Source organism: Arthrobacter sp. Sr24 (assembly GCF_054511175.1).
In genome coordinates this window covers 1-57,671 of the sequence record NZ_JBTNDB010000008.1, presented here as the reverse complement: position 1 = coordinate 57,671, position 57,671 = coordinate 1, and the positions used below count along the sequence as shown (strand labels likewise).

General features: G+C 59.4%; 51 protein-coding genes and 3 pseudogenes (1 of these 54 running past the window's edge). 22 read left to right on the top strand and 32 right to left on the bottom strand.

Features of this window, described 5'->3' with window-relative positions; all coding sequences use genetic code 11:
- The 3 genes from ACX80D_RS07600 to ACX80D_RS07590 all read right to left on the bottom strand — a co-directional run.
- Positions 1-772: the 5' portion of an alpha-ketoacid dehydrogenase subunit beta gene (locus ACX80D_RS07600; protein ID WP_459322038.1), read on the bottom strand. It extends 203 nt beyond the left edge of the window; only the first 772 of its 975 coding nucleotides appear in the window; its start codon is at positions 770-772; its stop codon lies beyond the left edge, outside the window.
- Complete coding sequence (gene pdhA, locus ACX80D_RS07595) at positions 769-2,049, bottom strand: pyruvate dehydrogenase (acetyl-transferring) E1 component subunit alpha (RefSeq protein ID WP_459322037.1); 1,281 nt, start codon at positions 2,047-2,049, stop codon at positions 769-771. Before pdhA ends, ACX80D_RS07600 begins: the two co-directional genes overlap by 4 nt.
- Before the next feature lie 164 nt (positions 2,050-2,213).
- Positions 2,214-3,335, bottom strand: a complete 1,122-nt coding sequence (locus tag ACX80D_RS07590; protein WP_459322036.1) for a histidinol-phosphate transaminase — start codon at positions 3,333-3,335, stop codon at positions 2,214-2,216.
- Positions 3,336-3,556: 221 nt separating this feature from the next.
- Between ACX80D_RS07590 and ACX80D_RS07585 the strand changes: the two genes are divergently transcribed.
- Positions 3,557-3,985: a phage holin family protein gene (locus tag ACX80D_RS07585; protein WP_459322035.1), complete on the top strand. Its 429-nt coding sequence runs from the start codon at positions 3,557-3,559 to the stop codon at positions 3,983-3,985.
- Here ACX80D_RS07585 and ACX80D_RS07580 read toward each other — a convergent pair.
- Positions 3,930-5,582: a hypothetical protein gene (locus tag ACX80D_RS07580; RefSeq protein WP_459322034.1), complete on the bottom strand. Its 1,653-nt coding sequence runs from the start codon at positions 5,580-5,582 to the stop codon at positions 3,930-3,932. The two genes, ACX80D_RS07585 and ACX80D_RS07580, sit on opposite strands and share 56 nt — an antisense overlap.
- 25 nt (positions 5,583-5,607) lie before the next feature.
- Positions 5,608-6,000 (bottom strand): hypothetical protein, encoded by a 393-nt coding sequence (locus tag ACX80D_RS07575; protein ID WP_459322033.1) that lies wholly within the window; start codon positions 5,998-6,000, stop codon positions 5,608-5,610.
- Positions 6,001-6,161: 161 nt separating this feature from the next.
- Here ACX80D_RS07575 and purB point away from each other — a divergent pair, with 161 nt between their 5' ends.
- Positions 6,162-7,604 (top strand): adenylosuccinate lyase, encoded by a 1,443-nt coding sequence (gene purB, locus ACX80D_RS07570; RefSeq protein WP_459322032.1) that lies wholly within the window; start codon positions 6,162-6,164, stop codon positions 7,602-7,604.
- A gap of 755 nt (positions 7,605-8,359) precedes the next feature.
- A pseudogene (locus ACX80D_RS07565) lies at positions 8,360-8,767 on the top strand (acyl-CoA thioesterase); the annotation flags it as partial.
- Between the two features lie 150 nt (positions 8,768-8,917).
- On the opposite strand, the gene ACX80D_RS07560 reads toward ACX80D_RS07565, so the two are convergent.
- Positions 8,918-10,075 carry an aminotransferase class I/II-fold pyridoxal phosphate-dependent enzyme gene (locus ACX80D_RS07560; RefSeq protein WP_459322117.1) on the bottom strand — a complete coding sequence of 386 codons (1,158 nt, stop codon included), beginning with the start codon at positions 10,073-10,075 and terminating at the stop codon, positions 8,918-8,920.
- A gap of 163 nt (positions 10,076-10,238) precedes the next feature.
- Here ACX80D_RS07560 and ACX80D_RS07555 point away from each other — a divergent pair, with 163 nt between their 5' ends.
- Entirely contained in the window at positions 10,239-10,916 is a 678-nt protein-coding gene (locus tag ACX80D_RS07555) for a peptidyl-tRNA hydrolase (protein ID WP_459322031.1), read from the top strand.
- A gap of 77 nt (positions 10,917-10,993) precedes the next feature.
- Here the strand turns inward: ACX80D_RS07555 and rlmN are convergent, their stop codons facing one another.
- Positions 10,994-12,247 (bottom strand): 23S rRNA (adenine(2503)-C(2))-methyltransferase RlmN, encoded by a 1,254-nt coding sequence (rlmN, locus tag ACX80D_RS07550; protein WP_459322030.1) that lies wholly within the window; start codon positions 12,245-12,247, stop codon positions 10,994-10,996.
- 166 nt (positions 12,248-12,413) lie between these two features.
- Between rlmN and ACX80D_RS07545 the strand changes: the two genes are divergently transcribed.
- Positions 12,414-13,463, top strand: a complete 1,050-nt coding sequence (locus ACX80D_RS07545) for a YdcF family protein (RefSeq protein WP_459322029.1) — start codon at positions 12,414-12,416, stop codon at positions 13,461-13,463.
- Here ACX80D_RS07545 and ACX80D_RS07540 read toward each other — a convergent pair.
- Positions 13,443-13,838: a DUF1304 domain-containing protein gene (locus ACX80D_RS07540; RefSeq protein WP_459322028.1), complete on the bottom strand. Its 396-nt coding sequence runs from the start codon at positions 13,836-13,838 to the stop codon at positions 13,443-13,445. The two genes, ACX80D_RS07545 and ACX80D_RS07540, sit on opposite strands and share 21 nt — an antisense overlap.
- A 105-nt stretch (positions 13,839-13,943) precedes the next feature.
- Entirely contained in the window at positions 13,944-15,692 is a 1,749-nt protein-coding gene (locus ACX80D_RS07535) for a pyruvate dehydrogenase (protein ID WP_459322027.1), read from the bottom strand.
- 174 nt (positions 15,693-15,866) lie between these two features.
- Between ACX80D_RS07535 and ACX80D_RS07530 the strand changes: the two genes are divergently transcribed.
- Complete coding sequence (locus ACX80D_RS07530) at positions 15,867-17,348, top strand: mannitol dehydrogenase family protein (protein ID WP_459322026.1); 1,482 nt, start codon at positions 15,867-15,869, stop codon at positions 17,346-17,348.
- A 2,517-nt stretch (positions 17,349-19,865) separates the two neighbouring features.
- Here ACX80D_RS07530 and ACX80D_RS07525 read toward each other — a convergent pair.
- Together ACX80D_RS07525 and ACX80D_RS07520 are read right to left on the bottom strand one after the other, a co-directional pair.
- Entirely contained in the window at positions 19,866-20,240 is a 375-nt protein-coding gene (locus ACX80D_RS07525) for a hypothetical protein (RefSeq protein WP_459322025.1), read from the bottom strand.
- A gap of 462 nt (positions 20,241-20,702) precedes the next feature.
- A pseudogene (locus ACX80D_RS07520) lies at positions 20,703-21,119 on the bottom strand (Hsp20/alpha crystallin family protein); the annotation flags it as partial.
- Between the two features lie 166 nt (positions 21,120-21,285).
- Between ACX80D_RS07520 and ACX80D_RS07515 the strand changes: the two are divergent.
- The gene (locus ACX80D_RS07515; RefSeq protein WP_459322024.1) at positions 21,286-21,594 is read left to right on the top strand and encodes a hypothetical protein; all 309 of its coding nucleotides are present in this window, start codon (positions 21,286-21,288) and stop codon (positions 21,592-21,594) included.
- Positions 21,595-21,989: 395 nt separating this feature from the next.
- On the opposite strand, the gene xylB is transcribed toward ACX80D_RS07515, so the two are convergent.
- The gene (gene xylB / locus ACX80D_RS07510; protein ID WP_459322023.1) at positions 21,990-23,411 is read right to left on the bottom strand and encodes a xylulokinase; all 1,422 of its coding nucleotides are present in this window, start codon (positions 23,409-23,411) and stop codon (positions 21,990-21,992) included.
- The gene (locus ACX80D_RS07505) at positions 23,408-24,361 is read right to left on the bottom strand and encodes a sugar-binding transcriptional regulator (RefSeq protein WP_459322022.1); all 954 of its coding nucleotides are present in this window, start codon (positions 24,359-24,361) and stop codon (positions 23,408-23,410) included. Before ACX80D_RS07505 ends, xylB begins: the two co-directional genes overlap by 4 nt.
- 125 nt (positions 24,362-24,486) lie before the next feature.
- On the opposite strand from ACX80D_RS07505, the gene ACX80D_RS07500 reads away from it, so the two are divergent.
- From ACX80D_RS07500 to ACX80D_RS07485, 4 genes are read left to right on the top strand one after another with little or no spacing between them, the layout of a single operon-like run.
- Complete coding sequence (locus tag ACX80D_RS07500; RefSeq protein WP_459322021.1) at positions 24,487-25,905, top strand: ABC transporter substrate-binding protein; 1,419 nt, start codon at positions 24,487-24,489, stop codon at positions 25,903-25,905.
- Complete coding sequence (locus ACX80D_RS07495; protein ID WP_459322020.1) at positions 25,905-26,876, top strand: carbohydrate ABC transporter permease; 972 nt, start codon at positions 25,905-25,907, stop codon at positions 26,874-26,876. The genes ACX80D_RS07500 and ACX80D_RS07495 overlap by 1 nt, the downstream gene beginning before the upstream one ends.
- A gap of 9 nt (positions 26,877-26,885) precedes the next feature.
- Positions 26,886-27,758, top strand: a complete 873-nt coding sequence (locus tag ACX80D_RS07490) for a carbohydrate ABC transporter permease (RefSeq protein WP_459322116.1) — start codon at positions 26,886-26,888, stop codon at positions 27,756-27,758.
- 4 nt (positions 27,759-27,762) lie between these two features.
- Positions 27,763-28,824 (top strand): NAD(P)-dependent alcohol dehydrogenase, encoded by a 1,062-nt coding sequence (locus tag ACX80D_RS07485; RefSeq protein ID WP_459322019.1) that lies wholly within the window; start codon positions 27,763-27,765, stop codon positions 28,822-28,824.
- Between the two features lie 112 nt (positions 28,825-28,936).
- On the opposite strand, the gene ACX80D_RS07480 is transcribed toward ACX80D_RS07485, so the two are convergent.
- Positions 28,937-29,227, bottom strand: coding sequence for a MoaD/ThiS family protein (locus ACX80D_RS07480; RefSeq protein WP_459322018.1), 291 nt, complete (start codon positions 29,225-29,227; stop codon positions 28,937-28,939).
- A gap of 10 nt (positions 29,228-29,237) precedes the next feature.
- Positions 29,238-30,356, bottom strand: coding sequence for a WD40/YVTN/BNR-like repeat-containing protein (locus tag ACX80D_RS07475; RefSeq protein ID WP_459322017.1), 1,119 nt, complete (start codon positions 30,354-30,356; stop codon positions 29,238-29,240).
- Positions 30,357-30,618: 262 nt separating this feature from the next.
- Between ACX80D_RS07475 and ACX80D_RS07470 the strand changes: the two genes are divergently transcribed.
- The 3 genes from ACX80D_RS07470 (at position 30,619) to ACX80D_RS07460 (ending at position 33,655) form a co-directional block, all read left to right on the top strand.
- Positions 30,619-30,933 carry a metal-sensitive transcriptional regulator gene (locus tag ACX80D_RS07470; RefSeq protein ID WP_459322016.1) on the top strand — a complete coding sequence of 105 codons (315 nt, stop codon included), beginning with the start codon at positions 30,619-30,621 and terminating at the stop codon, positions 30,931-30,933.
- A gap of 5 nt (positions 30,934-30,938) precedes the next feature.
- A complete protein-coding gene (locus ACX80D_RS07465) occupies positions 30,939-31,166 on the top strand; it encodes a heavy-metal-associated domain-containing protein (protein ID WP_459322015.1) in 228 nt (75 codons plus the stop codon).
- 110 nt (positions 31,167-31,276) lie between these two features.
- Entirely contained in the window at positions 31,277-33,655 is a 2,379-nt protein-coding gene (locus ACX80D_RS07460) for a heavy metal translocating P-type ATPase (protein ID WP_459322014.1), read from the top strand.
- Here the strand turns inward: ACX80D_RS07460 and ACX80D_RS07455 are convergent.
- Entirely contained in the window at positions 33,629-34,687 is a 1,059-nt protein-coding gene (locus ACX80D_RS07455) for an EamA family transporter (protein WP_459322013.1), read from the bottom strand. The genes ACX80D_RS07460 and ACX80D_RS07455 overlap by 27 nt on opposite strands.
- A 72-nt stretch (positions 34,688-34,759) precedes the next feature.
- On the opposite strand from ACX80D_RS07455, the gene ACX80D_RS07450 reads away from it, so the two are divergent.
- Entirely contained in the window at positions 34,760-35,332 is a 573-nt protein-coding gene (locus tag ACX80D_RS07450) for a CGNR zinc finger domain-containing protein (RefSeq protein ID WP_459322115.1), read from the top strand.
- 75 nt (positions 35,333-35,407) lie between these two features.
- Here ACX80D_RS07450 and ACX80D_RS07445 read toward each other — a convergent pair whose 3' ends face one another.
- The 5 genes from ACX80D_RS07445 to ACX80D_RS07425 all read right to left on the bottom strand — a co-directional run bounded on the left by ACX80D_RS07445 (position 35,408) and on the right by ACX80D_RS07425 (position 40,579).
- Positions 35,408-36,298: a carbohydrate ABC transporter permease gene (locus ACX80D_RS07445; RefSeq protein ID WP_459322012.1), complete on the bottom strand. Its 891-nt coding sequence runs from the start codon at positions 36,296-36,298 to the stop codon at positions 35,408-35,410.
- Entirely contained in the window at positions 36,298-37,197 is a 900-nt protein-coding gene (locus ACX80D_RS07440) for a carbohydrate ABC transporter permease (RefSeq protein ID WP_459322114.1), read from the bottom strand. Before ACX80D_RS07440 ends, ACX80D_RS07445 begins: the two co-directional genes overlap by 1 nt.
- A gap of 92 nt (positions 37,198-37,289) precedes the next feature.
- Positions 37,290-38,708 carry an N-acetylglucosamine/diacetylchitobiose ABC transporter substrate-binding protein gene (ngcE, locus tag ACX80D_RS07435; RefSeq protein ID WP_459322011.1) on the bottom strand — a complete coding sequence of 473 codons (1,419 nt, stop codon included), beginning with the start codon at positions 38,706-38,708 and terminating at the stop codon, positions 37,290-37,292.
- 142 nt (positions 38,709-38,850) lie between these two features.
- Positions 38,851-39,615, bottom strand: a complete 765-nt coding sequence (locus tag ACX80D_RS07430; RefSeq protein ID WP_459322010.1) for a sugar isomerase domain-containing protein — start codon at positions 39,613-39,615, stop codon at positions 38,851-38,853.
- Positions 39,608-40,579: a MurR/RpiR family transcriptional regulator gene (locus tag ACX80D_RS07425; RefSeq protein ID WP_459322009.1), complete on the bottom strand. Its 972-nt coding sequence runs from the start codon at positions 40,577-40,579 to the stop codon at positions 39,608-39,610. The genes ACX80D_RS07430 and ACX80D_RS07425 overlap by 8 nt, the downstream gene beginning before the upstream one ends.
- Positions 40,580-40,671: 92 nt before the next feature.
- Between ACX80D_RS07425 and ACX80D_RS07420 the strand changes: the two genes are divergently transcribed.
- Entirely contained in the window at positions 40,672-41,703 is a 1,032-nt protein-coding gene (locus ACX80D_RS07420) for an N-acetylglucosamine kinase (RefSeq protein WP_459322008.1), read from the top strand.
- Positions 41,704-41,852: 149 nt separating this feature from the next.
- Here ACX80D_RS07420 and ACX80D_RS07415 read toward each other — a convergent pair whose 3' ends face one another.
- The 5 genes and pseudogenes from ACX80D_RS07415 to ACX80D_RS07395 form a co-directional block, all read right to left on the bottom strand.
- Positions 41,853-42,239, bottom strand: coding sequence for a hypothetical protein (locus ACX80D_RS07415; RefSeq protein ID WP_459322007.1), 387 nt, complete (start codon positions 42,237-42,239; stop codon positions 41,853-41,855).
- Positions 42,240-42,313: 74 nt separating this feature from the next.
- Entirely contained in the window at positions 42,314-42,931 is a 618-nt protein-coding gene (locus tag ACX80D_RS07410) for a hypothetical protein (RefSeq protein ID WP_459322006.1), read from the bottom strand.
- A gap of 9 nt (positions 42,932-42,940) precedes the next feature.
- Positions 42,941-44,314 (bottom strand): MATE family efflux transporter, encoded by a 1,374-nt coding sequence (locus ACX80D_RS07405; RefSeq protein ID WP_459322005.1) that lies wholly within the window; start codon positions 44,312-44,314, stop codon positions 42,941-42,943.
- Between the two features lie 20 nt (positions 44,315-44,334).
- Positions 44,335-44,730, bottom strand: a complete 396-nt coding sequence (locus ACX80D_RS07400) for a LysR family transcriptional regulator substrate-binding protein (protein ID WP_459322113.1) — start codon at positions 44,728-44,730, stop codon at positions 44,335-44,337.
- A gap of 22 nt (positions 44,731-44,752) precedes the next feature.
- A pseudogene (locus ACX80D_RS07395) lies at positions 44,753-45,106 on the bottom strand (helix-turn-helix domain-containing protein); the annotation flags it as partial.
- A gap of 82 nt (positions 45,107-45,188) precedes the next feature.
- On the opposite strand from ACX80D_RS07395, the gene ACX80D_RS07390 reads away from it, so the two are divergent.
- On the top strand, positions 45,189-45,494 hold the full coding sequence (locus ACX80D_RS07390; RefSeq protein ID WP_459322004.1) for a hypothetical protein: 306 nt from the start codon (positions 45,189-45,191) through the stop codon (positions 45,492-45,494).
- A gap of 54 nt (positions 45,495-45,548) precedes the next feature.
- Positions 45,549-45,815, top strand: a complete 267-nt coding sequence (locus ACX80D_RS07385; protein WP_459322003.1) for a hypothetical protein — start codon at positions 45,549-45,551, stop codon at positions 45,813-45,815.
- Between the two features lie 154 nt (positions 45,816-45,969).
- On the opposite strand, the gene dnaB is transcribed toward ACX80D_RS07385, so the two are convergent.
- Positions 45,970-47,349, bottom strand: a complete 1,380-nt coding sequence (gene dnaB, locus ACX80D_RS07380; RefSeq protein WP_363843929.1) for a replicative DNA helicase — start codon at positions 47,347-47,349, stop codon at positions 45,970-45,972.
- Positions 47,350-48,209: 860 nt separating this feature from the next.
- Entirely contained in the window at positions 48,210-48,884 is a 675-nt protein-coding gene (locus ACX80D_RS07375; protein WP_459322112.1) for a discoidin domain-containing protein, read from the bottom strand.
- Positions 48,885-49,223: 339 nt separating this feature from the next.
- Here ACX80D_RS07375 and ACX80D_RS07370 point away from each other — a divergent pair, with 339 nt between their 5' ends.
- Positions 49,224-49,700, top strand: a complete 477-nt coding sequence (locus tag ACX80D_RS07370; protein WP_459322002.1) for a DUF1801 domain-containing protein — start codon at positions 49,224-49,226, stop codon at positions 49,698-49,700.
- Positions 49,701-49,787: 87 nt separating this feature from the next.
- On the opposite strand, the gene rplI is transcribed toward ACX80D_RS07370, so the two are convergent.
- The 4 genes from rplI to rpsF all read right to left on the bottom strand — a co-directional run bounded on the left by rplI (position 49,788) and on the right by rpsF (position 51,576).
- Positions 49,788-50,237 carry a 50S ribosomal protein L9 gene (gene rplI, locus ACX80D_RS07365; protein WP_459322001.1) on the bottom strand — a complete coding sequence of 150 codons (450 nt, stop codon included), beginning with the start codon at positions 50,235-50,237 and terminating at the stop codon, positions 49,788-49,790.
- 15 nt (positions 50,238-50,252) lie between these two features.
- Positions 50,253-50,492: a 30S ribosomal protein S18 gene (gene rpsR, locus ACX80D_RS07360; protein ID WP_005273147.1), complete on the bottom strand. Its 240-nt coding sequence runs from the start codon at positions 50,490-50,492 to the stop codon at positions 50,253-50,255.
- Positions 50,493-50,584: 92 nt separating this feature from the next.
- Positions 50,585-51,208 carry a single-stranded DNA-binding protein gene (locus ACX80D_RS07355; protein ID WP_459322000.1) on the bottom strand — a complete coding sequence of 208 codons (624 nt, stop codon included), beginning with the start codon at positions 51,206-51,208 and terminating at the stop codon, positions 50,585-50,587.
- Between the two features lie 62 nt (positions 51,209-51,270).
- Positions 51,271-51,576 carry a 30S ribosomal protein S6 gene (gene rpsF, locus ACX80D_RS07350; protein WP_459321999.1) on the bottom strand — a complete coding sequence of 102 codons (306 nt, stop codon included), beginning with the start codon at positions 51,574-51,576 and terminating at the stop codon, positions 51,271-51,273.
- A 500-nt stretch (positions 51,577-52,076) separates the two neighbouring features.
- Between rpsF and ACX80D_RS07345 the strand changes: the two genes are divergently transcribed.
- Genes ACX80D_RS07345 through ACX80D_RS07335 form a run of 3 tightly spaced genes read left to right on the top strand, consistent with a single transcriptional unit; the run spans position 52,077 to position 57,486 of the window.
- Positions 52,077-53,525, top strand: coding sequence for a DUF3375 domain-containing protein (locus tag ACX80D_RS07345; protein ID WP_459321998.1), 1,449 nt, complete (start codon positions 52,077-52,079; stop codon positions 53,523-53,525).
- A 4-nt stretch (positions 53,526-53,529) separates the two neighbouring features.
- Positions 53,530-54,180: a DUF4194 domain-containing protein gene (locus ACX80D_RS07340; RefSeq protein ID WP_459321997.1), complete on the top strand. Its 651-nt coding sequence runs from the start codon at positions 53,530-53,532 to the stop codon at positions 54,178-54,180.
- A complete protein-coding gene (locus ACX80D_RS07335) occupies positions 54,181-57,486 on the top strand; it encodes an ATP-binding protein (RefSeq protein WP_459321996.1) in 3,306 nt (1,101 codons plus the stop codon).
- Positions 57,487-57,671: the final 185 nt, after the last annotated feature.

Here is a 57,671-nt window from a genome sequence, read left to right as displayed (position 1 = left end):
CTACCAAGCGCCCAGTCTTGTTGACGGAGGCTTCAACGGTGTCAAAATCAATGGGTGAGATGGAGCGCAGGTCGATGACTTCCACGCTGTGGCCGTCTTCGGCAGCGGCGTTGGCTGCGGCCAGGGCCACGGGTACCAGCGGGCCATAAGCTACCAGGGTCGCATCGGTTCCTTCGCGCACCACATGGGCTTTGAAAGGATCGCCTGGGCTGTTTTCGGTGTCTACTTCACCCTTGAGCCAGTAGCGGCGCTTGGGTTCAAAGAAGATGACGGGATCTTTGCATTCAACGGCCTGCTGGATCATCCAGTAAGCGTCGTTAGCGTTAGAGGGGGTGATGATGCGCAGCCCGGGTGTGTGGGCAAAGAGCGCTTCCGGAGATTCCGAGTGGTGCTCAATGGAACCAATGCCGCCACCATAAGGAATGCGGATGACCACGGGGGCGCTGAGTTGACCGTCGGAGCGGGTGCGGATCTTGGCCAACTGAGTGGTGATCTGGTTGAAGGCAGGGAACACAAAGCCGTCAAACTGGATCTCACAGATGGGCCGGTGCCCGCGCAGCGCCATACCGAGTGCCGTGCCGATAATCCCGGACTCGGCCAACGGGGTATCCATAACCCGGTGGGCGCCAAATTCCTTTTGCAGGCCTTCGGTGATGCGGTAAACGCCACCGAGAGCGCCAATGTCCTCACCCATAAGGAAGCTTTTGGGGTCCTTATTCAGTGTGGCCCGAAGGCCTTCATTGATGGCTTTTGCCATGGTCATTGTGCTCATGCGGCACCGCCCTGTGCGTTTTCGGTGTCGACGTCAGTAAAGGACGCCTCGTAGTTTTCAAACCAAGCCAATTCCTCGGACACCAACGGGTGAGCCTCGGCGTAAACCGTGGCGAACTTGTGGCGGATATCCGCACTACCCAACGCCAGCGTGGCACGACGCACATGGGCAGCCAGCTCTTCACCGTCGCTTTTCACCTGTTCAAAGAAGGCGTCATCGGCCAGGTTCTCGGAGCGTAAGTATGCCTCGAAGCGCACCAGCGGATCCCGGGTTTTCCAGAGTTCCTCTTCAGCGTTCATCCGGTACTTGGTGGGATCATCTGCCGTGGTGTGAGCGCCCACGCGATAGGTGGAGGCCTCAATAAACACAGGCCCATGGCCGCTACGGGCATGATCGAGTGCCCACTGAGTCACGGCATAGACGGCCAAAACATCATTGCCGTCAACGCGAATGCCAGGAATTCCATACCCTGCGGCCCGGTTGACCAGCGGAATCTTGGACTGGACCTCGAAGGGAACGGAGATGGCCCAGTTGTTGTTCTGGCAGAAGAACACCACGGGGGCGTCGTAGGAGGCGGCGAAGACCATGGACTCGTGCACATCGCCCTCGCTACTGGCGCCGTCACCAAAGTACGCGACGACGGCGGCTGGCTCGGTGGCAGGGTCAGCCACTAGATCGCGTGAGATGCCCATGGCGTAGCCCACGGCGTGCAGTGTTTGCGCCGCCAGAACCAGCGTGTAGAGGTGGAAGTTGGTCTCGCGAGGATCCCAACCGCCGTTGGTGACGCCTCGGAAGAGCTTGAGCAGATCTGCCAAGTCGAGGCCGCGTGTCAGTGCCACGCCGTGTTCACGGTAGGTGGGGAACGCGTAGTCGGCCTTGTTCATGGCACTACCGGAACCAATTTGGGCAGCTTCTTGGCCAATGACCGGCACCCACAAGGCCAGTTCACCTTGGCGTTGGAGCGCTGTGGCTTCGGTGTCGAAGCGACGCACAGTAGCCATGTCGCGGTAGAAACCGCGCAGAACTTCCGGGTCCAGCTTCTCGATGTACGGGCTGAAGGTGGCATCGTGATGGGTGACGCCATGCGCATCCAAGAGTTGTACCGCTTGGTCCGGGCCCACCCCTTCAGTGCGCAGCACTCCGGCAGATAGCCCTGCTGGGTTAGGCTGCCGGACACCTGTTTGGTCTCCCGCTGGCGGGTTTCCTGCCTGCGGGTGCGTCAATGCCTGGGCACCTGTTTCTGATGTGCCTGTGTCAGCTTGCTGGGCGGCGCCCATGCTGTCTCCTCGTCTGCCAATTCTTCGGACAACATGTGCCCTGCGTCGACTCGTTGGTGCCGATATATGCCATGTGCGGAATGCATTCCGCGGCGCGCATATATATACGTTTTCGATTTACAACTGTATCGGTACAGCCCGGTAATTCATGCCTTTGTTAACCGCTAGGAACGCCGTGGCTCTTTTGTATAGGACGCACAGATCTCAAGGAATCGGGTGTTCGCATCCACCTCACCGATGGTGACCCGAACGCCCTCCTCACCGAAGGCGCGCACTGAAAGGGCCTGACTCTGAGCTAATGCAGCAAACTCTTGACTATTGGGGCCCAGCGCCAACCAGACGAAGTTGCCTTGGGCGTCTGGAATTTCCCACCCAAGATCCTTCAAACCAGCCATGACGCGATCGCGTTCATCAACCAGACTTTGTACTCTTTCGACAACCTGACTGTAATTTTCCATCGACGCGAGCGCTGCCGATTCCCCTATTCCGGAGACGGCGAATGGTGTTGCTGCCGCGCGCACGTACTGGGTGATCTCAGGCTGTGACAGGGAGTAACCAACGCGCAAGCCGGCCAGCCCATGCGCCTTGGAGAATGTCCGCAGAACCATGACGTTGGGGTATTTGCGGTAGAGCTCTACGCCGTTGACAGCATCACCTATGCGCACAAATTCTTGATAGGCCTCGTCGATGACAATGACTACGTCGCGGGGAACAGTTCGAATGAACTCTTCAGTTTCCGCTGAGCCCAGGGCAGGTCCCGTGGGGTTATTGGGCGTGCACAGCAGAACCACTTTGGTGTTGTCTGTGACTGCGGCGGCCATGGCGGGAAGGTCGTGACTACCATCGGCACGAACGGGAATCTGAACACTTTTGGCTCCGGCAAGTCCAACGCAAATGGGGTAAGCCTCGAAGGAGCGCCACGCGTAGAGGACCTCGTCCTGCACACCGTTCTCGTTCTGGCCTGCAAAGGCGGCCAGAATCTGGTTGAGGGCGCCTAGGCTGCCAGCGCCGGGGACAATGTCACTGGCTGGCACGTCGAGAAACTCGCCGAGAGCTGCGCACAAGCGGGCACTTCCCGAGTCCGGATAGCGGTGGATATCCGCGGCATTGCGCAAGACCTCTAAGACGGCTGGGACAGGGCCCAGCGGATTCTCGTTAGAAGAGAGCTTAAAGCTCTCCAGACCGGGGATATCCACCGGCGGTTTCCCCGCAACATACTTGGGCAGGCGATCCACCGCAGGACGGGGCCGCACGGCCGACTTTGCAGGACTATTAATCTCGGTCATGAGCTAAGCCTAATGGCCGAGGGGCCCCGGGCGAGCGGAGCGAGGGCCGGGGAGGACATTAGGCGCTAATGGCCGAGGGGCCCCGGGCATGGGCCCACGCCAGCGAGGGACCCACTGCGAGCGCGCGAGCATTGGGAGCGGGCGAGGGGAGCGAGGACCGGGGAGGACAGCTCGAAGAGAAGACACATGCCACCAGGGCGCGACTGTGGAACGATAGAGACATGCGAAGAATCCTCGTTCAAGTAGTGCTCAATGCCGTTGCCTTGTGGATCGCCAGCTGGGTTCTTCCTGGCATGGCGATAGCTTCCACATCGGTCCTGGATTCCAATCTGGGCGGCCCGTCAGGGACAGCAGATACCGTCAACACGGCTTTGGGATATTTATTCATTGGTTTAGTTTTTGGCGTGGTCAACGCTTTGGTGAAACCGATTGTGAAGCTGCTGTCACTGCCAGTGACCATCTTGACTCTGGGCTTGTTCACCATCGTCATCAATGCCGCCATGTTGTCCCTGACCGCCTGGCTCAGTACGTACACACCGGTGCAGTTCACCATTGATAGTTTTTTCTGGACAGCCATTCTGGCCTCCTTGATCATCAGTGTCGTTTCCCTGCTGACCGGGAATCTGGGGAACTCGAAGTCCCGACGCTAGGAATCGGCGGTTGCTGGCGGTTGCCGGTGTTGAGTGAGCCACCCATGCCCGCCTTCTTGACACGATCGAACGCCGGGTTGGACTTGGGTTGAGGTTTGGTTTTCTGCTGAGCGTTGACGTCACTCCCCTGATACACCCATTTGGTCCCGCCGACCGCAGCGCCTGCGCTCCCGGCGCCCATAATTTTTCTCAGAATCTCCCGTGACTCCTCGATGGCAGGGTCCTGAGACTGATCAAGGGTGGCCGCATCCTTGAGGTAATTATCAATGGCGTGAGCTTCGGGAATCATCGTGCCCAAATTTGAGCCACTCTCCGAGGGTGGCCGGTGTGATGTCGCAGTCACCCAGTTGGGTGTCGCCGGTGGTGGACCAAAGTCGGCTGCTGTGACGATGTCGTGCTCATTTTGTAGATCCAGCACCGCCGTCCCCGGGGCGATAGCCGCATTTTTCGCAGGGGAGCCAGCAATGATAATCATCTTCACACTGACTTCTGCCAGGAAGGCCGGATCTGCCGCAGCCGCAGCAGCGTGGATGCCGCCACCACTGTGCCCGGTCATGAGCACATCGTCCCCCGGTAAAGCACCTGAGGCTCGAAGCGCTTCCTTGATGAGTTCTTGCACCACCACCGACTGTTGCTCGAAGGCCTCTCGCTGGGCCGCCGTCAGGCCCTCTAAATTTCCCTCCATATCGAAGGGATTTTTGCTATCTACCGTGGACCAGTCTTCAGTTCCGGGAAGGTGGACCACCCACGCCAGGCTGCCATCTGGACGCTCGATCCGCACCACCCCGATAGACCCGAGCGGATGCTTGTAGGCATCGGAGCTGCCGGCCAAGAGGCCCTCAATGCTGGCTTCCACCGTCCATGGCACACCGTCTGCGTAGGATGCGTGACCCGGCGGGTAGTAAGGATCCGCGGGGTCCCATTCCCGTACCGGAACCGGCCGAACAGCCACCTGTCCGGGCCGCGCCAATCCCGTTCCATCAAAAGCTTTCCGAAGCAAAAAAGCTGGCTGGACACCCGATCCGCCGTGGTTTTGTCTGCGGAGTTGGGATAGCAAATACAACATCCCAGCGCCCGTGCCCAATAAACCCGCGCCATAGGCACCGCCATCGTTGAGGATCTTTTCTGTCACGTCACGTATCCCCGCACCTGGTTGCCGCAACAATGCCGCCGCATCGAAGACAACCTGAACGGGAGCCAATGGCCCCAAAACCCATGCGCGCAAGCCCTTGCGAAGGGCGGAAAGTCGGTTTATCCGGGCGATAAGCTCAGCATTGCGGGCCTCCACGTCCGCGTAGTTCTCACCTGCGCGGTGTGCCTTGCGAGCAAATGCAGCTGTATCCTCTTGTACCCGGCCAGCTACCCACACCGCGTTACGCAAGGAAGCCAACGGGCCATAGGGGTACGGCCACGCTCCTGCCGCGGCCCGGTTCAACCAGTTCGCTTCCGCGTCCATGGCGCCAATAAGCTGGCCCATGCGTTCGGCCAGCTTGCCCATGGTGACTCCGGCAGCTTCGATCTCCTCCATTACATAACTGACGGAATTGAGTCCGCCCGCAACGGTGAACTCGGTTCCATCTCCTCCCCACTGAGTCATATCAACACCTTTCCAGCCCCATGGTTCACCACTGAAGCGAGCCTCCTGGCACGCCACCAAAGGTGGGACCCGGCTGCAACTGAAAAGCGGGGTTCAGGAATTCCGCCGGAGCAATGGAATTGCTGGAGCCGGTGGAGTTGCTGTTGAGAAAACGTCCATAAGCGTCACTCTCAGTCACTGCTTTGTCAGTGGCCCGGATTGCAGCCACCATAGCGCCATCACGGTCGGCAAGCTCCTCTCTGAAAGCGACAGCGGCCGGGGATTTCCAATTCACCAGCGCCACTTGAGCTAATTGGAATCGCAAATCCGCCATTTCTTGGCAGATTCCATCCAGCCGGACGGCCATAGCAGCAACGGCTTCTGGTGCTGGCCCAATGTAGGACCCAGCGCCGATCTGGAAGGCTCCGTCAACAGCCACGTGATGCACCACCTTCCATAGAACGTGCTCCTATTACTGCCCTGAAGGCCACCCTAGAATGCCGGCTAAACCCCGCACCACACCTTGACCTCGGATTGTGGCTTGTCCAGAGGGGAGGCCCCACTGTGGAGGAATTGGCGGTTCATGAAAGAATTAGGACCATGTCTGATTCCGCAAATGCCACAGCCCGCATCCCTTCCGGCCGCAAGTCATTGGCCGCTTCCTCCGAGCGCATCGCTTTGGGGCCTCTTGACGGCCGCTACTCCGGCGCTGTCGCACCTCTGGTTGACTACCTGTCCGAAGCTGCCCTGAACCGCGATCGCGTAGCTGTCGAAGTTGAGTGGTTCATCCATTTGACCAACAACAACGTCCTGCCTGGCACTGAGCCCCTGAACGCAGAACAGCAGGCTGGCTTGCGCGCCATCGTGACCGAGTTTGATGCCGAGTCCGTCAAGGAACTGGCCGACATCGAAAAGGTTACGGTCCACGACGTCAAGGCTGTGGAGTACTTCATCGGCAACCATCTTGCCGCGCTGGGCCTGGAGCGCCTGAAGCCGCTGGTCCACTTCGGCTGCACCAGCGAAGACATCAACAACCTCTCCTACGCCGTTGGCGTCAAGGGCGCCGTCGAGGATGCTTGGCTTCCCGCCGCGCGCGCCCTCGTAGCCAAGATCGCCGAGATGGCTGAGGAAAACCGTGCCGTCCCGATGCTCTCGCGCACGCACGGCCAGCCCGCAACCCCCACCACACTGGGCAAGGAGCTGGCAGTCACGGCATTCCGTCTGACCCGCCAGCTGGACCGCATTGCCAAGACCGAGTTCTTGGGCAAGATCAACGGCGCCACCGGCACCTACGCCGCGCATTATGCATCTGTCCCGGAAGCTGATTGGGAAGACGTTGCAAAGAACTTCGTTGAAGCTCTGGGCCTGACCTGGAACCCGCTGACCACGCAGATTGAATCCCACGACTGGCAGGCTGAGCTCTACGCCGACATGGCACGGTTCAACCGTATTCTGCACAACCTCTGCACGGATGTGTGGAGCTACATCTCCATCGGTTACTTTGCGCAGATCCCTGTTCCGGGTGCCACCGGTTCCTCGACCATGCCGCACAAGGTCAACCCGATCCGCTTCGAAAACGCTGAAGCGAACCTGGAGATCTCCAATGCTTTGCTCGATACCTTGGGCGCGACTCTAGTCACCAGCCGCTGGCAGCGCGACCTCACCGACTCCTCGAGCCAGCGCAACATCGGCGTCGCCTTTGGTCACTCCCTGCTCGCCATCAACAACGTTCTCGGTGGCTTGGGCCGTTTGGACACTGCCGAAGCCGTGCTGGCCTACGATCTTGACCACAACTGGGAAGTTCTCGCCGAAGCCATTCAGATGGTCATGCGCGCCGAGGCCATCGCGGGCGTGGAAGGCATGGAAGACCCCTACGAGCGCCTGAAGGACCTGACTCGCGGCCACCGCGTAGATGCTGCGCGCATGCAGGAATTCGTCTCAGGCTTGGGCCTTTCGGACGGCGCTCAGGAGCGCCTTTTGGCGCTGACCCCGGGTAAGTACATCGGCATCGCCGAGTCCCTGGTGGATCACCTGAACAAGTAGTCTCAGCTCGGTCCCGAAAGGGACGTCCGACGCCGGCACCCGGGTTTGCGCGACAGGCGCACCCGGGTGCCGCTTCTGTCATGAACCGAAAACCTCAGTGGCGTGGTCATGGCCAGTCCAAGCCGCCCACAAGCACGGCGTGCCGTCGCCAAAGCCAAAGATTGCACGGTTGTGTTGATCCCCTACGCACCTCCATGCACGGCGGCGCACCCAGCGGCATGTTGCAGTCCGCACAGCGCTCATCAACCCAAATCAACCCGTTGGCCACGGTACCGTTCCGCAGGAGATTCACGTCCCCGTGGATCCCCAGCCGCAGCAATCGTGGACCAAGGCCGGTGGCGCGCGGGGCATTGCTGTCCCGAAACAGACTGGTCATGGCAAACCCCACGGGCTCCAATACGGGCACCATCCGCACCAAAAAGCACACCAGACACTCGTTGCCGTGGGGCCTCATCAGCGGATTCGTCAGCTGCCTAAACTCTCGATCTACAGCCTCGTCTATGTTGCTCTCGCCCACATACCAATCATCATCGGGGCCAAAATAGTTATCCATGGTTGATCCTTTCCATGGCTCCACACTTCCCCTTCCGCGCCCCAGGCAAAAGGGCACAAAACGCTTTTGTGGACAGCGTTCCACGCTGCGGCGTCTATGGAGGAATAGATCCCTCAATCCGAGAAACTGTGGCACAGCACATGGTGTGTTTCCGCGGACATACCGGGCCTAGACCGCGCTGCTTGGCGGTAAGTTTGTAGTCATGAGTAACGGCGATATCACCTTCCACACACGTAAATGGGTCCGCCCCGAGGATCTCAATGCAAACGGCACACTCTTCGGAGGTTCCCTCCTGCGTTGGATTGACGAAGAAGCGGCGATTTACGCAATCGTGCAACTGGGCAATGGTCGGGCCGTGACCAAGTACATGTCGGAAATCAACTTTGTTTCCTCCGCCGAGCAGGGCGATCTGATCGAGATGGGCCTGACGGCGACCCATTTTGGCCGCACGTCACTGACGATGCGCGCCGAGGTCCGGAACATGTTTACACGTGAATCCATCCTCACCATTGAGAAAATTGTCTTCGTGAATCTAGGAGCAGACGGTAAACCCGCGCCCCACGGCTACGACACCATTACCTACGATCGGGACAGGATTCCCACCAAGCACCGCGACTACCTCGCAGCTGCAGGCAGCAATGCCACCACTGGGAGCCCGCACACCCCAGAGATCACCGACGACATCACCGAAGAAGTCACCGCACCAATAACAGCCTAGAACCACCAAGTACCCCCAGCCCCGCACACCCTGACGCTTCCGTCACACAGTCCGGGAGGTTTGGAAGGCTACGATTCTCTCAAAGCCGTCACGGACGACGTCGTACCCTGCGGCGAAACTCAGGCGCACCGTGTCCTTGCCGGACACCGCATCGAAGTCGAGCCCGGGCACCACGGCCACACCTGCAGATTCCAACAACGCAGCGCAATACTCGGCCGAATCGGCGAACCCGTTCATGGCCGGTCCAAGGTTGGCATAGAGGTAGAACGCGCCGTCGGCTGGCGCGGCATCGCCCCAGCCCAGCCGGTCCAGGTTGGCGAGCAAGTACTCCCTTGTGCGGGCATATTCGGCCACAAAATTCTCGGCTGCCTCGTAAGAAGGCTCGCTGAAAGCCGCCACCGCGGCCATCTGGGCAGGAGCAGGCGGGCATAGCGCCACATTGCCGGCGAGCGCGTCGACCGTGTCAATGAGGTCATCGGGCACAATGGCCCAACCCAGCTGCCAACCGGTCATGCCCCAGTATTTTGAGAAGCTGGAAATAACGACGGCGGAACGGTCCAGCTCCCAAGCGCACACGCCGCGCGGGTTTTCAGCCCCCATCTCGGGGTAGGTGATGCCGTGGTAAATCTCGTCGCTGATCAGGCGCACGCCAGCTCCCGCACACCAGCTGGTCAAGGCTTCTAGCTCACTCTTTGACACCATGGTTCCGGTGGGGTTGGCTGGGGACGCCAGCATCAGACCGGTCAGCGGGCCATGCTCGGCCACTGCCTCCTCGAGCAGGGCGGGGGTGGGCTGAAAACGGGTGTCCGGGCCGCAGTCGAGCTCCACTACCTCCACACCCAGCGAGCGCAGGATGTTCTTGTAGGCCGGGTAGCCGGGGCGGGCCAAAGCCACGCGGTCTCCGGCGTTGAATGCGGACAGAAAAGTGAGCACGAAGGCACCGGAGGAGCCAGTGGTGACGGCCACGTTTCGGGCCGGTATTTTCAGCCCGTACCAGCGCCGGTAGTGTCCGGCGATGGCTTCGCGCAGCTCGGAAATTCCCAACGCCGGCGTGTAAGTCAGGGGTGTTCCGGCGGCGTGGATGGCTGCGGCCGCCGCGGACACTGCCGCTGGGGCGCCACCGCCGGGCTCACCAGCGCACAAAGAAATCACATCCCGACCTTCGGCCCGCAGCTGCGCCACGCGGGAGAGAATATCCATGACCTGGAAGGGCGGCACTTGGGCGCGGCTGGCAACGGTGAGCGGTTTGGACACGGGTTCTCCTTAATTGCTGTTGGGGCTGCCAATGGCGGAACGGCAGAGGCACGCTTGGCCCCCGTTCCAGCTTGTCACACGCACCATGCTTTACCCCTACCCTTGATAGGTGAGTGAATTTAGCGAACTCGTTATCAAAGACGTTGACCAAGAACTTGTCCAACCCATCATCTTGTTCGTTGACCGGGAAGAACCAGCCAGCGAACAGCACGGCATCGCCGCGGCAGCTTTAGCCTCAGTTCAGGCGTACCTACACGCCCCGGAAAACACCGATTGGCGGATCTGGGCCGCCGGCCACTTCGCTAAATCCGTGCGCCGCGCCGATTCAAAGATGTTCGCTAAGGTGCTGGCGGCATTCCCCGATCACGTGCTCGCCACCGTTGGTGAAGGCCGGGCCGCGGGCCTGCCGCCCATGCCAGCGGCAGCGCTGCCGAAATTGCTGGCCAAACTGCAAGTGTCCGGGACCCAGTTGCCGCCCGGCGATCCGCTCCCGGAGGCCGCGTTGACCATCACCCTCAACGACTCCTTGGGGATGTCAACTGGCAAGGCCGCCGCCCAGGCCGCCCACGCACTATTCGCATGGGTACTTGAGTCAAAGCCAGCTGCCGTTCAGGCGTGGATCAACGCAGGTTGCCCCGTGGGTGTACAGGAACTCGCAGCCAAAGAGTTCAAAAAGGGCGCCCGCAAGTGCAAGGGCCCGGTCATTCAGGACGCTGGCCGCACCGAGATTGAGCCCGGCTCCACCACGGCGTTCGTCACCACCACAGGGTTGGCGACCAAGGCCTGAGCGCACACTAAACCACCGCTCAACGCAAAGGACGACGCCGGAACCTAAGTTCCGGCGTCGTCCTTTGCATTAGAGCTTTACTCGGCAGCGGCGAGCTGGCCGCAGGCTCCGTCAATTTCCTTGCCGCGGGTATCTCGCAGCGTGGTGGGTACGCCATTTTCAATCAGCGTGTCGATGAACTCCTGCATGACCTCAGGCTCTGAGGAGGTCCAGATGGAGCCCGGGGTGGGATTCAGCGGGATCGGGTTCACGTGGACCCAGCCGCGGCCGCGCTGGTTGAGCTTCTTGGCCAGAAGCTCAGCACGCCACGGGTGATCATTCATATCCTTGATCAGCGCGTATTCGATGGAGACGCGGCGGCCGGTGACCTTGTAGTAGTTGTACGCGGCGTCAAGGACCTCGTCCACCTTCCACTTGTCGTTGACGGGGATGAGTTCGTCGCGGAGTTCGTCGTCCGGGGCGTGGAGGGACAGTGCGAAGGTGATGGCCAGGCCCTCTTGTGCCAGCTTGTTGATGGCCGGAGCCAAGCCAACAGTGGAAACTGTGATGCCGCGGGCCGACATGCCCAAGCCTTCGGGAGCCTCAGCAACCATGCGATGCACGGCGTTCATGACGCGCTTGTAGTTAGCGAGGGGCTCGCCCATGCCCATGAAGACAATGTTGGTAACGCGCTCGGCGTCGTGCCCGCCGTCGCGGCGCAGATTCCCCAGCCCGCCCTCGGCGATGACTCGGTTGGCCTGCACAATTTGGTCCAGGATCTCAGCCGTGGACATGTTGCGGGTCAGCCCGGCCTGGCCGGTGGCGCAGAAGGGGCAGTTCATGCCGCAACCGCACTGGCTGGATACGCACAGGGTCACGCGGCCGGGGTAGCGCATGAGCACCGACTCCACGAGTGAGCCGTCGAAGAGGCGCCACAGGAATTTCACGGTGTCGCCGTTGTCCGTGGTGAGGCGCTTGATCTCGGTCAGCAGCTTCGGGAACATGGTGTCCACGATCTCAGCGCGGCGATCCTTGGGCAGATCACTCATGCGTTCAGGATCAGTGGTGTAGTGCTGGAAGTAATGCACGGAGAGTTGCTTGGCACGGAACGCCGGAAGCCCCATCTCCTTGAACTTGGCCTCACGCTCGGGCAGCGTCAGATCAGCCAAGTGCACCGGCGGCTGTGACACGCGCGGCGACTTGAACTGCAGCAGCGGGCGGCCTTCCGGGTTCTTGGCCTGGTCCCAGCCCTCGGTGGCAGGCATAACCTGTGCCGGGCGGGCCGGACGGCGCTTCGGTGCACTCGCGGAGGGGGCGACTGCGGGGCTGGGAATGTTTTTGGGGGAAGTCATCCTTTCAATCATCCCTTACTTACCCCAACCTGTCCCGTCTTCACCGCCAAGATCACATTTGCAGGGGTCTAGGACAGCTACTGGGCAGCCATGAGATGCTTCAAAAGCCATGTACGACGGCGGACCCATCGTCCCGCGCGAAGCTCGCCCCGTCTAGGCTTGAATCATGTTCTCACTGATTCTCGCCGCTATTTTGAGCGCCGTTTACCTCTGCCTGCGCAGCAAAGATGCCAGGATGCTCCGCAACGGGATTGTCTTGGTGGCAGCTGGCTGGTTTGCGCTGACAGGTGTATCCCAGATCCTGTCCGAGTGGTTTCCGTGGACGGCATGGGTATCCTTTGCCGTTCTCGCCCTGACCCCGGTGGCAGTTGTTGTCTTGGCCGGCTTCTTGATCAGCAACGGTGTGACCATGTCACGCCGCGAGGGCCGCAGCACCGGGAATCTACTGTCATTATTGGCCGGGCTAGTCCTGTTAGGACTGCCTGTTGTGGCCGTGCTGCTGGTGGTCACTTTGAATCCGGTGGCCGTTGGCATAGCTGCTTTGTTGTTCTTTTTGTGCAGTTATTTTGGCGTTGTTTTTGTGGTTTTTCTGGCCTATGCGGTGGCGTACGGACGCATGAAGCACACCATCAATCCTGCTGCCATTGTCATCCTGGGCTCGCAAATCATCAATGGAAAGGTGCCGCCACTGCTGCGCTCCCGCCTCGATAAGGGGCTGGAGATGTACAGGGAGGCCGCGCAGCTGGACCCACTGGCTGGTACCTCTGAACACGCAACGGAGCCAGCGGTTCCGTTGCTGATTCCCTCTGGTGGCCAGGGCGCCAATGAATCACAGCCCGAAGGTGCCGCAATGGCTGATTATCTGGTCACGGCGGGCGCTCCGCCCGAGCATGTGATTGCTGAAGAGCAGGCCACCACCACAGCCCAGAATCTACAGCTTTCAGCGGCCGTGGCTCGTGAGCACGGACGTGACGGCCCGCTGGTGATCGTCACCAATAACTACCATGTGCTCCGCGCCGCCCTACTGTCGCGCAAACTGGGGCTCGACGCTCAAGTGGTGGGCTCTCCCACGGCCCGCTATTTCCTTCCAAGCGCGTTCTTGCGCGAGTATGCGGCCATTCTGAAGGAACACAAAGTGCTTCATGCGCTGTTGTGCGTGCCGTTCCTGTCCCTAACGATGTTGTTGACCGCTTCGTTATTGACTGTTGGTCAGTAGCGAACCAATAACAAGTACGACGGCGATGAGCGGGAAGGTAAGTTGTACCACCGCCGCTTTGGCCTTCTTGGGCGATGAAATGAGCAACACCAACCCCGCCAAAAGCATGGATCCGCAGCCCGCTAGCACCAGAGCAGTGCCCACGCCGTGGTGCCCGGCACTGGTGGCTACGATTCCGGCCACGGCTATCACCGCTAGGAACAAGTTGTAAAAGCCCTGATTGAAGGCCATCTCCTTCGTGGCGAGGGCCTGGCTTTCGTTGGTACCGAAAGTTTTGCGAGTTGCCGGGGTCATCCAGCGCAGGGATTCCAGCACAAAGATGTAGACGTGCACCAACGCGGCCAGTCCGGCGAAAATAAGGGCGGCAATCAGCATGGCGCTCCTTGCTTATAGAGGTCGATGGATACGGGACTTGGTGCTGGGTTTAGCCCCGCGGCTAGCCGCGCGGAATCCAGCCACGCGGGCTAACGGTGAGCGGGGCTAGCCGCGCGGAATGTTGCGCAGATTCGACCGGGCCATGCTGACAGCCTCGCCAGCCCCCTTGTTCAGCACCACCTTGGACATGGCCGTGGCAAAGCCTAAGATCTGCCCGCCCTTGATCTTCGGTGGGATGGACAGCGCATTGGGGTCCGTAATGAGCTCCACCAGCGCCGGCCCATTATGGGCAAACGCGGCCCGGTAGGCATCGGCTATCTTGGCCGGATCGCTAACGCGGACCGAGTGGAAGCCCATCGCCGCGGCAATGGCTGCATAGTTGGTGTCCGGGACGTCAACACCAAAATCGGCCAGACCATCCACCAGCATTTCCAGCTTCACCATGCCCAGTGTCGAGTTGTTGAACACCACAACCTTCACGGGCAGATTGTGAGCGGCGGCTGTAATCAATTCGCCCAGCAACATGGACAGCCCGCCGTCACCGGATACTGAAATGACCTGCCGCCCAGGAAAGGCAGCTTGCACGCCGATGGCTTGAGGTAGCGCGTTGGCCATGGAGCCATGGAGGTAGGAACCAATCAACCGGCGGGTGCCCAGCGGGTTGATATAGCGGGCAGTCCACACATTGCACATGCCGGTGTCAGCGGTGAAGATGGCATTATTGGCAGCAATTTCATCCAACAGTGAGGCAGCATACTCGGGATGAATGGGCACAATCTTATCGGCCTTGCGGGTATAGGCACCCACAGCCTTATTCATTAGGCGATCATGCTTTTTCAGTATCTTCTCGAGGAACTTTGAGCTCTTCTTGGGCTTAATCAGTGGCATGAGTGCCTGCAAGGTTGGCAAGACATCTCCGTGGACGGCAATGTCCACATCGGTGCGCCGACCCAAATGTTCCGCTGCCCGGTCAATCTGGGCGGTGCGGGTGTCAGGCAGGAACTGGTCGTAGGGGAAATCAGTGCCGAGCAAGATCAGCAGCTCGGCGTCTTCTATGCCCTCGGCTGCGGCGCCATAACCGAGTAGCCCGGTCATGCCAATGTCATATGGATTTTGGTATTGAATGAAGTCTTTGCCGCGCAGGCTGTGGCCGATGGGTGCATTGATGAGCTCGGCAAAGGCAATCACTTCGGTGTGGGCTCCTTGAACTCCGGCCCCGGCAAAGATGGCCACACTCTCCGCTTGGTTGATAGCCTCGGCCAGCTCTGCGACGCTTTCGGGAGCCGGGACAATGGTGGCCTGTTTGGGCTCCCGCCACAGTGGGGTGGGTGCATTGGCGGGGAGGTTGGCAATGTCTCCGGGCAGCGTCACGACGGCCACACCGCGTAGTGCAACAGCATGGGAAATGGCGCTGTTCATGACCCGCGGTGCCTGCTCTGCGGTGCTCACCAGCTCCGAGTAGACCGAGCACTCATCAAAGATCCGGTCCGGATGCGTTTCCTGGAAGAACTCACTGCCAATCTGTTTACTGGGAATGTGGGAGGCAATGGCCAGGACGGGAGCTCCGGTGCGGTTGGCATCGTAGAGTCCGTTCATGAGATGGAGGTTGCCCGGTCCGCAGGATCCGGCGCATACTGCCAATTTTCCTGTCAGCTGCGCCTCAGCCCCAGCCGCGAACGCCGCCGCTTCCTCATGCCGAACATGAATCCAGTCAATACCGCCCGTGGCGGATCCGCCGGTTTTCCGGACCGCGTCCACTAGCGGATTCAGGCTATCGCCCACAATTCCGTAGATTCGCTGCACACCGGCAAGCTGCAGTTGTTCAATTAATTGGGCGGCAACATCCTGGGGCACGGGTTCTCCTACGGCAGTTGGGTCATTCCACGGTTATTGGCCAATATAGTCCGCAGTCAGGCCAATCACAGCGGCATAGAGACAAGTTAGGAAAATAAGCCTCTCGCTCATATGAGTAGATATAGGTCGCTCGTTTGATATAGTGGGACGAATATCACGTCCAAAGGAGCCCCCATGCCGCAACTCACCGCCGAGAACCTGTCCCATTTGCCTGCTCCCGTTGCCGTCCCCTCCTATGACCGGTCAAAGGTCACCACGGGAATTGTGCATTTCGGCGTGGGTGGTTTCCACCGCGCCCACCAGGCCATGTACATTGACCGGCTCATGAATGCCGGAAAAGCACTTGACTGGGGCATTTGTGGCGTGGGCGTACTGCCCCACGATGAGAAAATGGCACAGGTCATGGCGGAACAAAACTGCCTCTACACCATGCTGCTCAAGCACCCCGATGGACGGCGCGAAGCCCGGGTGATTGGCTCCATCACCGAATACCTTTTCGCCCCGGCAGACCCCGAGGCCGCGATTGAAAAAATGGCTTCCCCCGAAACAAAAATCGTCTCACTGACCGTCACCGAGGGTGGCTACAACTTCCACCACGTCACGGGCGAATTCGATGCCGAAAACCCTGACGTGATCCACGATCTGGTGCCCGGCGCTGCCCCGCGCACTACTTTCGGCCTGATCACGGAGGCGATTTCCCGCCGTCGTGCACGCGGCATTGCCCCTTTCACGGTCATGTCCTGCGATAACATCCAAGGCAATGGCGATGTGGCCAAGAAAATGTTTACGGCGTTCGCCGAGCTGCGGGATCCTGAACTGGGCGCGTGGATGCGCCAGAACGTTCCCTTCCCCAACTCCATGGTGGACCGGATCACCCCCGTCACCACGGATGAGGATCGCAGCGCCATTGCCAAGGAATTCGGCATTGTGGACCAGTGGCCGGTGGTCTGCGAACCCTTCGAGCAATGGGTTTTGGAGGACCACTTCACCCTGGGCCGCCCGCCGTACGAGGATGCGGGCGTGCAGTTGGTTCAGGATGTGGAACCCTACGAACTGATGAAGCTGCGCCTGCTCAATGCCACGCACCAGGGCATGTGCTATTTCGGGTACCTGGCCGGCTACCGCTACGCTCACGAGGCCGCACAAGATCCGCTTTTTTCCACGTTCCTGCTCGATTACATGGACCACGAGGGCGGGCCAACGCTCTCTCCGCTGCCCGGCGTGGACCTGCCGCTGTACAAGAACACGCTAATTGAGCGCTACTCCAACGAGCATGTTCGTGACACCTTGGCCCGGCTGTGCGCGGAAAGTTCGGACCGGATTCCCAAGTGGCTCCTGCCGGTGGTGCGGATCAACCTGAAGAACGACGGCGAGATCGCCCGTTCCGCTGGCATCGTCGCCTCATGGGCACGCTATGCGGAAGGGACGGACGAATCCGGCCAGACCATCACCGTAGTTGATCGGCTCAAGGAACCACTCATGGCCGCAGCAGCTCGCCAGCGCGAGGACAAGCTCGCTTTCCTGCGCAACCGCGACGTCTTTGGGGACTTGGTGGATAACGATCGTTTCACCACCGCTTACCTGCAAACCCTCGACACCCTGCACACCAGGGGAGCCCGTGCGGCTGTTCAGGAACTGGTGTCGCTGGGCCGGTAACTCTAGGCAGGTCGGCTTGGATCAAAATTCCGGACTGCGCGAATGTAGGATCCGGTGCTAACGGTCACCAATCCGGGTTTCGTGTCACTAATCCTAGGCTGGGTTTCGGTTGGTCCGGCGGCTTGGGCTCACCCGCAAGGGGTCGTTAGCGTGTCCCTTATGGGGAATGCTAACCGGGCAGACTAACAATTGACTCGGGACTTCATTCACCAGCGTCAACTAGGACACCGACACAAGGGTTCCTGACCGCCTGACAGCACCCATCGCCATGGTTCAGATCTCGTGCAGCCAAATATCTTCCCATCAAAACCACCGCAGCTTCGAGGCTCAGACAGAAAGTTGCGCCAGCCCCCGAGCAACTTTCTAAACGCCGGCTGTCCGGCCCGCAGCGGTAGCGCACTGCCATAGAGACAATTTCACTCCACGACATGGCTCACAAATCCGTCGTTGTACATCCCTACTCGCTGGCCCAAAGCCCTAAAACGATCACCAAGATAGCCGACATTGATCACGCGCTGCTGAACCGAGGCGAACCACTAGCTAAGTCCGAACCCCGCAAAAAAGCGGGCAACCCAGAGAGCCGAAAGAGGACTTGACGGGTCCGCAAATAGTGGTTATATTTTTTGTCGTAACAAAAGAGAACGGAAGTTCCCCGCTAGAAGTAATTGTAGTTAGTGGTTGATTGTCGAAGGGGAAGCACCGTTGCATTAGTACCTGCTCGTCGTGATTTTGAGACGACAAAAGCAGTACCAGCAACACCGTAATATCTGGTCATCGGACAGCTTGAGATGAGCAGAGCAACACCAGCAGTAAGTGGTCCTCGACAGCTTGAGACGACCACAGCAACACCGTAGTACCTGGTCATCGGACAGCTTGAGATGAGCAGAGCAACACCAGCAGTAAGTGGTCCTCGACAGCTTGAGACGACCACAGCAACACCGCAATACCAGGCCGTCAAGCAGTAGGAGACGGACAGAGCAACACCGTCATACCTGGTCATCGAACAGCTTGAGATGACCAGAGCAACACCAGCAGTAAGTGGTCATCGACAGCTTGAGACGACCACAGCAGTACCAGCAACACCGCAATACCAGGCCGTCAAGCAGTAGAAGACGACCACAGCAACACCGTAGTACCTGGTCATCGGACAGCTTGAGATGAGCCGAGCAACACCGCAATACCAGGCCGTCAAGCAGGAGGAGACGGACAGAGCAACACCGTAATACCTGGTCATCGGACAGCTTGAGATGACCAGAGCAACACCAGCAGTAAGTGGTCCTCGACAGCTTGAGACGACCACAGTAGTACCAGCAACACCGCAATACCAGGCCGTCAAGCAGGAGGAGACGGACAGAGCAACACCGTAATACCTGGTCATCGGACAGCTTGAGATGAGCAGAGCAACACCAGCAGTAAGTGGTCCTCGACAGCTTGAGACGACCACAGTAATTCACCCAATGGGGCGGGCAAGGCAACGCATTCATATGCATGCCTTGCCCGCCCCGCACCATTTCGCTAAGCGTTACACGCCACTTGCCCAACCCGCAGCTGTAACGCTCATGCAGAATGCAGAATGACGATTGTATTTCACGTCGGATTCCATCAGGGTCAAGGAAACCCAGATTTTAACAGGAGCCACGACTTCTCACCGCACTCTGAATCTGAAGCCTACGCAGCAGCCGACCTACCAATGTTGATGTGGCCGTGTCCTCCGCTATGTGGGCCTCATATAGCGGAGAGCTGCTCTCTATTGGTTCCTTCCTTTATCACGAGCAGGATAGAGGCGCGGTTCCCGCATACCGATCTATCTACTAGCGACTCGTTTCCAGATATGACCAACCAGCGGACGCGACAGAACGGACATTCGAGGAGGGTAATTCAGTAAACGGGCCCCAGTCGAAATGTACTGCCACACCAAACCGGCGCCGCTCCTGCAGCTAGGGTTTGGGGACATATGGCGGAACGCGGCATACGAAGCACCCTTTAGTTTCGTGCGAGCTCGTGAGTACCAAACCTCATGTGAACGAAGGACTGCACGGTGGCCCACATCCGCTAGATTCCAAGCTTTTTAGGCCAGCATGATGAAAACGGGAGCTTCTCCTCGGTTTTGTTTTCGGACTGATTCGCGAACCACCTCATATTGCCTCTACGCATACTCCTGCATAACTGGCCAAAAAGTAGGTGTCACCTCTTCTAGGGTGGCCACTGGTGCGGCCTCGTTGGACACCAACCCATGTGGCCGATGGCTGCAACGATCCGTTTTGCTTCCCTGCGTCACTCACTGAATCTTGGATCTCAACAGTGTTGCTTTGCCGGTATCGACGAGCAGAACTATGGCCTGACACCCAGCCAGGTGTTGTTCCCTTCTACTACGGGACCAGCAGGAGAGTTTGGCTCGGTACTTCCCGAACAGAAACATTCGATTTCTCCCGTAGCACTGGCCCGTGGCTGCGTCAGGTTATTGGATCGAGCGACGGGCAGTCCCGTGGGAAGGGATGCTTGGCTTAGTGGAGGGTGTTAGCGGCTGTCGGGGCCGTGAATGAAGGTTTCGGCGTGAGTGACGGCTTTCTTGAAGGCGTCATTGCGCAGGGTGATGTGATTCTTGCCGGGGGATTGGAGGTAGTCGGTGCTACCGGGATGAAGCAGCCAGATGTCTCCTGCGGGCGGGAGGTAGAACACGGCGAAGGAGCGGCGAATGTCATCATCCTCGATCCATACTGGGACAACAGCCAGCGCAGCCCCGGTATCGGCGTTGATCCACTGGGCCCGAGGCAGCGGTTGTTCGTGGAGTTCGGGATCCAAGAACGGGGCGGAGCCTTTGCCCCAGCGCTGCTCGAAGCGTTCATGGAAAACCGGCAGCAAGGGTGAATCGAAACGATGCCATGCGCTCATCACAAGATACCTCCTTGGTGGGTGGGTCCCACCGTAATAGACGAACAGCGATCCAAGAAAACTCGTGCGGTGCTGAATGTGATCTGCTCCCAGCTACCCCGTGCGTTAGGTCTTCTTCGACTTCGATGTCCTCATCCTGTACACCTTTCGTCCTGCTTAATTGGCTACGAGACAGATCATGGTTATAGCGGGCCCGTCGGACTGTGTCCTCCAGCACGGCGCATAAGTCCTAGGAACTTTTCATCACAGTTCACATCCTCACGAGCTCCGCGGTGCCTAGCGTAGCGGGACAGTATCAGCCGAAAGTGGGTGCGGGTGGACGTGACAGTGGACGTGACAGTTGTCGTTTTGTTGCGCCGAGCGGGATTTAACGTGCCGTGCTGGCATCGTCCTACATCGTTCTCGGCTCTTGTTTGACGCCCCGGTCTGGGTGATCCAGTTTTGCCCATTGCTGGGTAAGGCGTTGATGGCGTGGCGGTTTCCCTCCCCAGTAGCGATAGCAACCTTGCGTGGCCTAGCCTTCTCGGCTACCGGGATACGCAGGGTCAGCACCCCGGTGTCGTAACTGGCTTCGATGTGACCTGAACTTAGGTTCTCGCCCAAGACCAACTGGTGGCTGAACACGCCCTGGGGCGGTTCGGAGGCAAGCCTTTCTTTGCTGCCCTCCACTGCACTGCGCTCTGCCCGGACCGTGACCACATTGCGTTCCACATCAAGGTTGATAGATTCTGGGGCTACCCCGGGAAAGTCAAACTCAAACTCAAAGGTGCCCCCGACACGCCGGGCGTCCACGGGAATCGCCGCCGGGCGGGCAGCAGTGCCCAGCACCTGCGCGGTGAGCCGGTCGAGTTCAGGGAACGGGTCTGCGCGCATCAACATGGCTTACTCACTCCTTCACAACGCCACTTAATATCTGTGACACTTAGCTTTCAGATGTGAATATTTAGTTCTCTCGTGCCTGCCGCGATCTAGTGTGGCTGACTTAGATTTTTTATAGCACGCCTGCCAGACTGGGTGCAAGACGTATTTTTTCCAGCAAGCAAAGATGGCAACTGAGGAGCGGATCACCGCGGCGTCAGACTCGCAATCACGAGGCGTGTACGCGATCTCCGTCGCAGCTGAACTCGTCGGAACGGGGCAACAGAAGAGACGGATCGCGGAGCTTCTGTCTGCAGGCCTGCACCTATCCGGCATCCGCCTCGTTTTAGTCTTAGAGAAGGAAAACGAGACCCTACGGTCACAACTCCACGACCAGATCCTCTTCAAAGCGCCAAGAAAGATCAGGAAAATTTGGACGCCGTTGCGCAACAATGAGGGTACCTGCCGTTTGGTGATGCAAGCTGTGGGCGAATAGTTTTATCGACACGCTAAAAGCACCGGTGCATCTGGGTCCGCCGCCGATCTTGACTGTCCCACAAGCCAGTCGCTCACCGACGCATGTACGGCCGATGTCGGAAATTTTCGAATGCGCGTGATTCTGCAGATGTCAGTTTTCCCCACGCCCCGCCTGACTTAGCGCCCGACCGGCGTCCCCATACGGGGCAGTTTGTCGACCATCAATGGTTGGCCGTAGGAAAGTGCCACGGAATTGAGGGGCTTCTGTGCTCTGGGCACAGGCATCGTCGCAGGCCAGCGCGGATCGCTGGTAAAAGCCAGCTCGGGATCCTCCAACATAGCGCCACCCAGAAAGCTGCCTATCCGCTCCACCCCGCGCATCGCGACTGGCGCGCCATCCTTTGCCCACCCAAACTACACATCGTAAACAGACTTTCGCGCTGCAACGTACCGCTCGCGCACGGTGGCGCCCCATCCGCCGTCGGGCGTGAAGGATTCCTCAATCCGCCGGCCCCACACGGGAAGTTCTCCCGTGGCAGCCCAGGCAGCCTGGCGAGCGGCACCGAGGGCAACATATTCGCGCTGTTCGGGCACCTCGACGGGCACTCCAAACACGGTGGCAGCAGCCTCGCGCAACGCGCGCGACTTCGAGCCACCGCCTATGAGCAACACTCGCTGGACCGGAACGTGAAACGCGCTCAGCCCGGCGAGCGCGTCGGCCAGAGAATTCAAAACGGCCAGAACAGAGGCACGGGCCAGGTTCTCCGGCGTCATATTGGCTCTGGTCATACCCACCAGCGTCCCGGTGGCATCAGGCAGGTTCGGAGTGCGTTCACCGTCGAGGTAGGGCAACAATGTCAGGCCCCCGGCATCGGGCGCGGCGGCGAGCGCCAGCCGGTCAAACTCGGCCAAGTCAACGTTCAGCATGGCTGCACCTGCGGCCATAACTCGGGCTGCATTGATCGTGGCCAAGAGGGGCAGGTGCCGCCCAGTGGCGTCGGCGAACCCGGCAAGCTGCCCGGAGGTGTCATGTATAGGGGCATCGGAGACGGCAAAAACCGTGCCAGAGGTGCCGATCGACACCACAATCTCACCAGGCGCAATCTCCAAACCCAGCGCCGCTCCAGCATTGTCACCCATGCCGGCACCGACGACGGCGGCACTTGCGCCCCAGCGCGGATGTAGTTGGCCAGCACTTTCCTCGGGCGCCAGAACCCTCGGGAGTCCGGGCACGGCGCCAAAGAACTGCTCCAACAGCTCGGGGCGGTAGTGGTTCGTGGCGGGATCGAAGTAGGCCGTCCCGGAAGCATCGCTACGGTCCGTGGACCATTCGCCGGTGAGCTGCAAGTTCAACCAGTCATGGGGCAGGCCCACGGTTTTCACTCGGGCGGCAATGTCTGGCTCATGGCGGGCCAGCCAGGCCAATTTGGTCAGCGTAAAAGAGGCCACGGGAAGCACGTTGACCGCGTCAATCCACGCCTCCGCGCCCAGCTCGGTCACCATGCGGCGGGCTTCCTCAGCGCTGCGGACATCGTTCCAGAGCAGCGCCTCATGGACGGGTTTGTTGGCCTCGTCAACGGCCACCATACCGTGCTGCTGGGCGGCTACGGCCACACCGGCCACCTGATCCCCCAAGGCAGGAATGCCAGCAGCATTCCACGCTTCTTCGAGTGCAGCGCTCCAGAGCTGAGGGTTGATCGAGGTGCCATCAGGATGTGCAGCCGAAGCGGCCGCTACCTGCGCTCCCGTGGCCAGATCGATCGCCACCACCTTGCATGACTGGGTGGAGGAATCAATGCCCACCACCAGCGGAGAGGTATGTACGTCGGCACTCATGCGAGAACTCCCTGCATGTCGGCGGACCCCTGCAAAGCGCGGGCCAGCGACTCATCCAGAACCAGTGTGTTAACAATTCCGGCGGCCAGGCAGGCCCGAACGGCATCAGCTCGCGCCTCCCCTTGCGCCACCGCGATGACCTTGGGTGTGCGTTGGAGCTGTTTGATGGTGACGGAAAGGATCCGCGCGTCGAGTTCTGCACTGACGGCGCTCCCATTCGCGGCAATCAGACGCCCGGAGCATTCAGCCACCGCACCCTTGGCGATGCCGTCTTGGCGCACAGCGTTATCCACCCGGTTCCAGACAGTCGAGAGGTTGGGCGCCCACGCACCAATGGCAACCACGGCCAGATCAAGGGAATCAGCCATGCGCATGGCGTCAGCAATTTCAGGTTGGCGGCGCAGACCCGATGCGGTCGCGGGACTGTCCACCACCAAGGGAGCCCACATGGGCCAGGTGCGTCCGCCCCCGATCCGGCCCAAACGCTGAACGAGCTCCAGCGGATTGCCACCCCCCGGTACAGGGAGAGCGCCGGCAAGCTGGACAACATTGCATTTGGGCAGCTCAGTGACATGCCGGGCAGCCAAGTCCAAGGTGCGGGACCAAGAGATGCCAACGCTCATTCCCGTGCGTGCCTCAGCCATGAGTTCTTCGGCTACCGCGTGGGCTTGAAGGTCGCGCTGCTGGAAGTCGTCATCGAGCGTTTTCACTACCACCGCGCGGTTTATCCCCAGCGCAGCGGCGAGCGCTTGAGCATCGACGGTCACTTGATTGCCGGGTCTGCGAATCTCAATATGCACAATGCCTGCAGCACGCGCCTCATCCAAAAGGCGGGCTACCTGAAACCGTGAAATTGAGTGTTCCGTGGCAATTTCAACCTTGGACAGATTGTCCAAATAATAGGCCTGCCCAATGCGGGCCAATAGCTCCTCATGCGATATTTCCGGCACGGCACGCCCTCCTAAAAATGTCATTTGAGCGTTCGCTCTTGCTCAAACGAGTATATATGACTAGAGTCACTAAACAAACGAGCAAGATCATCGTCTCAAATGAGCAACGAGATTGAGAGTGACCAATGAAGTTCCCCTTATTCCGCACTCAGGCTGCAGGTGGGCCCAACACCGGCGCCCGGACTGCACGTGCCCGAAGCAAGAGCGCCAAATCCGCCATCTGGCTGGCTGCTGCCGCTGCCACAGTCTTGGCACTCGGCGGCTGTGCACCTGCAGGAGCTGGCCAGGACACCATTGTGGTGGCCATTGTGGCGAACCCGCAGATGAAGGACGCCGTCTCCCTCCAAGATGACTTCAAGGCCAAACACCCTGACATCAACGTCAAGTTCGTGACTCTGCCGGAGAATGAAGCCCGCGCCAAGATCACCGCTTCGGTGGCAACTGGCGGCGGCGAGTTCGACGTCGTCATGATCTCCAACTACGAAACCGAAATGTGGGCGACGAATGGGTGGATTGAAAATCTCCAGCCTCTCGCGGACGCCACAGAAGGCTATGACACCGAGGATTTCATTCCCACCATCAAGGACGCACTGAGCTATAACGGCGATATGTACTCCGTTCCGTTCTACGGCGAATCCTCTTTCCTGGTGTACCGCGAGGACCTCTTCAAAGCTGCCGGGATCACCATGCCGAAGAACCCGACGTGGGCTGAGATAGGCAAGATTGCCCGCCAGCTCAACGATCCGGCCAAGGATTTTGCCGGAATCTGCCTGCGCGGTCTGGCTGGGTGGGGCGAGGTCATGGCACCGCTGGACACGGTCATCAATACCTACGGCGGCCAGTGGTTCGACATGGATTGGAACGCCAAGCTCGATTCCCCGCAGGTCAAGGCTGCCGTCACCGACTACGTTGATTTACTGCACGACGCCGGCCAGCCCGGCGCCGCGACCAGCGGCTACGGTGACTGCATCACCCGCTACAGCCAGGGCAAGGCGGCCATGTGGTACGACGCCACTGCCATGGTCTCTAGCATCGAAGACCCCGCTTCTTCCCTCGTTGCCGGAAAGTCACAGTACGCCCCGGCGCCGGTGCAAAACACCGGATCTGCAGGCTGGCTCTACAGCTGGTCGCTGGCTATCCCCTCCACGAGCGAACACAAAAGCGCTGCATGGGACTTCGTCTCCTGGATGACGAACAAGGACTACATCAAGCTGGTTGGCAATGACATTGGTTGGGAACGGGTGCCACCGGGCAGCCGCCAATCCACCTACGAAATCCCCGAGTACGCAGCCGTTGCCAAGGCCTACGCCGAGCCCACACTCAAAGCCATGTACAGCGCCAAGCAGTCCACCAGCATGGTCAACCCCGTCCCCTACCCGGGCCTGCAATTTGTGGGAATCCCGGAATTCCAGGATCTAGGAACCCGGGTCAGCCAGCAAATATCGGCCGCTATTGCCGGACAGAAATCCGTTGACGAGGCGCTCCAACAAGCCCAGCAGTACGCCGAACCCGTCGCTAAGTCATACCAAGAAGGAGGCAAATAATGGCGAACACGCTGGTTGGTCGACACAATGAAAAACAACATAAGCAAAAACTTCGCAGCCAAAAGAGTGCCAACGAGGGCCATAACGGCTCCGGCATCTCTAAAGCCGAAGGCTGGCGCCGCCGCGGCCCCCTCCTACCGGCGCTGATCTTCACGATCGTCATCACGCAGCTGCCCTTCCTGGTCACCATCTGGTATTCACTCCGGAACTGGAACCTCCTCCGACCCGACGGCAACGAGTTCATTGGCCTGCAAAACTATGTGGATATCTTCATGGATTCCACGTTCCGCAGTTCGGCTTTGAACAGCATCCTCATCACCCTGGGTTGCGTGTTCTTCGCCATGGTTCTGGGCATCATCTTCGCCCTCCTGCTCGACCGCAAATTCCGCGGCCAGGGCGTGGTGCGCACCATGCTGATCACCCCATTTTTGATCATGCCGGTGGCCGGTGCCACGCTGTGGAGCATCTCCATGTTGAACCCCAGCTTCGGCCTGGTGAACTGGGTCATCTCACTGGTGGGCATCCCGCCCGTGGACTGGACGGCGCAACACCCCGTCATTTCCATCCTCATGGCTCTGGTGTGGCAGTGGACCCCGTTCACCATGCTGCTGGTTTTGGCTGGGCTGCAGTCTCAGCCCAAGGACGTCCTCGAGGCCGCGCAGATCGACGGCGCCGGCTGGACCAAGACTTTCATCTGGGTCACGCTCCCCCAGCTGCGCCGCTACATTGAACTCGGCGTGCTGCTGGGCACCATTTACGTGGTCAACACCTTCGATCAGATCTACCTCATGACGGCGGGCGGGCCCGGCACAGCCAGCGCCAACTTGCCGTTCTACATCTATCAGCGGGCCTTCTTGGGCTTCGATATTGGCCAGGCGGCCGCGATGGGCGTGGTGGTTGTCATCGCCACCATCATCATCGCCACCTTCGCCCTCCGCCTGATCTTCCGCAGCTTTGACGCAAAGGACTAAGCCGTGACCATCACCAATCCCACCCGTCCCCCGGCCACCCTGTCCGCTGAACGGAAGTCTCGTGAAGCACGACGCCGTTTCTCCGGTTCCGCGATCACCACCCTGACGTGGTTGCTGGCCTTCGTCTTCTTCGCTCCCGTGATTTGGCTGGTCATGACGGCTTTCAAACCCGAATCCGCCGCAGCATCAAACCCGCCGGTGTTTTTCTTTGTCCCCACCTTTGAGCAATTCGAGGCTGTACTGGCAAACGGTGCCGGGGCGTACTTTCTGAACTCGCTGATCGCCACAGGCGTCTCCACTATCTTGGTGATCGTGCTGGCTGTTCCTGCCGCCTATGCGGTGAGCATCCGCCCGGTGAAGAAGACCTCCGATGTGTTGTTCTTCTTCATCTCCACCAAAATGCTGCCCGTGGTCGCTGTCATCATGCCCATTTATGTCATTGCCGGACAACTCAAAGTCTTGGACAACATAGGTACGCTCATTATCTTGTACACGGCCATGAACTTGCCCATTGCCGTCTGGATGATGCGGTCCTTCTTCCAAGAGGTGCCTGCCGAGGTGCTCGAGGCAGCGGCCATGGATGGGGCAGGGCTACTCAAGACCCTGCGCACCATCTTGATCCCCATGGTGACCCCCGGCTTGGCCGCCACGGCGCTGATCTGCGTCATATTTGCTTGGAACGAGTTCTTCTTTGCCCTGAACCTCACAGCAGCCAACGCCGCAACGGTGCCCGTCTTCTTGGTTTCGCAGATGACCAGCGAGGGCTTGTTCTTGGCAAAGTTGTCAGCCGCATCGGTGTTGGCATCGCTGCCGGTTGTCATTGCTGGCTGGGTAGCCCAGAAGCAACTGGTGCGCGGACTTTCGATGGGTGCGGTGAAATAGGACCATGACACCAACACAGGCGTCAACACACCCATCTGCGCACGCACCCAGCGCGGAACTTCCCGAAACCATGACCGCTTCAGTGCTGGTTCGCCAAGGCGAACTTCGAACTGAACAGCGGCCCGTGCCCACGCCAGGCCCGGGCGAGGTGCTGGTGCGCATCACCTCAGTCGGGGTGTGCGGCTCCGATACGCATTATTATGCGGAGGGCCGGATCGGCACGTTTGTGGTGGAGGCACCCATGGTGCTCGGTCACGAACCCGCGGGAGTCATTGTGGCACTGGGTCAAGGTGTCACGGACCGGGCGGTGGGCCAGCGCGTTTCACTGGAGCCGGGCATTCCGGACCTGCTGTCACAGCAGACGCTGGCCGGCTGCTACAACTTGGATCCAGGCGTGCGGTTCTTTGCCACCCCTCCCATTGACGGGGTCTTCTGTGAATATGCCGTTCACCCGGCAGCATTCAGCCACCCGGTCCCGGACTCCGTTTCTGACGACGCCGCAGCCCTCTTGGAACCTTTAAGCGTGGCCTTGGCAGCGCGGGCAGCGGGCAAGATTCAGCTTGGCGATTGCGTACTGGTGGCCGGGGCTGGACCCATCGGGTTGCTCATTTCAAAGGTCGCTCAACTGGCTGGCGCCACGGTCACCCTGACAGATGTGCGGCCAGAGCGCCTCACAGAGGCCCAAGCATACGGAGTCACGCATACGTTCACGGCGTCCGATCAGCCGCCCGTGGCCTCGGATTTTGATGTATTTATCGATGCCAGCGGGGCCGAACGTGCCATTTTGGGCGGGTTGGCCCGGCTGGCCCCGCGCGGTCGCTGTGTGCTGGTTGGAATGGGGGCCGACACCATCGCGCTACCGGTCCCTCTGGTCCAGGGGCGCGAATTGATGATCACCGGCACTTTCCGCTATGCGAACACGTGGCCTACAGCCATCGCGCTGGCGGCATCCGGGCAGGTAGATCTCGACGCTCTTGTCACCTCGGTGCACGAGCTTCACGACGTCGAGGCGGCCCTGACGGCGGGCATCAATCCGGGTGCGCTAAAAGCAGTCATCCACCCATAGCCCGCCGCTAGGGAATCTCGTGGATGAGGAACGCTAGTGCAGCAATGGCGTCTTTTCCCCCGACGCTAGCGCAGCAATGGTGCGATTCTTAGAAACGCTGTGGCAGTGCCCGTCAGCCGCCGGCCACGGACTGAATGATCATCAGTTCGTTGCCGGCGGCCACGCGTGTTTGGAGTCCATCGAGTCGCCGCACCTCGTCGCCCTCAAGATAGATGTTCACATAGCGCCGAAGGGTGCCCGTCTCGTCCCGCAGCCGGCGGCCAAATACGGGAAACTCGACGGCAATGGCGTCCAGTAGTTGGGCCACCGTTGCCCCGTCGCCCACCTCCAAATGCAACTCTGCACTGTTGCCCACCAAGGGCTGGAGTAGCCTCGGCACCAGCATGGTCACTTCCTCCGTCATGGGCACCACCCTAGGTATGCTCGACGGCGGCCACCCGGACACACAAGACATCCGGTAGTTGTTTCAAGACGGGGACAAAGTGCTCGCCTTCATCGGCGCTGGCATAAACGGCCCCGCCTCGGGTGCCAAAGTACAGCCCTGCTGGCTCCGCGGTGTCAACAGCTGCCGCATCCCTGAGCACCACGTTGTACTCGGGTTGAGCCAGTCCGTCAGCCAATCGTGTCCATGACTGCCCGGCGTCGTCCGTCCTGTGCACACCCAATTGCCCATCCGGTGGGATGCGCAGATAATCGGCCGTAAGGGGGATGACCCACGCGGTGTCCGAGCGGCGGGGGTGGGTGAGGATGGTGAATCCGAAGTCGGCGGGCAGGCCACCGGCAATGTAATCCCAAGAGTCGCCGTTGTTGGCGCTGCGATAAACGCCGCCATGGTTTTGCGCGAAGAGCACCTCCGGATGGTTGGGGTCGCGGGCGATCTTGTGCACGCATTGGCCGAACTCCGGGGTTTCCTCCGGCATGAAGCTGGCACCAATCCCCTGATTCCGCGGCACCCAAGATTCTCCGGCGTCAGTGCTGCGGTAGACGCCACCAGTGCTCATGGCGATGTGGATGGTGTTTGGATCGTCGGGGCTGGGCAGCACGGTATGTGCCGCTGCACCGCCGAAACCCGCACCCCATTCGGTGCGGTGCGGGTGGTCCCAGAGCCCTCGGTTCAGCTCAAAGTGCTCGCCACCGTCGGTGGATTTCCACAGGGAGATGGGTTCGCAGCCGGCCCACACCACGCGTGGCCGAGAGGCAGTGTCCGGCTGGATCTGCCACACACGTTCCAGCGCAGCCCCGGTGTCTTGCGGGAAACTGATGGCCCCGTTTTCTGGCTCTTGCCATGTGGCACCCAGATCGTCAGAGTGCGCCACGGTGGGGCCCCAGTGTTCGCTGCGCAGGCCCACCAAGATGCGGGTACGTCCACCGCGAGTGTCAATGGCGAGGCTGGGGATCTCTTGCATCAGGAAATGCGGACCCGTGAAGGTGTAGTTTTCCCTGTCCTCACTGGTTCCCAGCCACAGGCCCTTTTTGGTACCCACCGCCAGTAGCGTTGTTGCTCTCGTCTCAGAATTAGCTCCATTGCTCATGAGTTCAATTCGAGCACCACAGCGCATGAGCGGCAAGGGTTCCGGGGCAGTAACTTTGGTAGCTTCGCATTTCCACGCCCCTCGCCCGGAAACGCCCCCGCTCTACGGGGTGCGGATGTGGGGTGCGGGGGCTGGGGCTGGCGCGGATTTTTGGTTGCCAGCGGAGAAACAGGTGCGGATGCCGGAAATGCCCTCCACGGACCACAACATATACCCCCTAGGGGTACTTGACACATACCCTAGGGGGGTATAGATTCGGAGTATGGAAACAGAAGAGCACACCCACGGTTACTCAGAGGAAAAGCAGGCCTACCTGCGACGCCTCAAACGCGCCGAAGGCCAAGTTCGCGGCATCGCCCGCATGGTAGAGGAGGACAAATACTGCATCGACATCCTCACTCAAATGGCTGCCGTCAACAAGGCACTCCACGCCGTCAGCATTGGCCTGCTCGAGGACCACATTGCCCATTGTGTGGTCAACGCTGCCCATGAATCTGCCGAAACAGGCAACCCGGAAGTCGTCGCCGAGAAGGTTTCCGAAGCAACATCCGCTATTTCACGTCTACTCAGGAGCTAATCACCATGAACAAAACCATCACCGTCAACGTTTCCGGCATGACCTGCGGCCACTGCGTCAGCTCTGTCACCGAGGAACTAACCGAACTCAAGGGCGTTGAAAACGTCGCCGTCAACCTCAACAAGGGTGGCGTCTCAGAAGTCACCATCACCTCCTCATTGACCTTGGATCCCACGGAAATTTCCGAGGCCGTTGCCGAAGCCGGGTACTTGGTGGTCTCCAACAACGCCTAACCCGGCAGCGCCCAATCAACTAACGCCCGATCAACCAGCGCCCGATCAATGAGAACTTGATCCGCGCCCGCAGCCCCGCACGCCCCCCCCCAACGAAATTAAGGAGCGCCATGAGCGCCTCAGATATTTTGTCCCAGACCGCTAACCCCGGACCCCGCATGGTCGAAATCGACATTGAAGGCATGACCTGTGCCTCGTGCGTCAGCCGGGTTGAGCGCAAGTTGGGCAAACTCGAAGGCGTCAGCGCTTCCGTGAACCTCCCGCTGGAATCAGCCCAGGTCACGGTCCCCGCCGGCATTACCGATCAACAAATCATCGACACCGTCAAGGCCACCGGCTACAAGGCGCGCCTGAAGAACCCGCCCGCCAAGCCCGCCATGAAGCACGACGCCGTCACTCAGGACGCGCACGACTCTCACCTGAGTGCCACGTCAGAACATACCGACCACGGCATGCATCAAAGTCATCAAAGTCACCAAGGTGGCCGCAAGGACAAGGACAGTCACGAAGGCCAAGACCACATGGCCCATGGCGGAACGGCAGCCACGCTGCGTCCGCGCCTAATACTGGCCGCGATCCTGACCGTTCCGGTCTTTTTGGTCTCCATGTTCCCGGCCTTGCAATTCCCGCATTGGGGTTGGGTTGCAGGCATCTTGACCCTGCCCGTCGTGACGTGGGCGGCCTGGCCCTTCCACCGCGCCGCGGCCATCAATGCACGCCACTTCGCCTCCACCATGGACACCCTGGTGTCTATCGGAGTCAGCGCGGCGTTCATCTTCTCCGCCGTCGAGTTGGCGCTGGATCCGACGATGACCCAACATGGCAATGCCATGGCCGGCCACGCTCCTCTGTACTTTGAGGTTTCCGCCGTGGTGGTCACCTTCTTACTCTTGGGCCGCTACTTGGAAGCCAGGGCCAAGTCGAAGGCTGGCGACGCGCTCAAGGCGCTGCTCAGCTTGGGCGCCAAAGAAGCTACGGTGCTGCGCAATGGCGTTGAAGTGAAAATCCCTGCCGGAGACCTGACGGTGGATGAGATCTTCGTGGTGCGCCCCGGAGAAAAGATTGCCACGGACGGCGTCGTGACCGACGGCACCTCCGCCATTGACACCTCGCTGATCACCGGCGAATCGCTACCCGTCGACGTCTCCGCTGGAGACAATGTCACCGGTGCAACCATCAATACGGCTGGCCGGCTGCTGGTTCGCGCCACCCGCGTCGGCAGTGAGACCACGTTGGCCCAGATGGGCAAGCTCGTCAGCGCGGCGCAGGCCACCAAGGCGCCGATCGCCCGGCTTGCGGACCGCATCAGCGCAGTGTTTGTGCCGATTGTGCTCGTCATTGCCGTGCTGACGTTCGTGCTGTGGCTGCTGATCAGCGGCGATATCCAATCAGCCTTCACGGCCGCCGTTGCAGTGCTGATCATCGCCTGCCCATGCGCCTTGGGCCTGGCCACACCGGTGGGCCTGCTTACCGGTACCGGCCGCGCCGCCCAGTTGGGCATCCTGATCAAGGGCCCGCAGGTCCTGGAGGATACCCGCGTTGTGGACACCATCCTGCTGGATAAGACCGGCACCGTCACCGAGGGCCGTCTCTCAGTGGTCGACGTCGTTCCCCTCACCCAGGTCCCGGCCGCCGAGATCCTGCGTTTGGCAGGGGCGGTTGAGTCCCACAGTGAGCACCCCATTGCGCACGCCATTACTGCGCATGCCCGCGATCAGAGCGGAAATGCCCTTCCCGAGGTGGCCGACTTCATGTCAGCTCCCGGCGGTGGCGTACGTGCCGTGATCGATGGCCGCACCGTGCTGGCCGGAAGGGCAGGCTGGTTGGAGGAAAACGCCGTCGAACTTTCCGATAGTGCACGGGCCGAGTTGCTCAACCAGCAGCAACGCGGCACCACCGCCATTTGGGTGGCTGTTGATGGCGAAGCGGCCGGGCTCATTGCTCTCAAGGACACCATCAAGGCTGGCTCCAAGGCAGCCATCGCGAAGCTGAAGGATTTGGGGCTGCGTCCCATCTTGCTCACTGGCGACAACGTTGCCGTGGCTACCCAGGTGGCTGCAGCGGTTGGCATTGCTGCCGAGGACGTCTTTGCCGATGTGCTCCCTGAGGGCAAGGTTGAGGCCGTCAAGAAGTTGCAGGCCGCTGGCGCTACCGTAGCCATGGCGGGCGACGGCGTCAACGACGCACCTGCCCTGGCACAAGCAGATCTGGGCATCGCTATGGGATCCGGCACGGATGTGGCCATCGCGGCGGCAGACCTCACCGTCATGGGCAGTGATTTGGGTCAGGTTGTCACGGCGATCGCCCTGTCCCGCAGGACGCTGGGCACCATCAAGGTGAACTTGTTCTGGGCCTTCTTCTACAACGCCATCGGCATCCCGGTGGCAGCATTCGGACTGTTGAACCCCATGATTGCCGGGGCCGCCATGGCAGCCAGCTCCGTGCTGGTAGTGGCGAACTCGCTACGGTTGCGCCGGTTCGGCCGGTAGCTTTTCGGCCGGCAGGGTTTCGGCTGGCCGCAGATCAGCAGTAGCAAGCTCAACAGGGTAGCTTGGCCCGCGGCTGGAGGATCCTCGCAGATCGTCCAGCCGCACCAGCACCACCCCGCCCATGATGGCCACACCACCGAGAAGTTGAATGAACCGGGGCATTTCGCCGAGCAGCAGCCAGGCCCAAATCACGGCAAAAAGCACCTCGAATAGCGCCACAAATGACGCCACTTTGGACCCCAGACCGCGGGTCGCCACAATACCCATCAGGTAGGCGAAAACGGTGGTGCCCAGCACCAATCCCAGCACCGGCACCAGCCAATGCACCGGCGTCCCGGCAAATACCGGGTCGGCAAAAGTGAAGGTCATGGGCAGCACGCCCACCACGCCGAGCCCCACGATCATTGCCGCACCCACCGCCATGCCGCCGCCAGCCATGAGAACGGGCGGGACGTCGTCGTCCGTTTTGGCGGACATGACAAAATACACGGCCGAACAAACTGCCGCGGCCAACCCCCACAGCACGCCCTCGACACTGACTTTTTGGCTGCCCGCAAGATCGAGCACCAACACCAGCCCCGTCATGGCGCATACGGCACCAATAATGGTCAGCGCGCGCGGCCGGCTCCGCGTCATGAGCCAGGCCCAGCCCACCAGCAGCACCGGCGAGAGGTATTCCAGCAGCAGCGCCACCCCCACCGACAAGTGCTGCACTGCGTTGAAGTAGAACAGCTGGCATAACGCGATGGGCACCACACCGTAAATCGCGATCCGCCCCAGCGAGCCCTTGACCTTGGACCAGCGCCGCACCAAGGTGATGATCACAGGAATTAGAAGCACGACGGCGGCCCCTCCAATGCGGACAGCAACAGCCGCCCCTGGGGTCCAGCCGACATCAAAGAGCGACTTTGCGGAGGGTCCCGAGAGTGCGAAGGCCGCCGCAGATATCAGAGCCAACAGGAGTGCCGGCGAGGCCAGCACCGTGCGTGAATCAGCTGCGGGTGCGCGGAAGATGAAGGGTGAAGTGGTCATGGCGGTTCCATTTGTCAGCAGTAAAGAGCGTTAGACTAATGACATTACGCTCGGCCAATGTCAGGAGTCAACATGGTCTTTAGTCATGACACGGAAATGGCGCTGCTCTCTGCCGTTAATCTGATCAACACCGCCCCACTTTCACTTGCGCAGGACGGCTCCGTGACGGGTCCGGACAGGCTGGAAACCGTGGCTGAACTGGATGCCTTTGTGCTGCGGGAACAGTTTTCAGGATCACGCGAGCATAGTGAGGGCGAGGTCGCCGCGGTGCGTGAAATGCGGCAGGAACTGCGCGGTATCTTCACCGCGGATGAGGGAACTGCAGCCGATATGGTCAATGGCCTACTGGCCCGAGCACAGGCGCTTCCGCAGCTCGTTAAGCATGACCAGTGGGATTGGCATTTGCATGCCACAGCACCTGCGGCACCGCTCGCCGAGCGCATGGGAGTGGAGGCCGCCATGGCCTTGGTCGATGTGATTCGCAGTAGGGAGCTGGCCCGGCTGAAAGTGTGCGCCGCACCGGATTGCCGGGCAGTGGTGATCGACCTGTCCAAGAACCGCTCACGCCGGTATTGCGATACCGGCAACTGCGGTAACCGTGCCCACGTGGCCGCGTACCGGCGTCGTCAATCAGGCCTTAAATGAAACCGAACGGTGAGTAGTTGCGAATGTTTGCGTGAAACATTCGCAACTACTCACCGTTCGAGGAGGGAGAGGGCACTACTTCATAGTTCCTGCAGAGACCGAGCCCTGGAGCTGGCGCTGGAACAAGACGTACATGATCAGCACTGGGACGATCACGATAATGGCAGCGGCGAAGAGTGCGCCGAAGTCCACCGAGTAACCCATTTGACCCGCATACCGCGCAATACCTTGAGAGAGGACATAGTTCTCTTGCTTGGTGTTGATGGCTACAGGGATCAGGTACTGGTTCCACAAGCCAAGGAAGTTGAAGATGGCCACAGAGGCCATCCCGGGCTTGGCCATAGGCAACATAACCTGGAAGAAAGTACGCCATTCACCGGCACCATCAATCTGTGCAGCTTCGGCAATTTCACTAGGGAGAGCCTTGAAGAATGAGAACAGGAAGAAGACGGTAAAGGGCAGCGCGAACGCGACATAAACAATGATCAGACCTGGCAGCGTGTTCAACAGTCCCATGTTCTGAAGAATGAAGAACAACGGCACGATGGCCAGAAAGATCGGGAACGTCAGGCCGGCGAGCATTAGGTAGTAGATGGCACGCGAACCGGGAAACACATAGCGGGCCAAAACATAGGCGCACATGGCACCGAGTACCATCACAATAATTAGGGCAAAGCCCACAACAATGACCGTGTTGAAGAAGTACTTGCCAATGCCGGCTGTGTTCCACGCATTGATGTAGTTCTCAAACTTCCACTCCGCAGGGAGCGCCAAAGGTGAAGAAAATATTTCCGTGGTCGTCTTGAAGGAGGACAATAAGGTCCAGCCCAACGGGACCAGGACCAACAGAGACCACAGGGTGAGCATGGTGTGTGAAACGCCAGCAACAACCTTGTCGCCCTTGGTGTCCTGCCCCTTGCGCTCAACATGGTTCAGTGGTGCATTTTTACTCAGTTTAAGGGACATTACTCAGACACATCCTTGCTGCCGCCGGTCCAACGGTTCACCAGGAATACCAGTGCCGAAAAAATCAAGGTAATTACCGCCAGCACCACACCCATTGCACAGGCCATACCGAACTGACCCTTACTAAAAGCCGTGCTGAACAGTTTCTGCGACATGACGAGGGTGGAGTTCGCAGGCCCACCGGTGGAGTTCAATACGGACATGTACACGAAAGCATCCAGAGCCAAGATACCCATATAGACGTAGGCTGTCTGAATATTGTCACGGATTAGCGGAATCGTAATGTTGATGGCCGTTCGTAGCCGTCCAGCGCCGTCAATTCGCGCTGCTTCGAAGGTTTCCGCGGGAATGCCCTTAATAGCTGCAATGAAGAGGATCATGTAGAAGCCCACAAAACCCCACACAATAACGAACATGGAAGCAACCATGGCTGTGCGCTCATCGCCGAGCCAGGCAAAGTCCTTGGCATTATCAATACCAATACCCGTCAAAATACCGTTAAGCAAACCATTGCGTGGATCGTAAATCTGAGCCCAGATAATACCGATAACAACGGCAGGAATAACGTAAGGGAAAAAAGAGATGACGCGGTAGAAACCCGAGCCAGCCAAACCCTTGATCTGTCCGCGGCTGCTTCCACCAATAGTGACAAGACTAGCCAAAATTAGGGACAGAATTACTGTAATTACAGGCAAAAAGACTGCCAGGATGACACTGTTGCGCACCGAAATCATGAAGATATCGTCATTGAACAGCTTGACATAGTTGCCAAAACCCACGAACGGCATATTGTTGTCGAAGCCGCTCCAGCTGGTCATAGAATAGTAAATCGCCTGAACAAATGGCGAGATCACGAAGACCAGATAGATCACCAACGGCAGTCCCAAAAAGACTGCCATGAAGCTGATCTTATCGAATGTCAGTTTCTTCCGGCGCCGCCGGGTGGGGGCGACAACGCCACCACCCGACTGCACTGCATTTGTTACTTGAGTCACTTCACTTCAATCTTTGTCACCGAATCGTCATTGGCAACTTTGTCGGTGATGCCCTGCAGAGCCTTGGTCAAGCCAGCAACATCGAGCTTGCCATCCAAGAAGGAGTTCCACGGAACAAGCTGGTCACCGTTCATGCCGTAGGTGTCAACGAAGTTCCAGGTGAAGATATCCTTGCCAGCCTTATCCAGCATGTCGGTCTGAGAAACCAATGCGGTGGAACCGAATCCGTCAGCCGGAACGGTGCCCTTGACCACGGTGGGTGCCAGCTTCTCCTTGGCGAAGTTAGTCGCAGCTTCCTTAGAGAGCATGGTGCGCAGCAATTCCTTACCCGCTGCAACGTTTGCGCCATCGGAGGGAACAATGAAGGGCTCTCCGCCTGCTGAGCGAACGCCCGTCTGGGCGATCTTCGGGCTGGCGGAGACAACGGGAACCGGAGCGCCCGTCATTTCGAAGCCAGCCTTGGTCTGATCCTTCATCTCGTTCTCGATCCAAGAACCGGACGGGTAGAGCAAGGCTTCCTGGCCATTGGACCACTGTGCCTGTGCTGCGGTGAAGACCGTGCCTGCGCCGCCGGGGACAAACATGCCAGCCTTGACGATCTTCTCCAAGGCAGTGAAGACGCTCTGGACGGCCGGCAGCGACCAGCAGTCGGGCTTGAGGTTTTCCAGAGAGAGGCGAACTTCGTCGCCGCCTTCCTTGATGGCTGATTCGATCGCCATGGTCTGGTAGTACGTGGCGGCTTCCTTGCCGAAGACGAACAGGTACTTGCCCTTCTCCTTGGCCTTGAGGCCGAGCTCGTAGGCTTCGTCCCACGTGGTGGGGACAGTCCAGCCGTTTTCCTTGAACAGGCTGGCGGAGTGCCACCATGCGTACACGGTCAACACGTAGTTGATGGCAGCAAGCTTGCCATCGAAGGTGCCCGGAGCCAGGACGCCATCGAACAGGGTGTCGGCGATCTTGGTGCCTTCGAGGTTACTGGCATCAATGACGTCTTGCAGGTCCGAGAGCTGGCTCAAGATCGTGCTGAAGCCAATGGACTTTGCACCGGAGTTATCGATCAGATCGGGCGGGGTCTTGCCAACAAAACGGGGCTGCAGTTCCTGAGCGATGTCAGTAGAGGGGTTGATAGAAACTTCCAGCTCAGGGAAGTTCTTCTTGACGATGTCGCCAGCGAACTCAACGTAGTCGATACCGTAGCCGCCATTGAAGATGACGGCGTCAAGCTTGCCGGTTGCGGCTACGCCAAACGGGTTCTTCGTGGGGTCAACGTCGCCACCGGGGGCAGCTGACGTCTCATTGGTTGTACCGCCGCCAGCGCAGGAAGCCAGGGCTCCACCTAGGGGCAAAAGTACGGCGGTTGCCAAGGCACCGCGGAGGAATCCACGACGTTGCAGCGGCTTATTCTGAATACTCATTTTCTTTACTGCCTTCCATTGATGGTATGAGCGCTAATTCGGTACTACTTTGTACTTGGTTAGTACGTTCACTGCATTTCACTGCAATTCATTCGATTGACTTCACGCGCTGTAGCGGTCTTCAACTTCAGTGCTGTTGGAATCACGCCTCACGCCTGAGCCGGCCAATATACTGGCCCACCAGTGCGGTATTGTGTTCGTCCCCGCCCGGGATATTTGCCGAAATATAGATGGGCGGTTTCTTCCCCGCACGGACTAGACATTGGACAGTCTCAATGGTCAACAGTTGCGCAATGTACGCAGCAGTGATGGATGAAACCGCACCAACACCTCCTCCGCCGGAAACTTCGAGGGTCGTGTCACCAAAAGGCGCTCTGTTATCGATAACAATATCGGCAATCTCACTGAGGCGCATACCCGAAGGGTGCTTTGTCTCGACAGCATTGCTGTGCTCCAGGCTGGTAACCGCAATGACAGTGTGCCCACGTTCCTTGGCGGCAATTGCCAAGCCCACGATCGAACCATTGACCCCAGAGTTGGACGCGATCAGGAATATGTCACGAGGATCCACCAGGGACAACTTGAATAGTTCCTCAGCAACTCCGGTGTCCCGCTCCAGCGCCGAGCCCTCCAGGGAGTCCAGCGCTGAAACATCGCGATTACCATGGAGCACCAGATCGCGAAGAGCAATCTTGCTCGTGGGGATCAGTCCACCAGCGCGTCCAGCGATTTCCATAGCAAAGGCCTCGGAATGACCGGTACCGAACGCTTGGATAACACCGCCCTTGCTGAGAGTCTCAGCCATTGCGGCTGCCGCCTCGGCTACGCCGCCAGCAAGCGCCCATTTAGTGATGGCGTCAAGCCGCGAGGAAACCTCTAGTCCGTAAGTGGCAATGGAATCAGACACGCTCTTCGCTCCTTCCGGTGTTGCGCGGTCCCCTGTGGGCATTCAGCTCAATCCGAGCTGCCCGCGTGGGGCGTCGATGGGGGGAGACGGCCATGGCGGAGGCTGCTAATTTTGATGTGGTTTGGGCAAAATTCACTTGGGCTACCAACAAATAAATCAAGTCCAGAACAAGTAGCTGAACGTGCTTAGCGGAGAGGTCATCCGGCTGCAAGAACTGCTCGTGCACCGAGGTGATGATGGCCTCGTCAGCGCTCTCCGCCAGGGGTGAGCCCGGATTATTACTGAGCGCAATGGTCAAAGCGCCAGCCTCACCCGCCTCACGAAGCATCTGCAATGTTTCTTCAGTGCGCCCTGTGTTCGAGATTCCAATGGCCACTGAGTTTGTGTCCTGGATGGCCGCACTGGTCAAGCCAGCGTGAACCTCGGACCAGTGGTGGGCGTTGATGCCAATCCGGTAGAGGCGCGATTGCAGTTCTTTAGCCATCACGGCACTGCCACCAATGCCATAAATATCCACATGCGAACTCATGGCAATCCGGCGGGCAATCTTGTTCATCAGAGCAAGATCCATGACAGCGGCAGTTTCCTGCAGTGAACGCGTATGCGCATTCACCAGCGTGCTCAGAACATCGCGAGGAGAATCGTCGGGCCCAAAAGCCCGGCCAATATCCGCCTTCCACGATTCACGAGCATCACTGCGGCCGAGATCGGAAGCAATACTCACCCGGAACGGAACATAGCCCGCGTACCCCAGCAATCGGCAGAACCTGGTCACCGTGGCAGGTGAAGTCTTGGTTTGCTCCGCAAGTTCCATAATGGAAAGCTCCAGTGGCGCCTGCGGGTGCTCCAGGAGATAGGAACCGATTTTTGCCATGGCCGCCGGCATGTCAGGTAGTTTGGCCTGAATGCGGTTCACGACGCCAGCAGTAGAGACCACTGCGTGAGGAGTCATGGAGGCTGGCATGTGAAAATCCGTTTCTTCTGGGTGGCTACATAATGAAAACTATTATCACCGAGGATGTAAGTCAAGTCACACCTAGACACAGAATGGTAACGATGCATAATTACCTTGCAATAGACGCCGGAGGCACCTCCACTAGGGCCGTTCTCTTGGACGCCTCCGGACATTGTTTCGGTTACGGGACAGCAGGCGGAGGAAACCCGGTTTCTCGGGGTTTTCCAGTGGCCATAGAGGCCTTGGCTCAAGCCACCGCCAAGGCCATGGGAGGGTCCCCGAAGCACATCTCGGAAGCCCTCCTGGCTATGGCCGGAGCGTCACTGGAATTACCGAAAAATTTGTTCCGCGACCGCTTCGCGACACTCGGTCTCACTGGAAATGTCATGATTGAATCTGATTTATTGGCCGCCTTTTACTCTGGAACCTATCAAGATGACGGCTGCGCTTTGATAGCCGGAACCGGAGCCGTAGGCGCCCGCATCTCCGGATCCGAATTGGCCGCAGTGGCCGACGGCATGGGGTGGCTGCTCGGTGATAATGGTTCAGGGTTTTGGATGGGCCGAGAAGTGGCACTGGCAGTTGCCGCAGCACTCGACGGCAGGGGCAGGCCGACTACCCTGACCGCACTCCTGTTGGCTGAACTCGGAATCCCACTGGATTCATCACATCGAAGTCAGGGCCGGCTGCGGGCTCAGCAGCAACTGATCCTGAAGACTTATGAACTGAGCCCAATCGAGCTATCACGCTTTGCGCCGCTAGTTTTTACTGCTCGCGGGGACGCTGTTGCCACTGAAATCGTTGACCAGGCTGCCCGGCATCTGGCCCAGACACTCCTAGCCGTAGCCGGCTCCGGTGGCGTTAATGACGCATTGGATCGGTCAGTGACTGAGGCAGAATTCGCCGCTCAACCACTGGTGTTTGGTGGCAGTGTACTGACTAAGGGGGGAACGGTTGCCGCAGCGGTGCTGGATCAGCTAGCCACAGCAGGCGCCAGAACTGCGGCGGTCCCAGCCCTAGTTGAGGACGGCGTGGTGGGCGCGGCAGTTCTAGTCCTCAAGCGCAATGGCATTGAAGTGGACGCGTCAGTTTTTGCCCGGATCCAAGGGAGCCTAGCGGCCCTGCGTGGCTAGGCTCCGCATGTTTGGCGGCCCTGCGTGGTTAGTGGTGTCCCTTGCGTGACTAGCAACAGACGGCAGAATCCAGCGAGATGCGCAACTGCCGCACTTACGGCTCTGAGCGGCTTAGCTGACAGCGACCTGCGGAGGCTTACTGAGCTTACTTATTTTCCTTCACCATCACCGGCAGAGGAGGCGGAGTCATCTCCGGCGGTTTTATTGCGCTGAGTGGCTTCCGCAGACTTCTTGGCAGCCTCAGCCGTAGCCTGCGCCAGCCGGTCAGAGGACTTGCGGTAGACGCCTGAGCCCTCACTAAGGGATGGATCATTTTCCTTGTGCCCCATGACCAACAACGAGGAAATCAGCAGCGCCACTACAAAGGTGATTCCGCAGGCAATGCCTGCCAGGTCCCAGCGCAGGCCATATTGCGTGCCGCCGGAAGCAAAAATTAAGGTCAGAATACCTGCGACGGCAGCCAGCGCAGCCGAAAAGCTCAGCGGGAGCTTGATGGAATTGGCTGACTGGGGGTTCTGCGGCTCTTCACTGCCCACAATTGATCCTTTACTTTGGTTGGTGTATCGCGCACCACACGTTTCTACGCAAAGTAGAACATCTGACTACAAGCTTACTGGCTTACTGGCTTTTTAGGACTGCTGCCATCATGGCGCAGAGTCAGCGCTGATAGTGCCCACAAAGCACCTGTCATCAGCGCACCACCTCCGGCTACGCCCATCAACGCGTGAGGACCGACCGCTGCATAAAATGGCAACAGAATACCTGTCCCCAACCCCAAAACTCCGGATATCCGCCAGTCGCTGGTGAGCGCCAGCTTCGTCCCGGATACTGCCGATGACTTACGTAGACCCACGAAGAGCTCCGAAGCACCAAGGAAGGCTAGGGCCACGCCACCCAGCCAGGCGGCCATCGCGGTGTTCGCTGAAATCGCTACGACGACGCCGCCTACGGCCAAAATCCCCGCTGCACCCTGAAGGACGAACCTGCGATTATCCCCGCCCGGCAGGGCTAGAACGCGAATCACACCGTACTGGGCCGCGGCAGAGGCAAGAAAGTATGCGCCCAAAGTCAGGCTCAGTCCAAGCGGCCCAGGAGCAGCCCAAAAGACTGTTGTTAGCCCGAAGGCCAAGGTGACAATCGCCCGCAACATCACCGGCCACCACAGTAGTGGACGTCCGGAAGTTAAAGAATTGACATGGGCAGGCTGGGGCACGGCTGTTTCACTCACCCATCAAGTCTAGCCGCGACCAGCAGGAACGCCGGTCTGCATCCAACGCCCCGTTCGCGCACGCAATCCCAGCGTCAAACCCCGCGCCCCCATGTACCCCACACTGAAGGCTGTCCAGACCCAGAACATGCCCGCAACAGTGTCACCAAAAGCCAGTTGAGTCACCCAATAAAGCATCGGCAGGTAGATCACCAGGTTGGCCAAGCCCGCTAGTGCCAGATAGCGAGCATCCCCTGCCCCGATGAGAACTCCGTCAAGGACAAACACATAACCGGCGAGCGGCTGCCCCACAGCTAGGACCAGAAGTGCCGCCGCTAGTGCCGCGTGGACGCTGGGATCAGTGGTGAAGATCCAACCCACTACCCCTGAAACAACCGCGAGCCCCACACCTGTCAGAACACCAAATCCCAACCCCCATCTCGTCATGGTCTTGGTCAGACGCCGTACTTGAGCAACGTTGCCGGCACCGAGCTCTTTGCCAATCAGTGCCTGCGCGGCAATGGCGAGCGCATCCAACGCGAACGCCAAGAAGCTAAAAATTGTCATGGCCAGCTGGTGAGCTGCAAGGTTAACCGGTCCTTGCGCCGTCACGACCACCACAGTCACCAAAATGGCAGCACGCAAGGACAAAGTGCGGAGCATGAGCCAGCTCCCCACTTGGGAGACCGTCTTGACGCCACGCCAATCCGGCCGCAGCCCCACACCATGAAGGCGGGCAGCGCGCGCCACGATGACAAGGTAGACGGCTGCCATCCCCCACTGGGCAATAACTGTGCCGGCTGCGGCTCCACCCACCGAGAAGCCAAAACCATAGACCAACACAAAGTTCAGCACGATGTTCAGTCCAAAGCCCGCCGCGGCCACGATCAGCGGCGTTTTCGTGTCCTGCAGTCCACGGAGGACTCCCATGGCTGCCATGACCAGCAGCATGGCCGGAATCCCTGCGAGACTAATCAAAAAATATTCCTGCGCGTACTCCAGGACCTCACCGCGAGCCCCCATGGCGGCGAGCAGGTACCCGCCCGTCAATATGCCAAGGACCGTAAGTACCACTCCGAGGATGGCCGCCAACCACAGGCCGTCCCGTCCCACCGCTAATGCTTGAGCATGCCTGCCCGCCCCCAACAGGCGCGCCACAGCAGGCGTGGTGGAATATGCCAAGAACACCATAAGCCCGACGACGGTCTGCAAGACTGTTGCTGCAAGTCCGACGCCGGCCAGCTGGGGAACACCTAAATGTCCAACAATGGCCGAGTCAGCCAGCAGAAAGAGCGGCTCCGCGATGAGGGCTCCGAAGGCCGGGATCGCCAAGCCCCGGATGGCCCGGGCTGTGGAACGGCGGGCATTCTGCGCGCTGTCCGGCGTCGAATCTGTCTTAGGCATGATTCAACAGTATCGGCTGGCTAGATACCTTGAGGTTCTAGCAGTTCTCCCATGATGTGCTGTAGAACGCTGATGACCTGAACCACAGCTGCACGTTCCATGGCTTCAGGCCGAGCCAGAATATCAACACGCCGGCCCAATCGTGGCTCGCGGAGCGGGAGAAGAACCAGATCGGAAAAATAGCGCCAGTTCACCAGATAGCGCGGCATCAAGGACATGCAGTCGCCCTCCTCAACTAGTGAAGCGGCCACAAAGAATTCATTGATGCGATGGGCCACCTCAACCTCCTCCCCCGCAATGCTTCCGATCATTTCAATAGCCCCCTCCCGGGGGAAGCCACGGTGCACCGAAATCCACCCTTCACCAAGAAGGTCAGCAGGTTTCACACACTTTCGCTGAGCCAGCCGATGCCGCACATTGACCGCCACATCCAACGGCTCATAGGCCAACTCGGTGGGCGATCACCAGATCATAGTCAGCCGCAAGAGCGGCAAAATCCCTCTGCGCTACGTCTTGATCGACGAGGTGCACCATGGGTCCGCCACGATCTCGCAGAGCTCGCTCGAGCGGGCCGAAGAAGACGAGTCCGGCGCTATGAAAAGCAGCCACGGTGGCCGCACACAAAGCAAGTCCAGCAGCGGTGAGAGCCGTTCGTCGGCCTACTTTGTAGGTGAGCGCTGTCCCGGCTTGGCGTTGAAGTGCAGTGAGTTGTTGAGAAACGCTCGACGCCGTTACCTCCAACGCTTGTGCCGCTGCGGCGATGCTTCCCCTGTCATGCACCTCTATGAGGGCGCGTAATTGAGTAGTTCAAACTAATGCATTAGGTACCAAATCAGCTCTTTTTCTTTGGTATTTATGCGCAGATTATTGGAAGGTGAAAAGTACATGGGATCGCCTCAACGTTGATATTGCGCTTCTCGCCGTGGCTTTTGTCTGGGGTAGCAGTTACTCGGTGGCGAAGGACCTCACAACCGTGAGGGGTGTCCCCGCAGTCTTGGGCTGGCGCATGCCCGGCAGAGCCGAACTGTGGACAGGAGTCCTTCTGGGATTGACCCAAGCGACCGTGCTTTTTCTGGAAACCTTTGGTGCGGCTCATACTCAAGCCAGCAACGCCGGGCTCGTGATCAGCCTAACCGTCATCTTTACGCCCCTGCTCGATTCAGCGGCGTCACGGAGGTGACTGCCGCCGTCGTTCTTCATTGCGGCGACCGTCTCAGTAGTGGAGGTGGCACTCTTGGTCACCGGAGGCGGTTTCCGCGCCCCCACTGTCGGTGACGCGCTCACGCTCGGGGCGGCGGCGGTGCGCGCGGCGCACGAAACCTTGATGGGATCATTGACGGCCAACAAGCCCTACAGCTCCATCACGGTGACCTTGATTCAGTCCGTGATCTGCGCACTGGTGGCTATAGCCTTTCGCTCCACCGAGACTCTCGGCTCGGCCGCACACTTCTCAACATGGGAACCGAACCCGTCTGGGCTGTCGCGATGGGCGTTGGCCTAGCTGGCGAAACCTTAGACTGGTTGGGCGCACTAGGCGCCATCCTAATTGTTGTTGGTTGCTATGCAGGGCAAAAAATCGAGTCACGCTTCAGGGCTAAACGGAGCGCAAGAGCGGGGACCGCAGGCCCCCGCTCCCCAGTTCAAGTGGACAGCAGCTAGTAGCCGCCACCGTTTTCACTGGCCATGTTGGCAAAGCGTGAGTAATGACCCTGGAATCCCAAGACGATGGTCTTGGTGGGGCCGTTACGGTGCTTGGCGACGATCACGTCAGCCTCACCAGCGCGGGCCGATTCCTTATCGTAGATGTCCTCACGGTGCAGCAGGATGACCATGTCAGCATCCTGCTCAATGGAACCGGATTCACGAAGGTCCGAAACCATGGGCTTCTTATCGGTTCGCTGCTCAGAACCACGGTTCAGCTGCGACAGGGCCACTACGGGAACCTGAAGCTCTTTGGCCAGCAGCTTCAAGGCACGCGAGAACTCGGAAACTTCCTGCTGACGCGATTCCACGCGCTTACCCGAGGACATCAGCTGCAGGTAGTCAAGGACCACCAGCTTCAAATCATGCTGCTGCTTCAGCCGGCGGCACTTTGCCCGAATCTCCATCAATGACATGTTCGGGGAATCGTCAATGAACAAGGGCGCATCGTTCATCCGGCCCATGGTGGTGGCAATCTTGGACCACTGATCGTCCTTGACAGTTCCCTTACGTAGATCCTGCAGACTGATGGTGGCCTCAGCCGACAACAGTCGCATGGCAATTTCGTTCCGGCCCATTTCTAGGGAGAACACCACGGTAGCCATATTGTGGTCAATGGCTGCCGAGCGTGCCCAGTCAAGGGCAAAAGTACTCTTACCAACGGCCGGTCGGGCTGCAATGACAATCATCTGTCCGGGGTGTAGACCGTTGGTCAATTCATCAAATTCGTAGAAACCGGTGGGCACACCGGTCATGCCTTGACCCTTGTGACCAGAGGCCTCAATTTCATCCACGGTGGATTCCATGACGTCCTTGAGCAGCACGTAATCCTCAGTGGTGCGGCGTTCTGCCACAGCGAAGATCTCGGCCTGGGCGGCGTTGACAGTGTCTTCAACTTCGCCGTCTTGGGCGTAGCCCATCTGGACAATCTTGGTGCCGGCGGTGACTAGCCGGCGCAGGACCGCGCGTTCGGCCACAATCTCAGCATAGAAGCCGGCATTGGCTGCGGTTGGCACGGACTGGATCAGCTGGTGCAGGTAGGCGGCGCCACCAATTTTGGTGATCTCGCCGCGCTTGGTCAGCTCATCGGCAATGGTAACAGCGTCGGCAGGTTCACCGCGGCCGTAAAGGTCCAGAATGGCTTCGTAGATACTCTCGTGCGCTGGGCGGTAAAAATCATTTCCGCGCAGAACCTCAACAACGTCGGCAATGGCGTCCTTGGAGAGCATCATGCCGCCCAAGACGCTCTGTTCGGCCACTAGGTCCTGTGGTGGAGTTCTCGCGAAGTCCGGCTCTCGGGAGGTGTCCCTTTTGTCCATGGCTGGAGCTGACATTTTGGTGCCCACTTTCTGCCCAGCTGGTGCGGGCCTTTTATCATCTTGCGATGACACATTCTTGTGTTGCTTCTCCTACTTACCAGCTGATACCGACAAAGTTGTCAAAAGTGGAGGCGTTCTTTGCAACGTTAGACGCACAAATGCCATCTACCAACCCCGTTGTCTACCCCGCCTGTGGATAACCGGTGCATTAACTGCCCCTGCTTGTGCACAGGATGGGGATAACCATGTGGACAACTCGGATGAATGGCCATCGAACAGCCTCTGACCAGCGCAAACAGTGTCCACCCCCTGTGGATTACTGCATTTTTACGAAGATGCTTCTTCTCACATCACACTGTGGACTATGTGGTTAACGAAGATATGCCGCGGGGATATCCACAGACATATGTCGCACTGTGGATATCCCCGCGGCATATCTCCACCGTGGCTCCTTTAGAGGCTTACTGTCGCTTCTATGCGCGCTTGGGCATGTGCTTCCATCTCCACCTAGCCACGAGGAAGGCTCCGGTAGCTAGCCTCAGCAGGCCCAAAGACAGAGCCACCGCAACCTCGCTAGCACCGGATTCGGGCAGATCCACCTCAGCCGCGGCGTCTCCACCAGGAGGAACCACTGCCGGCGCTTTGGCGCTCTGAGTTGAACTCGGCGAAGCACTAAAGTGCTGCTGGCCGTTGGCTGAAGCGCAGCCCAGGCAACCTGTGCTGACAATATTGCGCGCCTTACCATGGTCGATAGTGACCCAATGCGGAAGAGGCGTCGATCCGGCGCCCCTTGCCGAGGTCCATCCTGGCTACTATTCACAGTCCACCAAGTTGCTGGCAGGTCTGTCCTCCGAAGGGGTTTCTTCGCTACTGAATCAGGTGACGGTCATGGCCCAGCAGAGGACCTGTGTGAGCATTCCTTCGGCGGGTTCGGTTGGAGTGGTGTCCTCAGTAACTTCCTTCTTCACACTGAACTCCTGACAAGTGACCCACTTATTGTTGTTGGTGCCATCCATGCTCGTGGCCATACTTGCTCTGGTGATGCGGCCGTTGAGTTGATGGGGAGGGGTGCAGCCGGCAGCGTTCAGCGTCATGGTCGAGCCCAGATCAATGTTGGCCCAGTGTGGCGTCGGGATTGAGCCAACACTCCAAGTCGTGTGCCACGGTGTGCTGACCCTGATCTCGCTCACATCAACACAGGGACTGATCCTCGAGTCAGTGACAACCATGCTGTATCCGGCGGAGAGTGTTGCACCGCCACTGGTCAAGGTAGCCGCGAGCTCCACCGCAGCCGAAGGTGACAGTCTAGGTTTGCTCCTGAAGGTGGTCTGCGCTGAGGTTCCCTGAGCAACTGCGGGGGCGGCAATATCAGTGCCTGAAGTTGCATGAGTCATGCTGAACTTGCCGTTGAACATCTCTGAGCGGACCGACAGCGGGCCGGAGGTGGCGGACCGAAACTCAGCGCCGGTGGCCCCGTTGGCCGGGAGCACTGGTAGTGCTTGGATTGCTGGCAGCAGGTCACTAGCGGTGGACTGCGACAGCAGTAGCATCGGCACCCGTGATCCCGGTGAATTCAAGGCCCGCAAACACTGCAAGAGTGCACACCACGGCGAGCGGCTTGGCAAAAGTTTTTTCGCATATTTGGCAGAACCATAATCCCTCCACAAGAAATGGGCGCCCGGCCGAAAGGAGCCCTCCCGAACGCACGATAATACGGGTATCCAGCGATGCGACCCACTCCAATACATCCGATCTCTGGTACCCATAGGTGAAGTCGCGAGCCCGGCCTGGCCTAAAGCTAGTAGCCACCCACAGGGACTCAATCCGAGAATTCAGGCCAAGAAAATCAGCCAGCACTATGCTGATAGCAAGGACAGGAGAAAGCTCCCATGGATGCACGCCCCACCACCGCAAAAACCAAATCCGCCAACAAAACGATTCGCACTGGAGTGGACCCCGTGGACTTCATTGACACGGTGGATACCACGGCTGTGCGCCGCGATGATGCCCGCACACTCATGGCGTTGCTGCAGGAGGTCACGGGTCAGTCACCCTACATGTGGGGGCCCAGCATCATTGGCTTCGGCGAGTACCACTACACCTACGCCTCGGGCAGGGAAGGCGACGCACCCGCCGTCGCCTTTTCACCCAGAAAGGCCAACCTGGTGGTTTATGGGCTGAGCTATCCGCCAGCCGCCAGGCCGCTTCTTGAGAAACTGGGGAAGTTCAAGGAGAGCGTGGCTTGCGTGTACATCACCAAACTGGCGGACGTGGATCTGACGGTGCTGCGTGAGCTCATCGCCATGACTTATGAGCATGCCACCACCGCAGACATCCAATCTTTACAGTCCCAGCGCACACACTAGGGGCAGCAGCGGCGCAGACCCGAAAACGCCAAAAAAAGGCCCGGCCCCCATCAAGGGGACCGGGCCTTTTGAAGCAGTGCAGCGAGACTAGTTCGCTACAACGTTCAGGGTGATCGTCGCTGAAACATCGTCGTGCAAACGAAGAGTTGCAGTGTGCTTGCCAACCGACTTGATGTGGGCGGGCAATTCGATCTTGCGCTTGTCAATGTTTCCGAGACCTGCAGCGGCAACAGCCTTTGCAACGTCATCAGCCTTGACGGTACCGAACAGACGGCCTGAGGCGCCTGCCTTGACCTTGAGAACAACAGCGTTGGCCGAGAGGGCAGTTGCCTGCTCCTGTGCAGCTTCAACGCTTGCGTGTGCGTGAGCAGCACGTGCAGCCTTGATGGCTTCAACCTGCTTCTCACCACCCTTGGACCAGGTCAGTGCGAAGCCGCGGGGCAGAAGGAAGTTACGTGCGTAACCGTTCTTCACCTCAACGATGTCGCCAGCGGCACCGAGGCCGCTTACTTCGTGGGTCAGAATGAGCTTTGACATGTTTAGTTATCTCCCTTAACCGCGGCCAGCGCCGGAGTAGGGCAGCAGTGCAACTTCGCGGGCATTCTTGATTGCCTGTGCGATCTTGCGCTGCTCCTGAACGGTGACGCCCGTGACGCGGCGCGCACGGATCTTTCCGCGATCAGAGATGAACTTGCGCAGCAATGCTACGTCCTTGTAGTCGATGACGGTAACGTCAGCGGCCTTCAAGGGGTTGGACTTTGGTTTGGGCTTACGGAGTTCAGCCTTAGCCATCGTGGAGCTCCTTAGTATTCGTGGAGCCCGTGGATATTAATCCGCGGGATGGTGTGCGTACGGCGGTTGCCGCACAAATAAATTTAAATCTTTTAGAAGGGAGGCTCGGAGCTATCCGGGCCTGCGCCCCAGCCGCCAGTTGTTCCACCGGGCGTAGCCCAGGGATCAGCTGCCGGTGCGGATTGTGGCTGCTGCTGTTGACCGCCGCCCCAAGGAGCGTTTCCGCCACCCTGTGAGCCGCCGCCGAAGCCGCCTTGTCCTCCGCCAGCGTTGCCGCCGCCGAAGTTTCCGCCCTGGCCACCTTGGTTGCCTTGGCCGCTACCGAAGTTGCCCCCACCCTGAGTGCCGGAGCGCTGGGTGCGGTTAACTTTGGCATTGGCGTAACGCAGCGAGGGGCCGATCTCGTCGACCTCAAGCTCCATGACGGTGCGCTTTTCGCCTTCTTTGGTGTCGTAGGTCCGCGACTTCAGCCGGCCTTGAACGAGTACACGCATGCCCTTTGTGAGGGATTCGGCAACGTTCTCGGCCGCTTCGCGCCAGATCGACGCGCGGAGGAACAGCGTTTCGCCGTCCTTCCACTCGTTACTCTGACGGTCAAAGGTCCGCGGAGTCGACGCAATGGTGAAGTTCGCTACTGCTGAACCGCTCGGGGTAAACCGAAGTTCTGGATCACTGGTGAGATTACCAATGACCGTGATAGTGGTTTCGCCTGCCATCTGCTCCTGCTTCCTGCTTGGTGGTTTCCTACAAAGGAAAAACTAAAGAGAGTTGACCGAAATTACTCGGCAACAACCTTCTGCTCTTCCGGACGGGTGATCTTGGTGCGCAGGATGGTCTCATTGATACCAAGCAAGCGATCAAGTTCCTGAGCGGTAGCAGGCTCAGCGGTGAAGTTCACCACTGCGTAGATACCTTCAGACTTCTTCTGGATGTCATAAGCCAGGCGACGACGGCCCCAGATGTCAACCTTTTCGATGGTTCCACCATCGGTGGTGATGACATTCAGGAACTTCTGAAGCGACGGCTCAACGGTACGCTCATCAACATCGGGGTCGATGATTACCATCAGTTCGTAAGGACGCATATGTGAACCCACCTCCTTTGGTCTAGGCGGTTACGGCATTTCCGTAACAGGAGGTTCATTTGCATTACCTGTGCGGCGCGGCCACTCAGCGAGTGGTCCCGATGCCAGCACAGACTTGTCCATCTTACCGTAAGTACGACGCCGGCTACTCACCCCTGTGCGTAACTCTCACCACACGCTGCTCTCGCCGCCGGGAGCCACCACTTCGCGCGCCGCACTTAGGCCCTCCCGTTCCCCCACCCGCGCGTTCATCCGCCCGCGCCCTCCCCGCCATCTCCCCGCCCGCCCGCGCCCTCCCCGCCATCTCCCCCTCCCGCGTTCATCCGTGAGAAAAGGTCGCTTTCCCCCCGCGAAAGCGACCTTTTCTCACGGATGAACGCCGCGTACCGCGAACCTCACGCTCGGACCGGGTGCAGAACCGGCGGAATACGCCCCGCTATGCCTTAAAATGGAAGTAATCTCGTCTCCCTTTTAAGAAGTTTGCGAAAAGGCCCTCACATATGCGCTCCACTGACAACGCCGTTGCGCAGTGGCATGCGCAAAAACAGCTGCGGTTGAGCCCGGCATGGAAGCTTCTTCAGGGTGCACCATGGACACTGGCGTTCCTTCGGGCGGAATTCACGGCCGCCACACAACGTGTGCCGCTCGAGGAGTTTCACGCCGATCTAGCGGACTTCATGAAGGAGTTGCGGGAAGAAAACCTCAGCCTCAATGAGGCTTGGCAGGCGTCCCATTACGCTGATTCTTGGGTTCGCAGCCAGTTCTTGGCCCGGCCCATGGTGGACGGCAAGTTCCATTACGAGCCCACTGCGGCTACTGCCCGCGTACTGGCCTTCATAGACACTTTGGCCGGACGCCACACCAATTTGAACAGCTCTCGGCTGAGCACCCTGCTGAACAGCATTGAGACGTTGTCTCTGCAAAGTGATCCCAATCCGGAATCTCGCATTGCCGCCCTCGAGGCGGAAATCCTGGATCGCCAAAATGAGATCACGGCGTTGAAGAACGGTGCCAACCCGGCGGTACTCTCCAACGATTCCGCCGTTGCCGCCACACGCAGCGTGCTTGATCTGGCAGCCAGCCTCCCTGCGGATTTCAAGCGAATGCGCGATGGCGTTGAGGTCATGTTGCACTCGATCCGCACCGAAATCATGGAATCCTCCCTCTCCAAGGGCGTGGCCGTCGGACAGGTACTAGCAGGAGACAAAGCCCTGCGCGGGACGGCTGAGGGCGAGACGTTCCGCGGTTTCACTGAGTTCCTCAATGACCCGGTGCAGCAGGCCAGGTTTCGGCAATCGGTCAATGAAGTGCTGGAACGGGACTTCACGGACGCTCTCACCGCAGAGGAACGCAACAACCTCGCCTCGCTGGTGCGGGAGATGCGCCGGCAAGCTGAAGAAGTTCACGCTATTTATGGCCGCTTGTCCGAGAGTTTGCACGCCTATGTTCAATCTGCCGAGTTCCAAGAGTCCGTGCTGCTGCGCAAGGCCATCCACGCCGCAGAGCTGGCGGTGGCCACGGCGCCACTGGGATCCCGCACGCCAGTGGTGGCGCCGCTACTGTACTCCCCCAACTTTGAAACCTTGGCCGGGTTAGGCATCTTCAACCCTGAAGACCATGTGCCGCCACCCAAGCTAGCGGCCCCGCCAGTGTTGAGCGATGCCGATATTCACCGCACCCCAGTCACGCCGGCGCCGGACATGCCCAAGCTGCTGGCCGCCGTCGAACATGCCAGGGAAACCCGCAACGGCAGCGCCACGTTGGCGGATGTCTATACGTCCCTGCCAACGGAGCTCCAGCACATCAATACCATTCGCGGGCTGATTCTGGCCGCGCGCGGATCCAGTGACAGCATTCACCCGGACCAGACCGAAACTTTGACATTCACGCAGATCGACGGGACCACGCGCACCGCAACCGTCCCCCTGTTCACGTTCACGAAGGACTGACGCCATGAGCACCGAGCGCACACTTTTTCCCGGCGATACCGGCTCTTTTCCGCTGGACATGCGCCAGGCGCTGGTCCGGCTGCTGCGTGGACCGTACATTGACGGGACCGCAGATCCGGCGCTCTGGACCACCATCCTCACGCACGCGGTCTCGTTGCAGCAGTACCTGAGTGAGATTTTCTTGCTGCTGAGCGTTGATACTGAGCGCAAGATCGCGCTGCTCACTCCGGCTGAGATCGATGCTGTTCACACGCAGCCCATCGTGGCTAGGAAACCGCTCCGTCGCGAAGAGACATTGTTGGCGCTGCGCCTGCGGGTGATGCTGGATCGGCATGCTGGATCGGGGACCGATGTGAGCATTTCTCGCGATGGTGCCCGCGAAATTCTGGCCGAACACCGCCAGCCCGGCGCCGTTGATGACAAGCGCATGGATGAGCAGACCGACGCCGCGCTGGCCAGGCTGCTGAACCTCAAACTTATCCTGCCTACTGAGCTCCCCCACGAATACCGGGTCAGCAATGCCCTTGCCTTAGCGCTACCGTTCGATTCCATTGAACAAATTCCGGCCTATTTGGCCGCCCTAGACCAATCCACGGCCGATTCCCTGGACCTCGAGTCCGACCAGCCAGCTGAGCCCTTGCAGGAGATCTTCTAAGTGAGCATTGCAACCACCCTGCCCATTGGCGAAGAAATCAACCCCGGCCAGTTCCGGCTGAGGCAAATCCAAATCATCAACTGGGGCACCTTCCACGGACGCCACAGCATGTACGTGGACCGTGCCGGCACCTTGCTCACCGGCCATCCGGGCGTGGGAAAATCCACCCTTTTCGATGGCATTCAGCACATTTTCTACGCCGCCCCGCGCCTCAATGAATCTGCGCACGACGCCTCCAACCGCAAGGACCGCCGCACCACCTTCAGCTATATGCGTGGGCGCAAGATCAAGACGGTCGACGGCGTTGAGTACCAACGTCCCAGCGCCACCTGGAGCGCCACGGCCTTGGTGTTTGAGGACGGCTTGGGCCGCCATGTCACCATTGCGGCGCTATTTGATCTGCCCGCCAATGGGCTTGAAGGTCAGGTGGGTAAGCACTATTTGATTCACAACAAGCCCTTGGACACCGAGGCGCTGGAGAACCACGGCAGCCGTCGCTTTTCGCCGTCGTCCCTGCACGCGGCATTGCCCGGGGCCGAGGCCTTCGATGTCCACAAGACCTTTGCCGAGCGGTTCCGGCGCAAGCTGGGCATCCATAACGACAAGGCTTTCAGCCTGCTGCGCACCTTGCAGAACGGCAAGGGACTGGACAAGGGCGTCAACCGGTTCTTCCGCTACGAGGTACTGGACAAGCCGGCTACGCTCACCGCAGCCGCGGCGGCCGTGGAAGACTTCAGCCACCTGAGTGGAATTTACCGCCAGCTCGAGGACGCCCGCGGACAGCGTGATGCCCTGGCCCCAGTGCCGGAACTGCATGAAAAACTGCGTGAACTTGCAGCACAGCATGACCGCACAGTTGAGCTAAAAAATATTCAGCTGCCCCGCTTGCGCCAGCAATTCCAAGGTGAATTGTTAGCAGCCCGGGCTGTTGCACTGACGGAAGCGCAGACGCTCAAGCGGGCCGAGATCTCCTCTGCAATGCACGCCAAGGATGCCTTGAGTGAGACCGTTGCAGCACTGGCTGGCCAGCATGCCAGCCACGGCGGGCAGGCTATCGATAGTTTGGAGAAAGATATTCGGGCCGGCAAGCGCGAGCTGGCCGAGCGGGCACGTCTTGAAGCATCCGTGCGGGATGAACTCGACAGCGCCGGACTCGTCTATGACTGGAGTGCGCAGGGCCTTGCCGCTGCACGCGCGGCGGCAGCAGCCGGCGTCGAACATCAACAGGAGGAGACCTCCTCGGCGCGTGCCCTCGAGTACCAGTCCGTGGCGACCAGCGTAAACGTCAAGGCGCAGGAGGCTGCACTACGAGCCGAGATTACCGCCTATCAGCGCCGTGGATCCAACATTGACTCGCGCAGTGCTGCCGCCCGGCGCGCCATTTGCGCCGCGACCGGCTTGGACGTTGAGGACATGCCGTTCGCTGGTGAGCTCGTGGATATTGGCAGCGAGCACGGTGCGTGGCGCCCAGCGGCGGAGAAGGTGCTGCGCTCACTGGCTACCACGTTGCTGGTCCGTGGCGCCGATATCGCCGCCGTGACTGCCGCCATCAATTCCCTTGAGGGGCATGGAAAGCTGCGCTGGATCGATCTCGGCGTGCCCGCGAAGCCGGCCAAGGCTGGGCGCGCGCACCTTGTCACCAAACTTGATTTTCACGCCTCCGACGCCGGATCCTGGCTTCGCGAGAAGATCGCCGGCGACTTTGCATTCACTTGTGTGGACGACGATGCGCAGCTGCACGATCACGGAAAGGCAGTTTCCCGGGCTGGAACGCTGAAGCTTAGCTCGTCGCTGTTCGAGCGGGACACTCGCACCATCAACCCTTCTGACTACCTGCTCGGGTTCAACAATGTGGCCAAGATTGCTGAACTGGAAGAGCAAGCGGGGCTCCTCGCCGCCGAACAGGCTGCTGCGGATGCCTTGGCAACGCAAAGCAGCTTGGCCAAGGACAGCTCGTCGCGCAAGTTATCTACTCTTAAGCGGATTGCCGAAGATGACAGGAGCTTCGAGCAGTTGGATTCGGCGGCACATGCTGCATCTCTTGCAGGGTTGCAGGCAACGCTGGAACAGACCATTGCCGGCAGCACCACACTGGCACAACTGCGGGATTCCCTCACGGCCGCCCAAGCTGAACTAGAAGCGGCAGTGGGCCGCGTGGCTGTGCTGCACCACGATCTCTCCAGTATTGAGAAGGACCTAGCTTCTGTCCAAAGCGTGCTAGCTGGAGGATCCCCTGCGGGATCCCCTGCAAATACAGCAGAGGACTGGGCGCAAGAAGCATTCGCTCCTTATCTAAGTGACGGTGAGCCCGCCACTTTGGACGAGCTAGAGGTTCTTTTGAGCCATGTCGCTGTGGACTTGAGTGAGCGCATTGCCACCATCAAGGAGCGTCAATTCCGCACGGAAGGGGCACTGAACGAAATCTTCAAGGCCTTTGCCCGCCAGTTCGGTCCTTCCATGAGCGCAAGCCATGGCGCGGGCGCGGAGGCCGCACCTCACTACGAAGAATTGTATGCGCGCATCGTTTCCGATGGACTGCCGCAGCGCCAAGACGAATTCAAAGAATATTTCAACAACCGGTCGTACGAGCGCTTTTCTGACCTCTTGCAGCTACTCGAGGAAGAACGCCGCTCCATCGAGGAGCGCATCCTGCCTCTGAACCAGATCTTGGAGGATGTTCCCTTTGAGAAGGGGAGCCGCCTGCGGCTGGAGGTCAAGACCAGCATTCCGGAGGAGGCGCGAGTATTCCGCCAAGAACTCAAGGAGGCGCTGGGTAACGCTTACACTCAGGCCACCGAGGAAACCATGGCTTCGAGTTATCAGCAGCTTGAGCGTTTGGTGAATGCTCTGGCAGATCCAGCGTTGGCCCATTGGGCTGATACCGTCTTGGATGTACGTCAGCATGTCACCATTAGCTGCAACGAACACCGGCCTAACGGTGAAGTTGAGATGGGCCTAGAACCCGGTACCCTCTCTGGTGGCGAAGGTCAGCGTTTCACATCCTTCATCATGGGTGCCGCGTTGGCCTATCAGCTGGGAATCGATGTACAGGGATACAGCACCTACGGCACCGTCATGATCGATGAGGCCTTCATTCAGGCCAACTCTGAGTACGCGGGGGCCGGCATCAATGCGTTGCAGGAGTTCGGCTTCCAGCTCCTACTGGCCGCACCTGAGGACAAGGTTGACCTGTCCAGGCATCTAGGCTCGGTCACGGACATTATCAAGCACCCACAGGCCAACGTCTCAGGTTTTGTTTCCACGGGTCAGTCCCCTGCGACGGCCACGGATATTATCCTGAGGTAGTGGCGCTAGGCGGCGCCGGTGGGTCCCACAGAGCGCCGCCTAGCCGCGATAGCGTGAGCGCCGTTAAACAGGTGTGGCCACCGCGTGGGTGGCCGTTACTTGTTTGTTAATGTGGGGAGGCCCCGCACTGTGTGCGGGGCCTCTACCCTTACTGGTTGTCCGGCGGTGTCCTACTCTCCCACATC

Coding starts and splice junctions, on each gene's coding strand:
- ACX80D_RS07525 (WP_459322025.1), bottom strand. CDS start 20,240: ATGAGCGCATGGCATCGTTTCGATTCACCCTTGCTGCCGGTTTTCCAT.
- ACX80D_RS07455 (WP_459322013.1), bottom strand. CDS start 34,687: ATGACCACTTCACCCTTCATCTTCCGCGCACCCGCAGCTGATTCACGC.
- ACX80D_RS07480 (WP_459322018.1), bottom strand. CDS start 29,227: ATGACGGAGGAAGTGACCATGCTGGTGCCGAGGCTACTCCAGCCCTTG.
- ACX80D_RS07580 (WP_459322034.1), bottom strand. CDS start 5,582: ATGACTCAGTGGGGAGGAGATGGAACCGAGTTCACCGTTGCGGGCGGA.
- ACX80D_RS07465 (WP_459322015.1), top strand. CDS start 30,939: ATGAACAAAACCATCACCGTCAACGTTTCCGGCATGACCTGCGGCCAC.
- ACX80D_RS07485 (WP_459322019.1), top strand. CDS start 27,763: ATGACACCAACACAGGCGTCAACACACCCATCTGCGCACGCACCCAGC.
- ACX80D_RS07590 (WP_459322036.1), bottom strand. CDS start 3,335: ATGACCGAGATTAATAGTCCTGCAAAGTCGGCCGTGCGGCCCCGTCCT.
- rpsR (WP_005273147.1), bottom strand. CDS start 50,492: ATGGCTAAGGCTGAACTCCGTAAGCCCAAACCAAAGTCCAACCCCTTG.
- ACX80D_RS07340 (WP_459321997.1), top strand. CDS start 53,530: ATGAGCACCGAGCGCACACTTTTTCCCGGCGATACCGGCTCTTTTCCG.
- rplI (WP_459322001.1), bottom strand. CDS start 50,237: ATGTCAAAGCTCATTCTGACCCACGAAGTAAGCGGCCTCGGTGCCGCT.
- ACX80D_RS07440 (WP_459322114.1), bottom strand. CDS start 37,197: ATGGCAGTCTTTTTGGGACTGCCGTTGGTGATCTATCTGGTCTTCGTG.
- ACX80D_RS07500 (WP_459322021.1), top strand. CDS start 24,487: ATGAAGTTCCCCTTATTCCGCACTCAGGCTGCAGGTGGGCCCAACACC.
- ACX80D_RS07420 (WP_459322008.1), top strand. CDS start 40,672: ATGCATAATTACCTTGCAATAGACGCCGGAGGCACCTCCACTAGGGCC.
- ACX80D_RS07355 (WP_459322000.1), bottom strand. CDS start 51,208: ATGGCAGGCGAAACCACTATCACGGTCATTGGTAATCTCACCAGTGAT.
- ACX80D_RS07445 (WP_459322012.1), bottom strand. CDS start 36,298: ATGTCCCTTAAACTGAGTAAAAATGCACCACTGAACCATGTTGAGCGC.
- ACX80D_RS07370 (WP_459322002.1), top strand. CDS start 49,224: ATGGATGCACGCCCCACCACCGCAAAAACCAAATCCGCCAACAAAACG.
- ACX80D_RS07545 (WP_459322029.1), top strand. CDS start 12,414: ATGTTCTCACTGATTCTCGCCGCTATTTTGAGCGCCGTTTACCTCTGC.
- rpsF (WP_459321999.1), bottom strand. CDS start 51,576: ATGCGTCCTTACGAACTGATGGTAATCATCGACCCCGATGTTGATGAG.
- rlmN (WP_459322030.1), bottom strand. CDS start 12,247: ATGACTTCCCCCAAAAACATTCCCAGCCCCGCAGTCGCCCCCTCCGCG.
- pdhA (WP_459322037.1), bottom strand. CDS start 2,049: ATGGGCGCCGCCCAGCAAGCTGACACAGGCACATCAGAAACAGGTGCC.
- ACX80D_RS07515 (WP_459322024.1), top strand. CDS start 21,286: ATGGCAACTGAGGAGCGGATCACCGCGGCGTCAGACTCGCAATCACGA.
- xylB (WP_459322023.1), bottom strand. CDS start 23,411: ATGAGTGCCGACGTACATACCTCTCCGCTGGTGGTGGGCATTGATTCC.
- ACX80D_RS07345 (WP_459321998.1), top strand. CDS start 52,077: ATGCGCTCCACTGACAACGCCGTTGCGCAGTGGCATGCGCAAAAACAG.
- dnaB (WP_363843929.1), bottom strand. CDS start 47,349: ATGTCAGCTCCAGCCATGGACAAAAGGGACACCTCCCGAGAGCCGGAC.
- ACX80D_RS07450 (WP_459322115.1), top strand. CDS start 34,760: ATGGTCTTTAGTCATGACACGGAAATGGCGCTGCTCTCTGCCGTTAAT.
- ACX80D_RS07460 (WP_459322014.1), top strand. CDS start 31,277: ATGAGCGCCTCAGATATTTTGTCCCAGACCGCTAACCCCGGACCCCGC.
- ngcE (WP_459322011.1), bottom strand. CDS start 38,708: ATGAGTATTCAGAATAAGCCGCTGCAACGTCGTGGATTCCTCCGCGGT.
- ACX80D_RS07375 (WP_459322112.1), bottom strand. CDS start 48,884: ATGCTACTGCTGTCGCAGTCCACCGCTAGTGACCTGCTGCCAGCAATC.
- ACX80D_RS07530 (WP_459322026.1), top strand. CDS start 15,867: ATGCCGCAACTCACCGCCGAGAACCTGTCCCATTTGCCTGCTCCCGTT.
- ACX80D_RS07470 (WP_459322016.1), top strand. CDS start 30,619: ATGGAAACAGAAGAGCACACCCACGGTTACTCAGAGGAAAAGCAGGCC.
- ACX80D_RS07425 (WP_459322009.1), bottom strand. CDS start 40,579: ATGCCAGCCTCCATGACTCCTCACGCAGTGGTCTCTACTGCTGGCGTC.
- ACX80D_RS07560 (WP_459322117.1), bottom strand. CDS start 10,075: ATGGATATTCTCTCCCGCGTGGCGCAGCTGCGGGCCGAAGGTCGGGAT.
- ACX80D_RS07405 (WP_459322005.1), bottom strand. CDS start 44,314: ATGCCTAAGACAGATTCGACGCCGGACAGCGCGCAGAATGCCCGCCGT.
- ACX80D_RS07475 (WP_459322017.1), bottom strand. CDS start 30,356: ATGAGCAATGGAGCTAATTCTGAGACGAGAGCAACAACGCTACTGGCG.
- ACX80D_RS07585 (WP_459322035.1), top strand. CDS start 3,557: ATGCGAAGAATCCTCGTTCAAGTAGTGCTCAATGCCGTTGCCTTGTGG.
- ACX80D_RS07540 (WP_459322028.1), bottom strand. CDS start 13,838: ATGCTGATTGCCGCCCTTATTTTCGCCGGACTGGCCGCGTTGGTGCAC.
- purB (WP_459322032.1), top strand. CDS start 6,162: ATGTCTGATTCCGCAAATGCCACAGCCCGCATCCCTTCCGGCCGCAAG.
- ACX80D_RS07495 (WP_459322020.1), top strand. CDS start 25,905: ATGGCGAACACGCTGGTTGGTCGACACAATGAAAAACAACATAAGCAA.